60 protein-coding genes (1 of these 60 cut by a window edge) are annotated in these 54,295 nt (G+C 58.3%); 20 read left to right on the forward strand and 40 right to left on the reverse strand.

Translation table 11 applies throughout. The annotated features are described in order from the left end of the window. Nucleotides 1-42, forward strand: the 3' portion of a protein-coding gene (locus BW979_RS04570; protein ID WP_047226851.1) for an acyl-CoA thioesterase. 378 nt of this gene lie to the left of the window's left edge; 42 of the gene's 420 nt are visible here — the last part of the coding sequence; its start codon lies beyond the left edge, outside the window; its stop codon occupies nt 40-42. A gap of 86 nt (nt 43-128) precedes the next feature. Here BW979_RS04570 and BW979_RS04575 read toward each other — a convergent pair whose 3' ends face one another. The 4 genes from BW979_RS04575 to BW979_RS04590 form a co-directional block, all read right to left on the reverse strand. Continuing rightward, on the reverse strand, nt 129-614 hold the full coding sequence (locus BW979_RS04575; RefSeq protein WP_047226852.1) for a glycine zipper domain-containing protein: 486 nt from the start codon (nt 612-614) through the stop codon (nt 129-131). Between the two features lie 261 nt (nt 615-875). Continuing rightward, the gene (locus BW979_RS04580; RefSeq protein ID WP_047226853.1) at nt 876-3,224 is read right to left on the reverse strand and encodes an FdhF/YdeP family oxidoreductase; all 2,349 of its coding nucleotides are present in this window, start codon (nt 3,222-3,224) and stop codon (nt 876-878) included. Further along, nucleotides 3,221-4,060, reverse strand: a complete 840-nt coding sequence (gene fdhD / locus BW979_RS04585; protein WP_047226854.1) for a formate dehydrogenase accessory sulfurtransferase FdhD — start codon at nt 4,058-4,060, stop codon at nt 3,221-3,223. Before fdhD ends, BW979_RS04580 begins: the two co-directional genes overlap by 4 nt. Nucleotides 4,061-4,153: 93 nt before the next feature. After that, a complete protein-coding gene (locus tag BW979_RS04590; protein WP_076383281.1) occupies nt 4,154-5,041 on the reverse strand; it encodes a LysR family transcriptional regulator in 888 nt (295 codons plus the stop codon). Between the two features lie 136 nt (nt 5,042-5,177). Between BW979_RS04590 and lysM the strand changes: the two genes are divergently transcribed. Then, nucleotides 5,178-5,627, forward strand: a complete 450-nt coding sequence (lysM, locus tag BW979_RS04595) for a peptidoglycan-binding protein LysM (RefSeq protein WP_047226856.1) — start codon at nt 5,178-5,180, stop codon at nt 5,625-5,627. 112 nt (nt 5,628-5,739) lie between these two features. Here the strand turns inward: lysM and yrfG are convergent, their stop codons facing one another. Beyond that, on the reverse strand, nt 5,740-6,402 hold the full coding sequence (yrfG, locus tag BW979_RS04600) for a GMP/IMP nucleotidase (protein WP_047226857.1): 663 nt from the start codon (nt 6,400-6,402) through the stop codon (nt 5,740-5,742). 88 nt (nt 6,403-6,490) lie between these two features. Between yrfG and nudE the strand changes: the two genes are divergently transcribed. Beyond that, nucleotides 6,491-7,057 carry an ADP compounds hydrolase NudE gene (gene nudE / locus BW979_RS04605; protein ID WP_047226858.1) on the forward strand — a complete coding sequence of 189 codons (567 nt, stop codon included), beginning with the start codon at nt 6,491-6,493 and terminating at the stop codon, nt 7,055-7,057. Continuing rightward, nucleotides 7,054-7,881, forward strand: a complete 828-nt coding sequence (gene cysQ / locus BW979_RS04610) for a 3'(2'),5'-bisphosphate nucleotidase CysQ (RefSeq protein WP_076383282.1) — start codon at nt 7,054-7,056, stop codon at nt 7,879-7,881. Before nudE ends, cysQ begins: the two co-directional genes overlap by 4 nt. Before the next feature lie 147 nt (nt 7,882-8,028). Here the strand turns inward: cysQ and BW979_RS04615 are convergent, their stop codons facing one another. The 7 genes from BW979_RS04615 to rfbB are packed head-to-tail and all read right to left on the reverse strand — an operon-like array spanning nt 8,029 to nt 15,134. Beyond that, nucleotides 8,029-8,484, reverse strand: a complete 456-nt coding sequence (locus BW979_RS04615; protein ID WP_047226860.1) for a YiiD C-terminal domain-containing protein — start codon at nt 8,482-8,484, stop codon at nt 8,029-8,031. Between the two features lie 45 nt (nt 8,485-8,529). Then, entirely contained in the window at nt 8,530-9,918 is a 1,389-nt protein-coding gene (locus tag BW979_RS04620; RefSeq protein ID WP_047226861.1) for a sigma-54-dependent transcriptional regulator, read from the reverse strand. Beyond that, nucleotides 9,915-11,723, reverse strand: a complete 1,809-nt coding sequence (locus BW979_RS04625) for a sensor histidine kinase (RefSeq protein WP_076383283.1) — start codon at nt 11,721-11,723, stop codon at nt 9,915-9,917. Before BW979_RS04625 ends, BW979_RS04620 begins: the two co-directional genes overlap by 4 nt. 36 nt (nt 11,724-11,759) lie before the next feature. Continuing rightward, on the reverse strand, nt 11,760-12,641 hold the full coding sequence (gene rfbD, locus BW979_RS04630) for a dTDP-4-dehydrorhamnose reductase (RefSeq protein ID WP_076383284.1): 882 nt from the start codon (nt 12,639-12,641) through the stop codon (nt 11,760-11,762). Continuing rightward, nucleotides 12,638-13,183 (reverse strand): dTDP-4-dehydrorhamnose 3,5-epimerase, encoded by a 546-nt coding sequence (gene rfbC / locus BW979_RS04635; RefSeq protein ID WP_047226863.1) that lies wholly within the window; start codon nt 13,181-13,183, stop codon nt 12,638-12,640. Before rfbC ends, rfbD begins: the two co-directional genes overlap by 4 nt. Beyond that, nucleotides 13,180-14,055: a glucose-1-phosphate thymidylyltransferase RfbA gene (rfbA, locus tag BW979_RS04640; protein WP_047226864.1), complete on the reverse strand. Its 876-nt coding sequence runs from the start codon at nt 14,053-14,055 to the stop codon at nt 13,180-13,182. Before rfbA ends, rfbC begins: the two co-directional genes overlap by 4 nt. After that, nucleotides 14,052-15,134: a dTDP-glucose 4,6-dehydratase gene (gene rfbB, locus BW979_RS04645; protein WP_076383285.1), complete on the reverse strand. Its 1,083-nt coding sequence runs from the start codon at nt 15,132-15,134 to the stop codon at nt 14,052-14,054. The genes rfbA and rfbB overlap by 4 nt, the downstream gene beginning before the upstream one ends. A gap of 190 nt (nt 15,135-15,324) precedes the next feature. Here rfbB and BW979_RS04650 point away from each other — a divergent pair, with 190 nt between their 5' ends. The 9 genes from BW979_RS04650 to BW979_RS04690 all read left to right on the forward strand — a co-directional run bounded on the left by BW979_RS04650 (nt 15,325) and on the right by BW979_RS04690 (nt 24,986). Further along, nucleotides 15,325-18,237, forward strand: coding sequence for an aminotransferase (locus tag BW979_RS04650; RefSeq protein ID WP_076383286.1), 2,913 nt, complete (start codon nt 15,325-15,327; stop codon nt 18,235-18,237). 248 nt (nt 18,238-18,485) lie between these two features. Next, nucleotides 18,486-19,364 carry an N-carbamoylputrescine amidase gene (gene aguB / locus BW979_RS04655; RefSeq protein ID WP_076383287.1) on the forward strand — a complete coding sequence of 293 codons (879 nt, stop codon included), beginning with the start codon at nt 18,486-18,488 and terminating at the stop codon, nt 19,362-19,364. Nucleotides 19,365-19,367: 3 nt separating this feature from the next. Then, nucleotides 19,368-20,474 (forward strand): agmatine deiminase, encoded by a 1,107-nt coding sequence (gene aguA / locus BW979_RS04660; protein WP_076383288.1) that lies wholly within the window; start codon nt 19,368-19,370, stop codon nt 20,472-20,474. Between the two features lie 245 nt (nt 20,475-20,719). After that, nucleotides 20,720-20,923, forward strand: coding sequence for a hypothetical protein (locus BW979_RS04665; protein ID WP_047226869.1), 204 nt, complete (start codon nt 20,720-20,722; stop codon nt 20,921-20,923). 339 nt (nt 20,924-21,262) lie between these two features. Further along, on the forward strand, nt 21,263-22,549 hold the full coding sequence (locus BW979_RS04670) for an OprD family porin (protein WP_047226870.1): 1,287 nt from the start codon (nt 21,263-21,265) through the stop codon (nt 22,547-22,549). A 233-nt stretch (nt 22,550-22,782) separates the two neighbouring features. Continuing rightward, nucleotides 22,783-23,529, forward strand: coding sequence for a 2OG-Fe dioxygenase family protein (locus BW979_RS04675; protein ID WP_076383289.1), 747 nt, complete (start codon nt 22,783-22,785; stop codon nt 23,527-23,529). 13 nt (nt 23,530-23,542) lie between these two features. Continuing rightward, nucleotides 23,543-23,980: a GNAT family N-acetyltransferase gene (locus BW979_RS04680; protein WP_171061302.1), complete on the forward strand. Its 438-nt coding sequence runs from the start codon at nt 23,543-23,545 to the stop codon at nt 23,978-23,980. Then, nucleotides 23,977-24,690 carry an AzlC family ABC transporter permease gene (locus tag BW979_RS04685; protein WP_047226872.1) on the forward strand — a complete coding sequence of 238 codons (714 nt, stop codon included), beginning with the start codon at nt 23,977-23,979 and terminating at the stop codon, nt 24,688-24,690. Before BW979_RS04680 ends, BW979_RS04685 begins: the two co-directional genes overlap by 4 nt. Then, on the forward strand, nt 24,669-24,986 hold the full coding sequence (locus tag BW979_RS04690; protein ID WP_047226873.1) for an AzlD domain-containing protein: 318 nt from the start codon (nt 24,669-24,671) through the stop codon (nt 24,984-24,986). Before BW979_RS04685 ends, BW979_RS04690 begins: the two co-directional genes overlap by 22 nt. Here the strand turns inward: BW979_RS04690 and BW979_RS04695 are convergent. After that, nucleotides 24,903-25,829, reverse strand: a complete 927-nt coding sequence (locus BW979_RS04695) for a LysR family transcriptional regulator (RefSeq protein ID WP_047226874.1) — start codon at nt 25,827-25,829, stop codon at nt 24,903-24,905. The genes BW979_RS04690 and BW979_RS04695 overlap by 84 nt on opposite strands. A gap of 354 nt (nt 25,830-26,183) precedes the next feature. Between BW979_RS04695 and BW979_RS04700 the strand changes: the two genes are divergently transcribed. Together BW979_RS04700 and BW979_RS04705 are read left to right on the forward strand one after the other, a co-directional pair. Continuing rightward, entirely contained in the window at nt 26,184-26,594 is a 411-nt protein-coding gene (locus BW979_RS04700) for an MbcA/ParS/Xre antitoxin family protein (protein WP_047226875.1), read from the forward strand. After that, a complete protein-coding gene (locus BW979_RS04705; RefSeq protein ID WP_047226876.1) occupies nt 26,594-27,271 on the forward strand; it encodes an RES family NAD+ phosphorylase in 678 nt (225 codons plus the stop codon). The genes BW979_RS04700 and BW979_RS04705 overlap by 1 nt, the downstream gene beginning before the upstream one ends. Before the next feature lie 144 nt (nt 27,272-27,415). Here BW979_RS04705 and BW979_RS04710 read toward each other — a convergent pair whose 3' ends face one another. Next, nucleotides 27,416-29,023 carry a methyl-accepting chemotaxis protein gene (locus BW979_RS04710; protein WP_076383290.1) on the reverse strand — a complete coding sequence of 536 codons (1,608 nt, stop codon included), beginning with the start codon at nt 29,021-29,023 and terminating at the stop codon, nt 27,416-27,418. A gap of 233 nt (nt 29,024-29,256) precedes the next feature. Here BW979_RS04710 and BW979_RS04715 point away from each other — a divergent pair, with 233 nt between their 5' ends. Continuing rightward, entirely contained in the window at nt 29,257-29,793 is a 537-nt protein-coding gene (locus BW979_RS04715) for a dihydrofolate reductase family protein (RefSeq protein WP_076383291.1), read from the forward strand. A gap of 236 nt (nt 29,794-30,029) precedes the next feature. On the opposite strand, the gene BW979_RS04720 is transcribed toward BW979_RS04715, so the two are convergent. Next, nucleotides 30,030-30,308, reverse strand: a complete 279-nt coding sequence (locus BW979_RS04720) for a DUF3077 domain-containing protein (protein ID WP_047226879.1) — start codon at nt 30,306-30,308, stop codon at nt 30,030-30,032. A gap of 804 nt (nt 30,309-31,112) precedes the next feature. Between BW979_RS04720 and BW979_RS04725 the strand changes: the two genes are divergently transcribed. Beyond that, complete coding sequence (locus tag BW979_RS04725) at nt 31,113-33,215, forward strand: GNAT family N-acetyltransferase (protein ID WP_076383292.1); 2,103 nt, start codon at nt 31,113-31,115, stop codon at nt 33,213-33,215. Beyond that, nucleotides 33,208-33,648: an ASCH domain-containing protein gene (locus tag BW979_RS28070; protein WP_076383293.1), complete on the forward strand. Its 441-nt coding sequence runs from the start codon at nt 33,208-33,210 to the stop codon at nt 33,646-33,648. Before BW979_RS04725 ends, BW979_RS28070 begins: the two co-directional genes overlap by 8 nt. A 136-nt stretch (nt 33,649-33,784) precedes the next feature. Here the strand turns inward: BW979_RS28070 and BW979_RS04735 are convergent, their stop codons facing one another. From BW979_RS04735 to BW979_RS04820, 18 genes are all read right to left on the reverse strand, one after another. After that, on the reverse strand, nt 33,785-34,489 hold the full coding sequence (locus BW979_RS04735) for a DarT1-associated NADAR antitoxin family protein (RefSeq protein WP_076383294.1): 705 nt from the start codon (nt 34,487-34,489) through the stop codon (nt 33,785-33,787). 13 nt (nt 34,490-34,502) lie between these two features. Further along, complete coding sequence (locus tag BW979_RS04740) at nt 34,503-35,132, reverse strand: DarT ssDNA thymidine ADP-ribosyltransferase family protein (protein WP_076383295.1); 630 nt, start codon at nt 35,130-35,132, stop codon at nt 34,503-34,505. 404 nt (nt 35,133-35,536) lie between these two features. Then, on the reverse strand, nt 35,537-35,812 hold the full coding sequence (locus BW979_RS04745) for a hypothetical protein (RefSeq protein ID WP_076383296.1): 276 nt from the start codon (nt 35,810-35,812) through the stop codon (nt 35,537-35,539). Further along, nucleotides 35,809-36,789 carry an integrase domain-containing protein gene (locus BW979_RS04750; protein ID WP_076383297.1) on the reverse strand — a complete coding sequence of 327 codons (981 nt, stop codon included), beginning with the start codon at nt 36,787-36,789 and terminating at the stop codon, nt 35,809-35,811. Before BW979_RS04750 ends, BW979_RS04745 begins: the two co-directional genes overlap by 4 nt. 710 nt (nt 36,790-37,499) lie before the next feature. Further along, nucleotides 37,500-38,489, reverse strand: a complete 990-nt coding sequence (locus tag BW979_RS04760; protein WP_076383298.1) for an Abi family protein — start codon at nt 38,487-38,489, stop codon at nt 37,500-37,502. Nucleotides 38,490-38,914: 425 nt separating this feature from the next. Continuing rightward, a complete protein-coding gene (locus BW979_RS04765) occupies nt 38,915-40,066 on the reverse strand; it encodes a site-specific integrase (RefSeq protein ID WP_076383299.1) in 1,152 nt (383 codons plus the stop codon). After that, nucleotides 40,063-40,275 carry a hypothetical protein gene (locus BW979_RS27750; RefSeq protein WP_076383300.1) on the reverse strand — a complete coding sequence of 71 codons (213 nt, stop codon included), beginning with the start codon at nt 40,273-40,275 and terminating at the stop codon, nt 40,063-40,065. Before BW979_RS27750 ends, BW979_RS04765 begins: the two co-directional genes overlap by 4 nt. Nucleotides 40,276-40,366: 91 nt before the next feature. After that, the gene (locus BW979_RS04775) at nt 40,367-40,600 is read right to left on the reverse strand and encodes a hypothetical protein (RefSeq protein ID WP_076383301.1); all 234 of its coding nucleotides are present in this window, start codon (nt 40,598-40,600) and stop codon (nt 40,367-40,369) included. Further along, a complete protein-coding gene (locus tag BW979_RS04780; protein ID WP_076383302.1) occupies nt 40,590-41,315 on the reverse strand; it encodes an HNH endonuclease signature motif containing protein in 726 nt (241 codons plus the stop codon). Before BW979_RS04780 ends, BW979_RS04775 begins: the two co-directional genes overlap by 11 nt. Next, nucleotides 41,305-41,571 (reverse strand): hypothetical protein, encoded by a 267-nt coding sequence (locus BW979_RS04785; protein ID WP_331717222.1) that lies wholly within the window; start codon nt 41,569-41,571, stop codon nt 41,305-41,307. Before BW979_RS04785 ends, BW979_RS04780 begins: the two co-directional genes overlap by 11 nt. A gap of 69 nt (nt 41,572-41,640) precedes the next feature. Continuing rightward, nucleotides 41,641-41,778 (reverse strand): hypothetical protein, encoded by a 138-nt coding sequence (locus BW979_RS27380; protein ID WP_156893492.1) that lies wholly within the window; start codon nt 41,776-41,778, stop codon nt 41,641-41,643. Between the two features lie 36 nt (nt 41,779-41,814). Further along, nucleotides 41,815-42,123 carry a hypothetical protein gene (locus tag BW979_RS04790; protein ID WP_076383303.1) on the reverse strand — a complete coding sequence of 103 codons (309 nt, stop codon included), beginning with the start codon at nt 42,121-42,123 and terminating at the stop codon, nt 41,815-41,817. Nucleotides 42,124-42,163: 40 nt separating this feature from the next. Beyond that, nucleotides 42,164-44,968: a toprim domain-containing protein gene (locus BW979_RS04795; RefSeq protein WP_076383304.1), complete on the reverse strand. Its 2,805-nt coding sequence runs from the start codon at nt 44,966-44,968 to the stop codon at nt 42,164-42,166. A gap of 2 nt (nt 44,969-44,970) precedes the next feature. Continuing rightward, a complete protein-coding gene (locus BW979_RS04800) occupies nt 44,971-45,204 on the reverse strand; it encodes a hypothetical protein (RefSeq protein WP_076383305.1) in 234 nt (77 codons plus the stop codon). Between the two features lie 64 nt (nt 45,205-45,268). After that, nucleotides 45,269-45,643 carry a hypothetical protein gene (locus tag BW979_RS04805; protein ID WP_076383306.1) on the reverse strand — a complete coding sequence of 125 codons (375 nt, stop codon included), beginning with the start codon at nt 45,641-45,643 and terminating at the stop codon, nt 45,269-45,271. Then, nucleotides 45,643-45,924, reverse strand: coding sequence for an ogr/Delta-like zinc finger family protein (locus tag BW979_RS04810; RefSeq protein WP_076383307.1), 282 nt, complete (start codon nt 45,922-45,924; stop codon nt 45,643-45,645). Before BW979_RS04810 ends, BW979_RS04805 begins: the two co-directional genes overlap by 1 nt. A gap of 64 nt (nt 45,925-45,988) precedes the next feature. Beyond that, nucleotides 45,989-46,474, reverse strand: coding sequence for a YmfL family putative regulatory protein (locus BW979_RS04815; protein WP_076386521.1), 486 nt, complete (start codon nt 46,472-46,474; stop codon nt 45,989-45,991). A 29-nt stretch (nt 46,475-46,503) separates the two neighbouring features. Further along, a complete protein-coding gene (locus BW979_RS04820; protein ID WP_076386523.1) occupies nt 46,504-46,704 on the reverse strand; it encodes a DNA-binding protein in 201 nt (66 codons plus the stop codon). Nucleotides 46,705-46,807: 103 nt separating this feature from the next. On the opposite strand from BW979_RS04820, the gene BW979_RS04825 reads away from it, so the two are divergent. Then, the gene (locus BW979_RS04825; protein WP_076383308.1) at nt 46,808-47,164 is read left to right on the forward strand and encodes a helix-turn-helix domain-containing protein; all 357 of its coding nucleotides are present in this window, start codon (nt 46,808-46,810) and stop codon (nt 47,162-47,164) included. A 104-nt stretch (nt 47,165-47,268) separates the two neighbouring features. Next, on the forward strand, nt 47,269-47,442 hold the full coding sequence (locus tag BW979_RS27565) for a hypothetical protein (protein ID WP_172833783.1): 174 nt from the start codon (nt 47,269-47,271) through the stop codon (nt 47,440-47,442). A 30-nt stretch (nt 47,443-47,472) separates the two neighbouring features. Here the strand turns inward: BW979_RS27565 and BW979_RS04830 are convergent, their stop codons facing one another. From BW979_RS04830 to BW979_RS04860, 7 genes are read right to left on the reverse strand one after another with little or no spacing between them, the layout of a single operon-like run. After that, nucleotides 47,473-48,762 (reverse strand): phage late control D family protein, encoded by a 1,290-nt coding sequence (locus BW979_RS04830; RefSeq protein WP_083714361.1) that lies wholly within the window; start codon nt 48,760-48,762, stop codon nt 47,473-47,475. Next, complete coding sequence (locus BW979_RS04835) at nt 48,759-49,199, reverse strand: phage tail protein (RefSeq protein ID WP_076383309.1); 441 nt, start codon at nt 49,197-49,199, stop codon at nt 48,759-48,761. The genes BW979_RS04830 and BW979_RS04835 overlap by 4 nt, the downstream gene beginning before the upstream one ends. A gap of 6 nt (nt 49,200-49,205) precedes the next feature. Continuing rightward, on the reverse strand, nt 49,206-51,938 hold the full coding sequence (locus BW979_RS04840) for a phage tail tape measure protein (protein ID WP_076383310.1): 2,733 nt from the start codon (nt 51,936-51,938) through the stop codon (nt 49,206-49,208). Next, the gene (locus tag BW979_RS04845; RefSeq protein WP_076383311.1) at nt 51,931-52,050 is read right to left on the reverse strand and encodes a GpE family phage tail protein; all 120 of its coding nucleotides are present in this window, start codon (nt 52,048-52,050) and stop codon (nt 51,931-51,933) included. The genes BW979_RS04840 and BW979_RS04845 overlap by 8 nt, the downstream gene beginning before the upstream one ends. 8 nt (nt 52,051-52,058) lie before the next feature. Then, nucleotides 52,059-52,403: a phage tail assembly protein gene (locus BW979_RS04850; RefSeq protein WP_231990605.1), complete on the reverse strand. Its 345-nt coding sequence runs from the start codon at nt 52,401-52,403 to the stop codon at nt 52,059-52,061. A gap of 56 nt (nt 52,404-52,459) precedes the next feature. After that, nucleotides 52,460-52,975: a phage major tail tube protein gene (locus BW979_RS04855; protein WP_076383312.1), complete on the reverse strand. Its 516-nt coding sequence runs from the start codon at nt 52,973-52,975 to the stop codon at nt 52,460-52,462. A 49-nt stretch (nt 52,976-53,024) separates the two neighbouring features. Beyond that, nucleotides 53,025-54,194 carry a phage tail sheath protein gene (locus tag BW979_RS04860; RefSeq protein WP_076383313.1) on the reverse strand — a complete coding sequence of 390 codons (1,170 nt, stop codon included), beginning with the start codon at nt 54,192-54,194 and terminating at the stop codon, nt 53,025-53,027. Between the last annotated feature and the right edge of the window lie 101 nt (nt 54,195-54,295).

The raw sequence follows: 54,295 nt of genomic DNA on the forward strand, positions 1-54,295 counted from the left end.
CCGGATCGGTTGCGCGCCGCTTTGGAACGGCTGGTGATTTAAACGAAAAATCGCAGTCTCCTGTCAGACGCTTGAGAAGCGCTGACGAAGACTGCGATTTTCTATCGACTACTGGTTAGAGCCAGTGATCAATCGTCGTGATAGCGATGTTTGTGCTTGTGCTTGCGATGCCCATAGGCATGGCCACGACCTGGATGGCCGTCACGGTAATAACGGCGATCACCACGGCGACCGTCATAACGACGATCGTCGTCATCGTCCTTGCCCATATAGTTGCCCAGTGCACCGCCAGCGCCGCCGCCTGCTGCTGCACCGATCAGGCTGCCGGTGGTGCCGCCTACGCTACGGCCGACCACGTTACCGCCGGCTGCGCCCAGTGCACCGCCAATCGCTGCTTCGCCGCGGCTGCGTTTGTCCGCACCGACCGCACTGCCACCCGCGCCACCCAAGGCTGCGCCGATGGTGGACCCGGTGTTGCCGCCCAAGGACTGGCCGACCACAGAACCCAGAACCCCGCCCAATGCGCCGCCCACGCCTGCTTCGGTGGTGCCACCGGCAGAGGCTGCGCCACTGATCAGGCCAAGGGACAACAAGAGAATCGAGGAGAACTTCATAGAGGAGCCTCAAAGGGATGACGGCGCGATCCTGAGGCTGGCTTCGCTTGGTTACAATCGAAATCCGACGAGTAACACGACTTGTGCACAATTCGATAAGTTATTGTTTTTTGGGCGGAACTTAACAGATTTTCGCCGGTCTTTAGCTACTTCGGATAGGCCGTTTTCTATGGAAAACGGCCTTTTTTGTGGGCGATTGAAAAGTAGGATTGTGGGAGCCAAGCCTTGCTCCCACACAACCTAATCGCCTGGCACGTTGTGTCAGGCCGACTTGGCCAGAATCAGCCCATTCTCGCTCGCCGCTTCCAGACGGATCGCCACGAATTTCGAAGTCGGGGTATGGCTGCCGTCGCCGGTGCTCTCCAACGGCACCAACGGATTCACTTCAGGGTAATAGGCGGCGGCCTGTCCGGCGGGAATGTCAAATGCCAACAGGGTAAAGCCTTTGACCCGTCGCTCGCGGCCGTCATCCCAGAGCGAGACGATGTCGGCCTTCTGCCCAGGTTTGAAGCCCAGTCGAATGATGTCCGCTTCGTTGACGAACAACACGTCACGCTGGCCCTTCACGCCGCGATAGCGGTCATCGAGGCCATAGATGGTGGTGTTGTACTGATCGTGGGAGCGCATGGACTGCATGATCAGGTCAGGCAACTGCCCGGTGGCGCGAGTGCGCTCATGCACCAGGTCGGTCGGCAGCCGGTTGGGCTTGAAGTTGGCGCGGCCTGAGGCGGTGTTCCAGCGACGTGCACCGGCGCTGTTGCCCAGATAGAAGCCGCCGGGGTTCTGGAGCTTTTCGTTGAAGTCTTTGAACCCCGGGATGGTATCGGCGATCAGGTCGCGGATGCGGTTGTAGTCCGCCACCAGCCAGTTCCAGTCCACCGGATGGTGGCCCAGTGTGGCGGCGGCGATGCCGGCAATGATCCAGGGCTCGGAACGCATCTGGTTCGACAGCGGCTGCAATTGGCCATTGGATGCATGGACCATGCTGAAGGAGTCTTCCACGGTCACCGCTTGTGCGCCTTCGACTTGCAGGTCGATGTCGGTACGGCCCAGGCACGGTAGGATCAGCGCCTCTTTTCCATGAGCCAGATGGCTGCGGTTGAGCTTGGTGCTGATCTGCACAGTCAGGTCGCAGTTGCCCAAGGCCTGGAACGTCCGATCACTGTCCGGGGTGGCCTGGGCGAAGTTGCCGCCCAGAGCGATGAAGACCTTCGCCCGGCCGTCAGCCATGGCGTGGATCGCTTCGACCACGTTGTGGCCATTCTCGCGCGGCACCTTGAACTGGAAGCGACGCTCCAGCGAGTCAAGGAACGCCGCCGGCGGACGCTCGTTGATGCCCATGGTCCGGTCGCCCTGCACGTTACTGTGGCCGCGAACCGGGCACAGACCGGCGCCCGGCCGGCCGATGTTGCCGCGCAGCAGCATCAGGTTGGCGATTTCCTGGATGGTCGCCACCGAATGGCGATGTTGGGTGATGCCCATCGCCCAGCACATGATCACGTTCTTGCTGATGGCGTACATGCGCGCCGCTTGTTCGATCTCGACCAGGGTCAAGCCCGACTGCTCAACGATCTGCTCCCATGGCGTGTCATCGACCACGGCCAGGTAATCCAGTACGTCGATGCTGTGTTCGTTCAGGAACGCGTGGTCGAACACTGCAGCAGCGCCGGTGTTTTGCGCCTCACGTTCCCATTGCAGCAGGAACTTGGCCATGCCCCGCAGCACGGCCATGTCGCCACCCAGGGCCGGACGGAAATAGGCGGAGTTGGTCGGTTTGTCCCCGTTGGTAAGCATCTCGATCGGGTTTTGTGGGTGCTGGAAACGCTCCAGGCCACGCTCCTTGAGCGGGTTGATGCACACCACTTGGGCGCCGCGTTTCACTGCTTCGCGCAGCGGTTCGAGCATGCGTGGATGGTTGGTGCCCGGGTTCTGGCCCCAGACGAAAATCGCGTCGGCGTGTTCGAAATCGTCGAAAGTCACGGTGCCTTTGCCTACGCCGACACTCTGAGACAGCGCCACGCCACTGGCTTCATGGCACATGTTCGAGCAGTCGGGAAAGTTGTTGGTGCCGTAGGCGCGCACGAACAACTGATAGAGGTAGGCTGCTTCGTTGCTGGCCCGGCCCGAGGTATAGAACTCAGCCTGGTTCGGGCTGGAGAGCCCCTGCAAGTGTTTGCCGATCAGGGCAAATGCCGCTTCCCAACTGATGGGTTTGTAGCGGTCGGTTTCGGCGTCGTAGCTCAGTGGCTCGGTCAGGCGCCCCTGGTATTCCAGCCAATAGTCGCTCTGCTCCAGCAGCGACGTCACACTGTGTTTGGCGAAGAATGCGCCATCGACACGGCGCTTGGTAGCTTCCCAGTTCACCGCTTTGGCGCCGTTCTCGCAGAACTTGACCATGCCGCTTTCCGGCGAGTCGCCCCAGGCACAGCCTGGGCAGTCAAAGCCGCCGTTCTGGTTGGTCTTGAGCATCATGCGCAGGTTCTTCAGCGCATTGTCGCTGGTCAGCCAGGCCTGGGCGACGCTGATCAGCGCGCCCCAACCACCGGCCGGACCCTTGTAGGGCTTGTAGCGCGGTACGGGTTTCTGATCGGCTTGTTGATGATTGCTCACGCTTGATTCTCCATCGCAGGGCTATAGACCCGCGGCGCACTTTTCTGCGGCAGGTGGATGAGATTGAGGTTGTGCTGGCGGGCCCACTGCACGGCAAGGCCGGTGGGTGACGACAGGCTGACCAGGGTCTGGATGCCGGCGCGCAACACTTTCTGGATCAATTCGAGGCTGCAACGACTGGTGACGATCGCCACGCCTCCGTTCACCGGGATCTGTTGCCGGATCAGCGCGCCGATCAGTTTGTCGAGCGCGTTGTGCCGGCCGATATCTTCGCGTCCCAGCAGCAATTGGCCTTGGGCGTTCATGAACAGCGCCGCGTGGACCGCGCCGCAATGCTGGCCCAGGGGCTGGAACTGGCCGATGCGTTGACGCAGGCCTTCGAGCCACTGGGCCGGTGGCAGTGGCGTGCCGGGCAGTGCCTTGAGGTTCGGTAATGCCTGCTCCACCGCTTCCACCCCGCAAAGCCCGCAGCCGCTGGTGCCGGCCAGTTGTCGGCGTTGTTGCTTGAGGTTCCAGAAGGCGCGGTTGGCGATGGTTACCTGGGCGTATTGCGCAGAACCGTCGCCGCTCAGTTGCACGTCATAGATGTCCGCAGGGTATTCAATGATGCCGCTGCCTAGGCTGAAGCCGACGATGAAGTCTTCAAGGTCAGACGGCGTGACCAGCATGACAGCCTGACTGATGCCGTTATAGGCGATCGCCAGCGCCACTTCCTCGGCCAGCGCGGTGCTGTCCGATTGGGAATGGTCCAGGTTGCAGTAGCGATAGCTCTGGCTGGCGGCTGGCGCGGGTATTTTCTCCGCAGGCGCAGAACAGACCGGAGGCTTGTCGTTCATAGGCATCACTGACAGTGGGAATAGTGATAAGACTAAATGCGGCAATCTGCCACGTCTAATCGCTATTACTGATCTATCAATAGATGACGTCGATCAAGATGTCGTTGATGATTTCTGATAGAGGGCGAAGCAAGCTTCCGCCAAAGCCGAGCGTGGAGCGCCGCGGCGCATGATCAGACCCAGCGGGACCAGAGTTTGCGCGTCTTCGATGGGCTGGATGCGCAAGTCTCGGGTCAGCATACCCAGGCCACTGTTCAGCGGCATCACGGCGCAACACAGTCCGCCGTGTACGGCTTGTAACAATTGATGCACCGCGTCGGTTTGCAGCAGAGGGCGGGGTGTGAGGCCCCGACTGTGGAAGTTGTGGTCGATGGACTGACGAAAATGCATGCCGCTGGTGAGCATGCCCAGGGGCAACTCGATCAGCGCTTCCCAGCTCAGCGGCTGCTCGCCGAAATAGAAGTATCGCTGGTCAAATAGCAAGCCCATGCGCGTATGGTTGAAGGGCAGGGCGTCGAAGCGCTCGGTGTCCAGGCGCTCCAGATAGGAAATGCCCAGGTCGATGCGGTTGTTCGCCAGTTGTTCGAGGATGCGTTCGGAGCTTAAGGATGACAATTCGAAATGCAGGTTAGGGTGCTCGCTGTGCAGCCGCTGCATCATCGACAACGGATCGAAGTCCGACAATGGCACCACTCCCAGGCGCAGGGTACCCACCAGGTTGCCACGGCAGGCCGCCGCTTCGGCCTGTAGACCGTCATAGGCCGCCATGACCGTGCGTGCCCAGGCCAACACCCGCTCCCCGGGAGCGGTGAAACCTTCAAAGCGCTGGCCTCGATTGACCAGCGGCAGGCCCAGCTCTTCCTCAAGGCTGCGCAGGCGCATTGACAGGGTCGGTTGGGTGATGTGGCAGCGCGCGGCCGCCTGGCCGAAGTGGCGGGTTTCGTCGAGCGCGATGAGAAATTTCAGCTGCTTGATGTCCATCTTCGTTCCAGGGCGCGGGAAGGTTGGGATTCTAGCGCTTTGTGCGCGGCAGGGTCATTGGTCGGCTGGGAACCGGGTTCGTTTGGCTTGGTCTAGGCTTTTGCGTCTGGACACTTAAACCTATGGAGAGAACACGATGAGCCTTTTCAGTTTTTTGAAAGATGCCGGTGAGAAAATTCTTGATGCACTGACGCCCGACAAGGCACAGGCCAACAGCGAAGCGCTGACCAATCACGTAAAGGAGGCGCTGACAGGCATTGATACTTCAAAGATCCAGGTGAAAGTCGAGGGCGAAAAAGTCATTGCCTCGGGTGAAGCCGCGACCCAGGAAGAGAAAGAAAAGATTTTGTTGGCGCTGGGCAACGTGCACGGTATCAGTGAAGTCGATGACCAAATCACCGTGACGGGGCCTGTGGCCACTGAGGCCAAGTTCGTTACCGTCGTAAAAGGTGACACCCTGAGCGCCATTTCCAAGCGTGTTTATGGTGATGCGAACAAGTACAACAAGATTTTTGAAGCCAACAAACCGATGCTGTCGCATCCGGACAAGATCTATCCGGGGCAGGTGCTGCGCATTCCCGAATAAAGCTTGAGGACCGCATTGTCTTCATCGCGAGCAGGCTCGCTCCCACACTGGATCTGTGGCGAACAAGGAACCTTGTGAGAGCGAGCCTGCTCGCGATGCAAACGGCCGGCTATCAAAGCCCGGCAATCAAATCCCGATAATCCCCCAACGCCTCGAACTCCCCCGTATCCTTCGGCCCTTTGCGGCTGTCCGGTACGCTGACCGCCAGCAGGTGTGCCACGCCGAATTCCCGGGCGCTGCGCAGCACTGGCAAGGTGTCGTCGATAAACAGGCTGCGGGCCGGGTCGAAGTTCAGATCGGCTTGCAGGGCATCCCAGAACTGCGGGCTTTCCTTGGGAAAACCGTAGTCGTGAGAGCTGATCAAACGTTCGAAGTAAGGGGCCAGTTCGATGCGTTCCAGCTTCAGGGACAATGAGTCGCGATGGGCGTTGGTGATCATTACCACCCGTTTACCCGCCCGCTGGATCGCCGCCAGGAACGTGTCGGCGTCCGGGCGCAGGGCAATCAGGTGCGCGGTTTCCAGCTTCAGTTCGCGCACCGGCAGTTTCAGCTCGGTGCTCCAGAAGTCCAGGCAATACCACTGCAATTGGCCGGCGTTGCGCTCGAACAGCGGCTGCAACTCCAGCTCCGCCATGGCCCGGCTCACGCCATGCAGTTCGGCGTAGCGTTGGGGCAAGTGTTCCATCCAGAAATGGTTGTCGTAATGCAGGTCCAGCAGGGTGCCGTCCATGTCCAGCAGCACCGTATCGATCTCGTGCCAGGGCAGCAAGGCCATAAAACTTCTCCAGCGGTAATCGGATATCCGACACAAACAATCAGAATAGGCCGGGTATAGTAGCCCGCTATCGCCCAGGGAGCCGTTTATGCGCCAGAAACCCACCATACTCGATCGACGGATCGTCGCCACCAGCCGCCTGTTTTGCGTGGAAGAACTGAAACTGCGGTTTTCCAACGGCGTGGAGCGCACCTATGAGCGTTTGGCGGGCAAGGGCGCAGGTTACGGCGCGGTAATGATCGTGGCGATGCTCGACGCCGATCACGCCGTGTTGGTGGAAGAATACTGCGGCGGCACCGATGCCTACGAATTGTCCCTGCCCAAGGGTTTGATTGAGCCGGGTGAAGACGTGTTGGCGGCGGCTGAGCGGGAGCTTAAAGAAGAGGCCGGCTATGGTGCACGTCAGTTGGAACACCTGACTGAACTGTCCCTGTCCCCCGGCTACATGAGCCAGAAGATCCAGGTGGTGCTGGCGACCGATCTCTATGAAGAGCGGCTGGAAGGCGACGAGCCTGAGCCGATGCGCGTGGACAAGGTCAACCTGCGTGAGTTGTCGGCCTTGGCGCAAAACCCTCAATTCACGGAGGGCCGGGCCTTGGCGGCGCTGTACCTGGCCCGTGACCTGCTGACCCAGCGCGGAGCGTTCCTGTCATGAATTTCCCCCACCCTCTAATGGCCCCTGTGGTCGAGCTGGCGCTCAAGGCCGGTGAGGCGATCCTGCCGTTCTGGCGAGCCAATGTGCAGGTCAACCATAAGGCCGACGCATCGCCGGTGACCGCCGCGGACATGGCCGCTCACGATGTGATCGTGGCCGGGCTGACCGCGTTGGCGCCGGATATTGCAATCCTCTCCGAAGAGGACGCCAATATTGCGCAAAGCGTGCGCGCCGGCTGGCAACGCTGGTGGCTGGTGGACCCGCTGGACGGCACCAAGGAGTTCATTTCCGGCAGCGAAGAGTTCACCGTCAATATCGCACTGGTCGAGCAGGGGCGGGTGGTGTTTGGCGTAGTGTCGATGCCCACCAATGGTCGCTTTTATGTCGGTGGCGCGGGGCTTGGTGCCTGGCGTGGCGACAAGGGGGGCGAGCCGTTGCCGATCGAAGTGCGTAACGTGCCGGCGCCGGGTGATGCTTTTACGGTGGTCGCCAGCCGTCGCCATACCAGCCCGGAGCAAGAGCGTCTCTTGGGCGGCTTGAGCGAGAGCCTGGGTGAGTTGCAACTGACCAGCATCGGCAGTTCGTTGAAATTCTGCCTGCTGGCCGAGGGCGCGGCGGATTGCTATCCGCGACTGGCGCCGACGTCCCAGTGGGACACCGCCGCCGCCCAAGGCGTGTTGGAGGGGGCAGGCGGCGAGGTGCTGGACCTACGCGGCGAGCCGTTCTGCTATCCGCCGCGGGAGTCGCTGTTGAATGAATCCTTCCTGGCGTTGCCGGCAAAGGCGGCGTGGCGTGGGAAACTGCTGGAACTTGCCCGCTCCTGAATCGACTGCCCCTTGCTGGACCTGGGACAGTTGTTGTGGCGAGGGAGCTTGCTCCCGCTGGGCTGCGAAGCGGCCCCAATGCGTCTGCTGCGCAGCCGAGCGGGAGCAAGCTCCCTCGCCACAGGGGTTTTTTGTGATGCTCGGGGGTCAGCGGTGCAACACGTACTGCCCCACAAATTGCACCGCTGGAGCTTCGCTCCCGGCATTTATCACCTGGGTCTGTAAGGTCAGTCGTGCGCGTCCGTAGCGCCGGTAGGTGGCCAGGAAGCGTTTCCAGACCTTTTCTTCGGGAGCCTGGCAAATGACTGTGGCGTCCCTCGTGACTGGCAGTGGATAGCTGATCTGCCCTTCCTGAATGACGATATGCCCGTCCTCAATGCCCTCTTCGCGCAAGGCCAGGTGCAGCCAGCCCCAGCCGCCCAGCACTGCGCCGCAGTACAGGCTGCCGCCGAACATGGTGCTCTTGTGGTTGACGTTGGCCTCCAGCGGTAAAAACAGGCGCAGTTGCCGGGCCTGCCAGTCGAGCACCTTCAGGCCCATGTCCCGCGTCAACGGGATGTCGTGGTGCAGGATCGATTCCAGGTAGCGGCTGTCGCGGTTCATGCAGGGCCTCTTTTGAAAGGGAAGATGGCAATCACTCAAGCAGACTCAGTCGGACTCATCGGCATGGCCCTGGCTGTCGCCGAAGTTCAGCCCATGCTTGCGTAACTTGTCGTGCAAGGTCTTGCGCGGAATGCCCAGGGCTTCGGCGAGGCTGCGCACCGAGCTGTGAGGGCGGGCCAGTTCGGCGGCGATCAGGGTTTTCTCGAAGTTCTCCACCTGCTCGCTCAAGCCGCCGCTGATCACTTCGACCGGCGCACCGGGGCTACCGTCGGGCGCGCTGTTGTCCAGGGCCAGTTCCAGACCCAGGGCAAAACGCTCGGCGGCGTTCTGCAATTCTCGCACGTTGCCCGGCCAGCTATGGCGCAGCAGCAATGCCCGTTGGGCCGGTTGCAACTCGTGGGGCGGCAGGCCGTGACGGGCGCTGGCTTCGTCGGCGAAATGCTGGAACAGCATCAGGGCATCCTCACCGCGTTCACGCAGCGGGGGGATACGCAACGGCGCGACGTTCAGGCGGTAATACAGGTCGGCGCGAAAACGACCCTGATCAGCGGCCTGACGCAGGTCTTCCTTGGTGGCGGCGATGACGCGGATGTCCAGCGGGATCTGTTGATTGCCCCCCAGTCGTTCCACTACCCGCTCTTGCAGCAGCCGCAGCAGTTTGACCTGAACGTCCAGGCTCATGCTTTCGATTTCATCGAGAAACAGCGTACCGCCGTTGGCGAACTCGAACTTGCCGATGCGGCGCTTCTGCGCGCCGGTGAAAGCGCCGGGCTCATGACCGAACAGCTCGCTCTCCACCACCGACTCGGCCAGGGCTCCGGCGTTGATCGCGACGAAGGGGCCGTTGCGCCGGCCCGACAGATCGTGCAGGGCTCGGGCGACTACCTCCTTGCCGGCCCCGGTTTCTCCGAGGATCAGCACATCGGCGCGGGTCGCCGCTAACGCACCGATCTGCTCGCGCAGGCGCAGTATCGAGGGTGATTGGCCGACGAGCCGGGCGCTGAGTTCATGGCGGTCGCTCAGGGCCAGGCGCAGGCTGCGGTTGTCCAGTACCAGGCGCCGCAAGGCCAGGGCCCGGCGCACGCTGTCGAGCAGGTGATCGCTGGGGAAAGGTTTCTCAAGGAAGTCATAGGCTCCGGCGCGCATGGCCTGGACTGCCAGCGGCACGTCGCCATGGCCGGTGATCAGCAACACCGGCAGCTCCGGGTCCTGGGCATGGAGTTCGCTCAGCAACTCAAGGCCGTCGATGCCCGGCATGCGAATGTCACTGACCACCACACCCGGCCAGTCGCGAGACAGTTGCCCGGCCACGCCTTTGGCCTCGGCCAGGGACAGGACCTTCAGGCCGGCCAGGTCGAGGGTCTGGCTCAAGGCCTGACGCAAGTGGGGATCGTCGTCGATCAACACCACCTCAATCCGGTTATCGATGGTCATACGCTACGGTCCTCGGACGGTTGCAGGCTCACACCGGGCGCGCCAGCGCGCAACTTCAGGGTAATCAGGGCGCCGCCTTCCTTGTGATTGGCGAACGACAGTTCACCGCCGAAGGCGCGCATCAGGGTGTCGCAAATCGCCAGCCCCAGGCCAAGGCCCTGGGTGCGGGTCTTGGTGGTGTAGAAGGGCTCGCCCGCGCGACCAAGGGCTTCCATGCAAAAACCCGGGCCGTTATCGCGGATGTACAGGTTGACGCCGCTTTCGGTGGCCTGGGCACTGAGCCAGAGTTTGCGCGGCGGGCCTTTTTCAGTCAGGGCGTCGAGAGCGTTGGCCAGCAGGTTGCCGAGCACCTGGCGCAAGCGCGTTTCCCCGGCCTCGACCCACAACGTGGCGGCCGGCAGGTCGCGGATCAGTTCCACTTCCATGCTGCGCCGGCGCTTGGCGAGCAGTGCCAGGGCATCGTCCAGCGCCGGTTGCAGGGCGACACTTTCCGGGGCGTGACGGTCGCGGCGGGCGAAGGCGCGCAAGTGGGCAATGATCGAGGCCATGCGAGCGGTCAGCTCACTGATCAGCTTGAGGTTGCCTCGGGCGTCCTCGGTACGCTGGTGATCGAGCAATATTTCGGCGTTTTCGGCATAGCTGCGGATCGCCGCCAGCGGCTGGTTGAGTTCGTGGCTGATGCTGGCCGACATGGTGCCCAGGGCTGACAGCTTGCCGGCTTGCACCAGGTCATCCTGGGCGCGGACCAGTTCCTGCTGGGCCTGCTCGCGTTCCAGCACCTCTTGCTTGAGTCGCCGGTTCAGGCCTTCCAGGTCACTGGTGCGCTCGGCTACCCGGCCTTCCAGCTCCTGACGGGCCTTGCCTTCGAAGGCGATGCGGTCCAGGTAATGCCGCCGGCGCTGCATCATCAACCCGAGCAACAGCATCAGGACCAGCAAGGCCGCACCGCCGATGACCACCACGGTGCGCACCGGACGGTCGATCAGGGTACGCGGGGCGAGAATGCTCACGCTCCAGCGGGTCTCCTCAATGGACTGGGTCTGGATCAGCCAGGCGTTCGCATCCAGATTCAGCGGCTTGGGGTCGCGGGTCGGGTAGGGCTGTACGGCGCTGATGGACTGGCGCTCCTCGTCACTTAAGGGGCGGGTCGCGCGAAATCGCCATTCTTGTCGCGAAGTGAGGATCACCACGCCGTTGTGGTCGGTCACCAGCAGTTGTTCGGGGGTTTTGCCCCAGAGGCTTTCGGTGTGGTCCAGATCCACCTTGACCACCAGTACGCCGATCACTTTTTCCCGGTCGCGCACGGCAGCGGCGAAGAAGTAGCCGCGCTTGGCCGAGGTGGTGCCCAAGCCGAAGAAGCGTCCCAGCCGCCCGGCCATTGCTTCAATGTAATACGGCCGGAAGGCAAAATTGCGTCCGACGAAACTGTCATGTTTATCCCAGTTCGATGCCGCGAGGGTCTTGCCGGTGGGGTCCATCAGGTACATGACTTCTGCGCCGGTCTGGGCGCTGATGTTTTTCAGCAGTCGATTGGCATTGCCCTGGATGATGCCGTCGTCCGGTGCCAGTAAAGTGGCGCGCAGGGCCGGCAGCTCACCGAGAATCTGTGGCAGCACTTCATAGCGATGCAGGGTGCCCAACAGGTTGGCGACGTAGAGATCGAGGGTCTGGCGGTTCTGCCCAGCCAGTTCACTGCGGTAGTAACGCTCGGCCAGATGTTCCAGCGGCCACAGCAACGGCGCCAGGCACAGCGCAAGCAAGGCCAGGCTGCGCCAGCGGGGTCTGCGGGGAAGAGTGGAATTCATGAGCATCAGGCGCCTGTGGGGACAGGCGCATTATGCCTAGTGTCCGGCGGCAAGGCACTGGTGCAGCGCGCTTTGCCAGTCTGGCTGACTTACACCCCATTGCTGAAGCAGGCGTGTGCAATCCAGACGCGAGTTCAGCGGGCGTGGGGCCGGGGTCGGGTAAGCACTGGAGGGGATGGGCTCAAGCACCGCGCAGGGTTTGTGCTGCTCGATCAGGTGCTCGCCGATGGCCTGGGCAAAGCCGAACCAGGACGTTTCACCCTGCGCCGTCAGGTGGTAAGTCCCCCAGGCGCCGCACCGGCCGGCCTGCCAACGTTCAATCAAGTGGGCGGTGCTGTCGGCGATAGTCCCGGCCCAGGTCGGTGCGCCGATCTGATCGTCCACCACCCGCAGGTGCGATTTTTCCTGCAGCAGGCGTTGCATGGTCAACAGGAAGTTGCGACCTTCGTTGGAGTACACCCAACTGGTGCGCAAAATCAGGTGCTGCCCGGCGACGTGGCGAATGGCGGCCTCGCCGGCCAGCTTGCTGCGCCCGTAGACACTCAGCGGGTTGGGCGGGTCGGTCTCGGTGTAGGGCTCAGGCTTGCGGCCATCGAAGACGTAATCGGTGGAGTAGTGGATCAGCGGGACACCCAACTCGACCGCCACTTGAGCCAGGACGCCCGGCGCCGTGGCATTGATGGCGAAGGCCCGTTCCGGTTCGCTCTCGGCCTGGTCGACGGCGGTGTGGGCGGCGGCGTTGATGATCAGGTCAGGCCGCAGGGCAGTGATGGGCGAACGAAGGTGATCGGGGCGCGCCAGGTCGAGTTGGTCGCTGCCGCGCACGATCAACTCAGCCATGCCGGCCAGGCGCGACTGGAGTGCTCGGGAGACCTGGCCGTTCTGGCCGATGATCAGGATGCGCAAGGAGGTACTCATGGGAACAGGTCGGCCTCGTGCAGAGCCTTGCCGGCCTGGTCCTTGGGTGAGAGGATCGGCGCACTCTCCAGTTCCCAGTCGATGGCCAGGTCCGGGTCGTCCCAGCGAATGCAGCGCTCGGCAGAGGGCGCGTAGTAGTCGGTGGTCTTGTAGAGGAAATCAGCGCAATCGCTGAGCACGACGAAGCCATGGGCGAAGCCTGGCGGGACCCACAGTTGCCGATGGTTCTGCGCTGACAGGCGTACGCCCACCCATTGCCCGAAAGTGGCCGAACTGCGACGAATGTCCACCGCCACGTCGAGCACTTCCCCGGCAATGACCCGCACCAGTTTTCCCTGGGCCTGTTCGATTTGATAATGCAGGCCGCGCAACACGCCCCTGGCCGAGCGCGAGTGGTTATCCTGGACGAACTGCAACGCGCAGCCGGTGGCCTCGGCGAACGCCCGAGCGTTGAAACTCTCATAGAAAAAGCCGCGGTCATCACCGAAAACCTTCGGTTCGATGATCAGGACTTCAGGCAGGCGGGTGGCGATGACGTTCAACGTGTCTCTCCAGCGATCTGGAACAGGTATTGGCCGTAGCCGGTCTTGCCAAAGTACTGGGCGCGCTCAAGGATGTGCTCGCGGCTGACCCAGCCCTGTTGGTAGGCAATTTCTTCCAGGCAGGCGACTTTCAAACCTTGGCGGTGCTCGATGGTTTGCACATATTGCGAAGCCTCCAGCAGGCTGTCGTGGGTGCCGGTGTCCAGCCAGGCGAAACCACGGCCGAAACGCTCGACGTGCAGGTCGCCGCGGTGCAGGTAGGCGTTGTTGACGTCGGTGATTTCCAGTTCGCCTCGTTTGGACGGTTTGATGGTCTTGGCGATCTGGATCACGTCGTTATCGTAGAAATACAGGCCGGTTACCGCGTAGCTGGATTTGGGCGCGGTAGGTTTTTCTTCAATGGAAATGGCCCGCCCTTGAGCATCGAAATCGATCACGCCAAAACGCTCAGGGTCTTTGACCCAGTAACCGAATACCGTTGCGCCCGTCTGCCGGGTGGCGGCCGTCTGCAGTTGTTCGCCGAAATGCTGCCCGTGAAAAATGTTGTCGCCCAGGATCAGGCACACCGGATCGTTGCCGATAAATTGCTCGCCGATCAGAAACGCCTGGGCCAGGCCATCGGGCGATGGCTGCTCGGCGTAGTGAAATTGCACGCCAAACTGACTGCCGTCGCCCAACAGATTGCGGTATTGCGGCAAGTCCTGAGGGGTGGAAATCACCAGGATGTCCTTGATGCCGGCGAGCATCAGCACCGAAATCGGGTAATAGATCATCGGCTTGTCGTAAACCGGTAGTAACTGCTTGGAAACCCCAAGGGTAATCGGGTGCAGTCGGGTGCCGGAGCCGCCGGCCAGAACAATGCCTTTCATCATGCAATCGCATCCTTGTTGTCGAGCGAGCCCAGGCGCTCGCCCTGATAGCTACCGTCCTGGACACGTCGGCACCACAGCAGGTTTTCGAGGTACCACTGCACGGTTTTACGCAGGCCGGTCTCGAAGGTTTCCCGGGGCGTCCAGCCCAGTTCACGCTCGATCTTGCCGGCATCGATGGCGTAGCGCAGGTCGTGGCCGGGGCGGTCTTTGACGAAGGTGATCAGGTCGGCATAGTGCTCCACGCCGTCGGGCTTGTGGGGCGCCAGTTCTTCGAGCAGGGCGCAGATGCCGCGCACCACGTCGATGTTCTTCTGTTCATTATGGCCGCCGATGTTGTAGGTCTCGCCCACGGCACCTTCGGTCACGACCTTGAGCAGCGCCCGGGCATGGTCTTCGACGTACAGCCAGTCGCGCACTTGCTGGCCGTCGCCGTATACCGGCAACGGCTTGCCGGCCAGGGCATTGAGGATCACCAGCGGAATCAGCTTCTCGGGAAAGTGAAACGGCCCATAGTTGTTGGAGCAGTTGGTCAGCAGCACGGGCAAGCCGTAAGTGCGTTGCCAGGCGCGTACCAGATGGTCGGAAGCCGCCTTGCTCGCCGAGTACGGCGAACTGGGGGCGTAGGCGGTGGTTTCGGTGAACAAATCATCCACGCCGTGCAGGTCGCCATACACTTCGTCGGTGGAAATGTGATGGAAACGAAACGCGCGCTTCTGCGGCTCGGCCAGGGTCTGCCAATAGGCGCGGGTGGCTTCCAGCAGGCTGTAGGTGCCCACGATATTGGTCTGGATGAAGTCCGCCGGGCCGTCGATGGAGCGGTCGACGTGGGACTCGGCCGCCAGATGCATGATGGCCTCAGGCTTGAACCTTGCCAGTATCGCGCTGACCCTCGGTTGATCGACGATATCGGCCTGGACGAACTCGTAGCGGCTGTCGTGCTCGATGCTGCTCAGCGATTCGAGATTGCCGGCATAGGTCAGCTTGTCGAGGTTCAGGACCTGATGTCCGGTATCCAGGATCAAGTGCCGTATAAGCGCCGAGCCGATAAAACCGGCACCGCCAGTGATGAGAATGCGCATCCGATCAAGCCTTTTTCCGTGGAACAACAAAGCATTGGAGCATAGCTTGTCGGCATGGCGAGGGCGGTGCAAGCAGGATATTTCCGGGCACGCTCACGCGCTTGGCAATTCACCTGCGGCAAAGGGGTTGCTTATCCCCCGACTCAATGGCGAGATAGACATCCGATAAAACCACCTCAGGGGTCGTTGTATGCCACTCGCTACGTTGGTTCACCGTGCCAGTTTGCCAAGCCCACAGATCAGTGCCGAACAGGCGCTGGTGCTGCTGCGCTCGAATTACGGACTCAGCGGTGACCTGCGACCCTTGGGCAGCCAGCAGGACCTCAACTATCGCGTCGACAGCGAGCGCGGACGGTTTGTGCTGAAGATTTGCCATGGTGACTATGCCGTCCAGGAACTCCAGGCCCAGCATGCCGCCCTCAAGCACCTGGCCGAGCACGGCGCGGTAAAAGTGCCGCGGGTGATCGCCGCCAATAATGGCCAGGATCTGTTGACCCTGGAGCTCGCAGGGCAAGCGGTTCATGTACGACTGCTGGAGTACATCGACGGCCAGTCGCTCACCCAGCTTAACCATTGGGGACCTGAACTGGTCACGGGGCTGGGGCGCTTGTGCGCACAAATCGACCTGGCGCTGGCCACGTTCGATCACCCTGGCCTGGAGCGCACCCTGCAATGGGACGCCCGCCACGCCAATGCACTGGTCGGCCATCTGCTGCCCGTCATCGACGATGATCAAGAACGCAACCTGATCGCCGAGGCGGCGCAACAGGCCGAACGCCGCTTGCAGCCGCTCAAGGCCAGCCTGCCGGTGCAGGCGATCCACATGGACATCACCGATGACAACGTGGTCTGGCAGCGCGATGCCCAGCGCCAATGGCAATTGCAGGGCGTCATCGATTTCGGCGACCTGATCCGCACCTGGCGCGTTACCGATCTGTCGGTGACCTGTGCAGCCTTGTTGCACCATGCCGACGGCGATCCGTTTTTCATCCTGCCGGCGATCAAGGCTTACAACGCGCTCAACCCGCTGCAATATGAGGAGCTGCTGGCGCTTTGGCCGCTGATCGTTGCCCGCGCTGCCGTGCTGGTGCTCAGCGGTGAACAGCAGGTATCCATTGACCCGGAAAATCAATACAGCCGCGACAACCTGGACCATGAGTGGGAGATTTTCCGGATTGCTCAGTCGGTCCCGTTCGAACTGATGGAAGCGGCGATCCTCACGTCCGTGGGCCACCATCTGCCACCCGTTGCCAGTGAAGGCTTTGTGCCGCTGTTGCCGACCTTGGTGGGCCGCGAGTTCGCCCTGATCGACCTGGGTGTCCTGAGCCCGCATTTCGAAGCCGGTAACTGGGAGCAGGAGGGGATCGACCAGCGTCTGCTGAGCGAAGCCGCCGCGGTCCATGGATTGGCCGCCAGCCGCTACGGGCAGTACCGATTGTCTCGGACTCGGCCGGACAGCGCCGTTGAACCGGATACTTATCCATTACACGTAGAATTGCAGGTGCCGCGGGGCACGCCGCTGGAATCGCCGTTCGCCGGGGTGGTGCACAAGGCTGCCGACGGCATGTTGCAACTGGACAGCGTGCAACTGAGCATTCGGCTGTGGGGCGTGACATCGCCGCTGCATTCCGGGGCTGCGCTGGTCAAGGGCCAGGTCTTGGGCGAAGTCGATGGACCGTTGCGGGTGCAGTTGTGTCGTGGCGCTCAGCTCAATCCGCCGTTGTTCTGCACGCCATCCAGGGCGCCGGCCTGGCAGGCGCTCTGCCCCTCACCAGCGGTGCTGCTGGGACTGGCCTGTGATGCCGAGCCAGAGATCGACCCCCAGCAGTTGCTGGCCCGTCGCGATGCGAGCTTTGCCCGTTCGCAGAAGCACTATTACGTTGATCCGCCGCGCATTGAGCGCGGCTGGCGCAATCACCTGATCGACATGCAGGGCCGCTCCTACCTGGACATGCTCAACAACGTCGCGGTACTGGGGCATGGGCATCCGCGCATGGCCGCGGTGGCCGCCCGGCAGTGGTCGCTGCTCAACACCAACTCCCGCTTTCACTATGCCGCGATTGCCGAATTTTCCGAGCGCTTGCTGGCGCTGGCGCCGCCCGGCATGGATCGGGTATTTCTGGTCAACAGTGGCACCGAGGCCAACGACCTGGCGATCCGCCTGGCCTGGGCCTACAGCGGCGGCCGGGACATGCTCAGTGTGCTGGAGGCCTATCACGGCTGGTCGGTAGCGGCCGATGCGGTCTCGACGTCCATTGCCGACAACCCTCAGGCCCTGAGCAGTCGCCCGGATTGGGTGCATCCGGTGACCGCGCCAAACACTTATCGCGGTGAATTCCGCGGCCCCAACAGCGCGCCGGACTACCTGCGCAGCGTCGAGCACAACCTGGCAAAAATCGCCGAACACAAGCGCCAGCTCGCCGGCTTCATCTGCGAACCGGTGTACGGCAATGCTGGCGGGATCGCACTGCCGCCGGGGTATCTGAAGCAGGTCTACGCGCTGGTGCGCGAGCGCGGCGGCGTCTGCATCGCTGACGAAGTGCAAGTCGGCTACGGGCGCATGGGAGAATTTTTCTGGGGCTTCGAAGAACAGGATGTAGTACCGGACATCATCACCATGGCCAAGGGCATGGGTAACGGCCAGCCGCTGGGAGCGGTCATCACCCGCCGGGAAATCGCCGAGGCGCTGGAAGCAGAAGGGTATTTTTTCTCGTCAGCCGGCGGCAGCCCGGTCAGTTGCCAGATCGGCATGGCCGTGCTGGACGTCATGGAAGAAGAAAAACTGTGGGAAAACGCCCGGGCAGTGGGTGGGCATTTCAAGGCCCGCCTGCAAGCTTTGATCGACCGATATCCGTTGGTCGGTGCGGTGCATGGCTCCGGTTTTTACCTGGGCGTGGAACTGATCCGCAACCGCGACACCCTCGAGCCGGCCACCGAAGAAACCACGGCGCTGTGCAATCGCCTGCGGGAGCTGGGTATTTTCATGCAACCGACCGGCGACTACCTGAACATCCTCAAGATCAAACCGCCGATGGTCACCACCCGCCAGAGCGTGGATTTCTTTGTCGATATGTTGGCGAAGGTGTTGGACGAGGGGCTTTGACTAACTGAGGCAAACGCTTTCCCTGTGGGAGCGGGCTTGCTCGCGATAGTGGTGAACCCGTCTCCAGCGATGTCAGATGGGGGATCGCATTGCGAGCAGGCTCGCTCCCACAAGGTTTTGCGTGGTTGATAGTTCGATTTTTGTCGGTATTTTTTGCGACTGGCGTGTGGTTTTAAATCTAGATCGCTTCTAAAGTCGATTTTTATCGGTTATAAAGTCGACACCACACATGCTCTGGAGCTCCCTTCATGAGTCGTATCGTCACCGTTGCCGCCACCCAGATGGCCTGTTCCTGGGACCTGGAGGCCAATATCGAGATCGCTGAACAGCAGGTTCGCGAGGCCGCTGCCAAAGGGGCGCAGATCATTCTGCTTCAGGAGTTGTTCGAGACGCCGTACTTTTGCCAGAAGCCCAACCCGGACTACCTGCAATTGGCGACTCCGGTCGAAGATAACGTCGCCATCAGGCATTTTCAGAAAGTCGCCAGGGAGCTTCAGGTCGTCTTGCCCATCAGCTTTTTTGAACGGGCCGGTCGTGCGCGTTTCAACAGTATTGCGATCATTGATGCCGACGGCCGTAACCTGGGGGTATACCGCAAGAGTCACATCCCGGACGGTCCTGGCTACCATGAGAAGTACTATTTCAACCCTGGCGATACCGGTTTCAAGGTCTGGAATACCCGCTACGCCAGGATCGGCGTGGGCATCTGCTGGGACCAGTGGTTTCCCGAGTGCGCCCGCAGCATGGCGCTGCAAGGTGCGGAAATCCTGTTTTACCCGACCGCCATTGGCAGCGAGCCGCACGACAAGAGCATTTCGTCCCGCGATCACTGGCAGCGCGTGCAACAAGGCCATGCCGGCGCGAACGTAATGCCGCTGGTGGCCAGCAACCGCATCGGCAACGAAGAGCAGGATGGCTACGACATCACGTTCTACGGCTCCTCGTTCATCGCCAATCAGTTCGGTGAAAAGGTCCAGGAATTGAACGAAACCGAAGAAGGCGTGCTGGTGCACAGCTTTGACCTGGACGAGCTGGAACACATTCGCAGTGCCTGGGGCACTTTCCGTGATCGTCGTGCGGACCTGTACGGCTCGATCAAAACCCTCGATGGCTCACTGGAGTCCTGATTTATGACAACGTTGCACAGCACTCCCCGCGCGGATGGTTTCCACATGCCTGCCGAGTGGGCACCCCAGACCCAGGTCTGGATGGTCTGGCCCGAGCGCCCTGACAACTGGCGCCTGGGCGGCAAGCCCGCGCAGGCCGCTCATGTGGCGGTCGCCAAAGCCATCGCCCGCTTCGAACCGGTAACCGTGGCGGTGTCCGCGAACCAATACGAAAATGCCCGGGCGCATCTCGATGTGCCGAATATCCGCGTGGTGGAAATGTCCAGCGACGATGCTTGGGTCCGGGACACCGGCCCGACGTTTGTCATCAATGATAGTGGCGAAGTGCGCGGCGTCGACTGGGATTTCAACGCCTGGGGTGGGTTTGACGGTGGCCTGTATGCGCCGTGGAACCGGGATTCGCAAGTGGCCAGCAAGATTCTCGAGATTGAACGCAGCCCGCGTTACCGCACCGAAGGCTTCGTGCTTGAGGGCGGCTCAATCCACGTCGATGGCGAGGGCACCCTGATCACCACCGAGGAATGCCTGCTCAACCGCAATCGCAACCCGCACTTGAGCCGCGAAGACATCCAGGCTGTGCTCAGCGCGCAGTTGGCGGTGGACAAGATCATCTGGCTGCCGGACGGCCTGTTCAACGACGAAACCGACGGGCATGTGGATAACTTCTGCTGCTACGTGCGCCCTGGCGAAGTATTGCTGGCCTGGACCGATGACCCGCAGGACCCGAACTACGCCCGCTGCCACGCCGCGATGGACGTCCTGCAAAACAGCACTGACGCCAAGGGACGCCCGTTCACAGTGCACAAAATGCCAATTCCGGGGCCGTTGTATGCCACTGAAGAGGAATGCGCCGGCGTGGACGCGGTGCAGGGTTCCCAGGAGCGCAATCCGACCGTGCGGTTGGCCGGTTCCTACGTGAATTTCCTGATCGTCAACGGCGGCATCATCGCACCGAGTTTCGACGATCCACTGGATGGTCCGGCGAAGGCGCTTCTGCAAGGGCTTTTTCCAGAGCACGAAGTGGTCATGGTGCCGGGGCGCGAACTGTTACTGGGGGGCGGAAACATCCACTGCCTTACCCAACAACAGCCTGCGCCGCGCACAAAATGAGTGGTGATGTAACAGCCAGGTAATAGCGCTGGCGGCAGCTCTGCGCCGGGCCTTTTGGATCCATTTTGCTTTGGCCCGCGGCCTGATTGGGGATGCGGGCTTTTTTATGTCTGCAGATCGGCAGTGCAGGCACATTGGCATAGCTCTTGTATCTGTATCCCGGCAGTTCTGGGGAGCGGAGCTGAGTTGTTTTGTCATAAACCTTGGATAAATTGGCCGCTCATCAACCAGGAGAGGGCGCTGGAATGAATATGATAAGCGAGCGCACATACCATCCCTTGGCCGTTGTCAATGGTGAGTCGCTTAAAGCTTTGGCACAGTGGTTGAAGTCCAACGGAACGCGTCAGACCAGAGAACCCGACCCGCGTCGGATGATCATGGAACGCTACCCGGATGGCCTGTTCAGTGAGGCTGAGCTGGAAGCACTGTGGGACGTGATGCAAGGATAGAATTCGACGGATTGAGAAAAGGCGCTGGCCAGGATGGCAGCGCTTTTTTTGTGGCTGATGGTTCTGTGTTGAACACTGAGCCCATTTGAAGGTTGTTTTTAGAAGTTTTTCGCCTGATTACAGACGATTCACGAAATTGACACATCATTGAAGGCGGGACTAGGATTCGTCCACGCCTGTGGCTAACAGCCATGACTCTTAAATAATAAAAAGGCCCGCCACGATCATTCGTGGGCGGGCCTTTTCATTATTTTCAGGAGCAAGAGTCCGAAAAAGAGCGCAAAAGCGCCGTTTCGGCTGCCGTCGCAGTGCGTATCAACCCGTATAAGGAAAATAATCATGTTGAACAAGCGCATTGCTCTGATCGCACTGGGGATTTTAAACACGACATATGCCATGGCCAGCGACCAGGCTGAGTCCAAGGGGTTCGTTGAGGACAGCAGCCTGAACGTGCTGTTACGCAACGCCTATATCAATCGCGACTACAAAAACGGTAATGAAGACAAAGCCGAATGGGGGCAGGCCGCCATCGGAACGTTCTCGTCCGGCTTTACCCAAGGCACTGTCGGTGTAGGGGTGGACGCCTTCGGACTGTACGCGCTGCGTCTGGATGGCGGCAAAGGTCGCAGCGGTGCGGGCGGCATCGACTTCTTCAAGCAAGGCGACAGCGGCAACGCGGCCGATGACCTGTCCAAGTTTGGTGCGGCGGTCAAATTCCGTGTTTCCAATACCGTGTTGGCCTACGGTGACCAGATGCCGGCGTTGCCGGTGCTGAGCTACGACAACTCGCGCCTGCTGCCGGAAAGCTATACCGGCACGCTGATCACCTCCAAAGAGATCAAGGGCCTGGAGCTGAACGCTGGACGTTTCACCGCCGAGTCGCGCAAGAGCGCCGAGGGTCGTGACAGCGGTGGCCTGAAGTCGATCAACGTATTGGGCGGCAGCTATCAGTTCACCGAGCAGTTCAAGGCTTCGCTCTACGCCTCGGATGTCGAGGACGTGTTGAAGAAGCAGTACGTGAACGCCAACTACGTATTCCCGCTGGCCAAGGATCAATCCCTGACCCTGGACTTCAACGGCTATCGCACCAAGCTGGACAACAGCTATGTTCGCGAAAACAACGTCACCGGCGACGACAACAAGATCTGGAGCCTGGCCGCCACCTTCGCCACCGGCCCGCACAGTTTCACCCTCGCTCACCAGCGCAGCACTGGTGACAGCAACCTGGGCTACGCCTATGGCGGTTATCAGCGCGGGCAGAATCGTGTAGGGGACGGCGGCAATACGATCTACCTGGCCAACTCCTACTGGTCCGACTTCAATGCTGAAGACGAGCGCAGCTGGCAACTGGGTTATGGCCTGGATTTCACCACGTTCGGGGTTCCCGGTCTGACGTATAACGTGGCTTATGTGCGTGGCGATAACATCACCACCTCCACCAGCGAAGGTGGCACCGAGCGCGAGATCTTCAACCAGTTCAAGTACGTAGTCCAGAACGGTCCCGCCAAAGACCTGAGCGTACGGTTGCGCAGTTCCTTCCTGCGTGTTTCGCAGAAATCCAGCGAGTACAACGTCAGCGGCAATGAGCTGCGGGTGTTCGTGGATTATCCGATCAGCGTCTTCTGATGCCTGATCACGTTACAAGCGTCTGATGAAAAACCCCGAGCGCAAACTCGGGGTTTTTTCTTTGGACGGCAAAAAAAACGTTGGAACAGTCTGTTTTCCCGAGAAAAAGTCGTACTAATGAAACATTGTCCACCGTTTCAAGCATGGCTTGAAATGCCTCAAATACTTTCTCATGGACGTAAATCCTGTACCTACTAGATTAGGCTGCTCAATGCAGTGGAGACCTATGAAAAATGATCGTTCTGAACAGGGAAGTAGGCGAAGCGCTGAGGCGTGACAAATACGTCAACGTCCGCGGTGGAGACTTCAATCTCTACGGTCATTTCGGCGACTTTGTCCGGCTGACCAAGAGCTGGGAAAACATGGAGCCCGACAGCTACTACGGCCAGGCCGAGTCAGGCATGCGTTTTCGCCGCTATAGCGACTTCGAATACAACCCCAGGACCCGCGACCTTACGCAGCTCGAGCATCGGGCCTACATTCAGTCCAAGGCCAACAACAGCTATGTCGGTGGACTGGAGCGGCACTTCCAGGACTTTTCCAACGAAGTGATCAACTCACCGGTGATGCGCAGTCTGATCGACACGGACTTTGAGGTGTACAAGAACGTCCTTCCCCAGGAGCTGCACGAGGAAATCTGGCAGTGCCAGATCCACCAGATCCGTATCGAGATCAAGCCGGGCAAGCAACTGGAAATCACCCCTGAAGGGATCCATTGCGACGGGTATCCGTTCAGCGGCGTGCACTTCTGGGGCCGTCATAATGTGGCCGGCGCAGAGAGTCGTCTGTACTCCGCCCAGGAAGAACAACTGGCGGCGATTACCTACGAGGACATTCTCGACACCACGTTTTTCCTCGACCGCGACATGCGCCATTACGTCACCCCGGCCCGGAACGTCCACAGCCATGAAATGGCTTTCAGGCAGATCCTGGCGATTTCCTTCTCGCGGCCCGGGACCGCTTTCGACATTGTTCGCTGAACAGCTCGAACCCATGGACGATCTGGAGCAACAGGTTCTGTTGCGCCGGGCAATGGTCAGGGACGCCGAACGACTGGAGCAGTTTTTTCGCGGTTTCGACGAAGTGTCGTTCTGCGAGTGGCAGGATGCCCGATTCTTGCGCGGGGTATTGTTGCAGGACACCACCACCGCGTACCTGGCCGTCGATGTCAGCGGTGAAGTGGTGGGGGCGGTGATTGGCGGCATGCTCGGCACCCGTGGCACCATCAATCACCTGGCCGTCAGCCCGGGGCATAGAACCCGAGGCTTGGGCCAGCGTCTGGTGGAGGCTGCATCGGCCGACATGAAACGGGTCGGCGTACTGCGCATGTTCCTGTTCGTCGACGATGCTAATCTGGCCGGCAAGCGGTTTTGGGCAGCCCAAGGCTTTTGTGAGCCTCGGGGTGAAATCACTTTCGAGAGGGATCTATGAGCAAGACTTCCAGCCAGCCGCTGGTGGTCGAACCACAAGCCTCGCGTACCTTTGCTGAAGCCAGTCCGGTGGTAGCGGGTTATTTTACGGTTTCGTTTGTGTTCGGTCTGATGGCGGTCAACGCCGGGTTGCCCTTGTGGCTGCCGGTGGCGATGTGCCTGTTCGTTTACGCGGGCGCTTCGCAATTCGCGGCACTGGCGTTGATTTCCAGTGGCGCATCGCTGACCACCATCGTGCTCACCACCTTTCTGATCAACGCGCGACACATGCTGATGTCGGTCTACATGGCCAAGGCATTGCGTGCGCTGGGGCTCAGTCGTTTCGAGCGCTGGTGCTACGCGGCGGGGCTCACGGACGAGTCATTCGCTTTCCACAGCGTCAAGCTCGGCACCGGTGCGCCGGTCAGCGTGCGTTACCTGATCGGCTTCAACCTCTTTTGCCACACCTCCTGGGTGCTGGGTGGCCTGTTGGGAGCGGTGTGCGCGCAATACGCGGCGCACCTGATCAAATACCAGCTCGACTACGCCTTGACCGCGATGATGCTCTACGTGCTGGTTTCGCTGTGCAATACCCGTAACAAACTGATCGCTGCCCTGGCGGCGGTCGTCTGCATGGGCGGGCTGAGCCTGCTGGGCAGCTCGCCGTTCAATGTCTTCATTGCCACGTTCGTTGGCTGCGGGGTGGGCGTATGCCTGACCAAACGTTCCTGATCCTGGTCGTGGCCCTGATGATGGCGGTGACCTTTCTGCCACGGGCCCTGCCGCTGCAGGTCAATACTGAAAACTGGCCACCGTTCGTCGCCCGCGCCCTGGAATACCTGCCGGTGGCGATCGTCGCTGCCATCAGCCTCACCCCGTTGTTGATCAAGGATCAGCAGATACAACTCGACCGCCCGGAATTCTATGCCGCGATTCCGACGCTGTTATGTGCGTATTTCAGCCGCAACCTGTTTCTCAGTGTGGCGGTGGGCACGGCGGCGTACATCGCGCTCGGTTCGTTCCTTTAGCGTCAGGTCCACAACATCGTGCAGCGCCTGGCCGGACAACTCTGGATTATTCACCGCCAGGCGGACCTCGAGGAAATCCTCGAAGTCCGGGAAAATCGTCAGGTCGTTACGCAGCGCCGCTTCCCGGGACACCAGCCCCAGGCCATCGAGTTGGGTAATCAACGACAATGTCAGCGTTTCACTGCAGGAATACACCATCCGCTGACTCGAGCCGTACTCGCCCAGGCCGGCATCCAGGAAGCGAAGGAAGCTGTGGGAATACGGACATTCCTCGGCCGGACGCACCTGAAACTTATCGCCGAGCAAACCGAGGGAGTCGTCCTCTTCGCCGCAATGGGCGCCGACCACCTGCACCTGGACGTCCGGCATTGTGATGCTGGAAAAGCCGCTCTGCTGCGGACCGATCAGGATCGCCAGGTCAAAATCTTCGTTCTTGAGCTTGCTCAGGTTCTCCATCGACTCGGCGTAGCTGAACTCCAACTGATACTGGGGAAACACGGCGATCAGCCGATCGATCATCCGCCGGTTGAACTCCGCCGGCAGCGTGGTATTGAGCGCCACTCTCAGCGTGCGCTGCCGAGGCGTCTTCAGCGCCGCGACCTTCTCTTCCAACTGCCGCGTGGCAACCAGCACCTGATCCATGAACGGCGTCAGTTCCGAGCCTTGGCTCGTCAACGTCAGGCCCTTGTTCGACCGCCGGAACAACCGGAAGCCGAACTGCTCCTCAACTTTGTTCAACTGTGCCGCCAATGCCTGCACCGTGAGGCACGAATGTTCCGCCGCCGCCGACAAGGAGCCGGTCTGCACGATGCGCATGAGGTTGCGTAAGGTTCTGCTATCCATGAGGTAATGCCCTCTGCTTAAGTGGGCTCGCTATTGTTGTGCACCTGGCCCGGTCAGGCAGTGCATGCCGGCTATCATCATGTACCTTGCCACGGTTGTCGCGGTTTTGTGGCGAAAAGCTCCGGCAGACGATGGTTGGAGCTTATGCGGGATTTGGGTTTTTTGCCTGATCAACGGTAATCGGGGCGGTCAGCGAGTCCGTAAGTGGCTGGAGCAGAGAAAATTCCTGCACACAGCTTGCTGAATGGTTCAGGTAGAGGGTGGTAAAAATCCGTTTGCGAATAAAAAATAATAATTTATCCGTATTTGTACTACTCTCTAGGTGTCACCCCCTAGCAATGGAGCCCAAATTTTATGGCAACCTCCTCCATCACCCTCAACGCGCAGCAACAATTGGACTCCCCGGACGCGGGTCGGGTCGCGTTGAAGTTTTTCTTCAATCTCATGGCGTTGTGGGGCTGCAGTGTCGAGCAGCAGCGCACATTGCTGGGCAAGGTAGGCAACACGACTTTCTATAAGTACAAGCAATTACCGGAAAACGTCAGGCTGCCTCACGACACACTGGAGCGCATTTCCTACCTCATGGGTATTCACAAGGCGCTGAGCATCATCTTCAGCAACAGCCGGGACCGCGCTTACCAGTGGGTCAACAGCCCTAATACCGCTGCGCCCTTCAACGGCCAGTCGGCACTGGCCTACATGCTTGCCGGGCGGGTGGTGGACATTGCCGACGTGCGGCGTTACCTCGACGGAGTGCGCGGTTGATGACGCCACCACTGGCGGACCCGCAATGGAAGCGTGCCTACCGGATCGTCAACAGCAGCTTCCCGCCGATTGCGCTGTTCGAAGACGTGCTCGATCCCGAGGACCTGCCCACCGCGTATGCCCTGGAAGCACTGACCAACGATAGGCTCATGGAAGAAGCCGGGGTGCTGTCCCGGGTACGCCCCGAGGACCGCATTTCCGGGCCCGGCTCCTCGCCGGTGATGGCCGCGTTTACCCATATCGGCAAAAGCAGCCGCTTCAGTGACGGCACCTTCGGCGTCTACTACGCCGCCAGCAGCCAGGAAGCGGCCATTGCCGAGACCTGCTACCACCAGGCGCGATTCCTCGGAGCGACTAACGAGCCGGATCTGGAATTGACCATGCGCACTTACGTCAACAAGGTCATCAAGCCGTTGCACGACATCCGCCAGGACTACCCGCACCTGCACGACCCGGACCCCACCGCCTACGGTCCGTCCCAGGTGTTCGCCCGGCAACTGCGTGAAACCTTGTCCTGGGGCTTGCTGTACAACAGCGTCCGCCTGCCCGGCCACGAATGCGTGGCGGCGTTTCGTCCACCGGCGGTTTCGATTCCGGTGCAGGGCAAGCATATCCGTTACGTCTGGAGCGCCCAGAAGCGGGAGATTTCGTTTGTGTTTGAGGTGAGCGAGGTGTGAGTCAGGTCTTTAGGGTGTTTTGGCTGGGCAATAATTATTGCCCAGCCAAAATTTTCAATAATTCGCGGGTATTGAAAGCACGGGCTGCTACACAGCCGAGCGAGAGCAAGCGGCCTCGCCACAAAAGTGGGTCCGGCCGATTGATCAAATCTTGAACTGCTGCACCGAAGACTGCATCGACCCCGCCGCATCGTTCAATTGATCCGCTGTTTGCGTCAGGTTGTGAATCGAGCGGGTGTTCTCGCGGGACTGCGCGGCAATCGACTCCACCCTCTGAGCCATTTCATCGCTGGCCTTCGATTGTTCGGCAATGGTCTGGGAAATTTCCTCCACCACTTCTGCCGCGTGCCGGGCGCCGGTGCGGATTTCGCTGATGGACACCCCGGCCTGCTGGGCCAGTGAGACGCCTTCGTCCACGCGGCTGACGCAAGCCTGCATGTTCGCCACCGCATCCCGGGCGCTGGTCTGGATGCGCTCGATCATTGCGGTGATTTCCTGAGTGGACTGGGTGGTGCGCGCTGCCAGGTTACGCACCTCATCGGCCACCACCGCAAAGCCGCGCCCCGCCTCACCGGCGCGGGCGGCTTCGATGGCGGCGTTGAGGGCCAGCAGGTTGGTTTGCTCAGCGATGCTCTTGATCACCTGAATGATGGAATGAATGTCTTCGGACGACGCATCCAGCGCGGTGATCTTGCTGGACGACTGATTGACCACCTCGGCGATCCGGCTCATGCCCTCTACCACCCCAAGAATCACTTGCCCGCCGCTGCTGGCCAGTTGTTCGGACTGCGCTGAAATCGTCCGGGCGCTGTCGGCGTGCTGATGGATCTGGCTGATGTTCGCCATCATCTGCTCCATGCTCGCCGCCATGCTGGTGGCGCTCTGAGCCTGCTGATCGGCGCTGGACACAATCTGCCGCGCCGTATCGCCCAATACGCGCGACGTGCCATGCAACTCGTCACTCTGGCTGCGGATCGTGGCGATCATTTGCCGCAGGTTGATCTGCATCTGCTCGATCACACCTTGCAACTGACCCAGCTCATCCTTGCTTTGAGCTCCCATCGAGCGCTGCAAATCCCCTTGGGAAATAGCCTGGGTATTGAGGATGATCTTGTTTAGCGGCGTGAGCACCGCCTTGAGCAGGCTCCAGGACAACAGCGCCAACGCCACGCAGGTGGCCAGCAATGTGAAAACCAACCAGCGCTCCGACGTTTGAATGCTGTGGTCCTGATGCTCGCGGGTGGCATGGGCCTGGCTCTCGATCAACTCACTCACCGCCTCGTTACGCTCCTCCAGCGCCGAAAACGCCCCGTCGAACTCCGTCCGCAGCGCCCGGCCATCCTGGGCACCCTCCAACGCCTTAGCGATCACCTGCTGAGCCGATGCAATATAGGTTTCCACTTGCGGCTTCAGCTCGGTAATAGCCTGAGCGATCGCTTGCGGCAACTGGGCCTCGGCATTCTCGGCGATGACCTTGCGCATCCGTTGCGCATGCTCATCGAACGCCTCCCTCACCTCCTTGGCTCCCGCGGCATCCCCCGGCGCCACCAACAAAGCGGCCAACACATCGCCACGAATGGCGTCGTGCATCATGTCCGCCTCCATGTGCTTGCGCATGGCCGAAATACTGGTCTCGCTACGCGCCAGGGCGCTGGTCATGCTGATATAGCCCCACAACCCGATACCGCCGAGCACGAGGGCAAAGAAAAGGCTGATCAACCCCGAGCCTATGATCTTGGTCCTGATCTTCATCGCCTACTACTCCAGAGGGGGCGGGATTTCAGGGCAAGTGTAGTTGAGGGCCGGCGGAGCGCTCGGAGGTTCGCTTTGATTGCTTCGGGCGCTCACGCCCGCTTGCCGATAACGCCAACGACCTGCGGGCCCGAAGACAAGCGATGGGAGCGATTGCACAATGGATGATCAATGCCAGCAGGTGTTTCTCGACGCCGGGCATCGAAATACCCCGTATGAATAAGGAGATCCTGATGGCCACTGCACATGTTTTCATCGCCACCAGCCTGGATGGCTTCATCGCCAGGCCCGACGGTGACATCGACTGGCTTTTACAGCGCGATGATCAAACCGAGGACCATGGCTACTCAGACTTCATCGCTGACAAGGACGTGATCGTGATGGGGCGCGGAACCTATGAGAAGGTCCGGACCTTCGACACCTGGTTCTACGAGCGCCCCGTGGTGGTGCTGTCTGAAAGCCTGTTGGATGCGCCAGTGCCCGAAGCGCTGAAGGGCAAGCTCCGGTTCTCTAGCCTCGCGCCCAAGGACGTGATGGAGGAACTGACGAGACAAGGCGTACGTCGGGTCTATGTCGATGGCGGACAGGTGGTGCAGTCATTCCTGCGCGATGGTTTAATCACCGAAATGGTGATTACCACTGTACCTGTGCTGATCGGCTCCGGAAGGCCATTGTTCGGGGCTCTTGGGCAGGACGTAGATCTGAAACTGGTATCCAGCCGCTGGTTTGCTTCGGGGTTGGTGCAGTCTACCTATCGCTTGGCGACATGATGCGCTTGCGTGGGTATTAGGCCCGCAGCGCCAGAGCGTTCTCGTAGGAAAGCGGGGGACAGACCATGGTTGATTTAGTGTCCGCCTATTCATTGCAGCCGGTAATCGTGCTCTGTCCGTAGCCCCCGTGGCGAGGGAGCTTGCTCCCGCTGGGCTGCGAAGCTGCCCTTCTTTAATCCGCTCCTGCAAATAAAATTCAATGCTGCCCCCTCGGAGCAGCATTGCCCCTGCGGCTCTTAAGCAGAATGACTCCCCGGCGCCTCCAGCACCTTCACCACGTCATCAATCACCGCTTTGCTCATATCCTGCAAATAACACGACGCCCAGGCGTACCGATCCGTGCTGCGAATCATCGCCGCGTCCTCGGCCAAGAGCTTGGCAACGTGGAGCAGGTCGGAGGCGTGGGATAAGGCTTCGCCGATGGGAATGCCGCTGTTGACGCGGAAGAGGGGGCGGTCGGAGTGGTAGGAGAAGGGGGTTAGGCCTGGGGTTTTGAGGTCTTGCGGGTTTGGCATTGTCTGGCTCCTTGACTGTGAGAGCCGCAACCTTCCTTTCCTACGGGATTGGGTGGCGGCCATGCACGGGGTAGGAAAACCGGGAATCAAGGCACCCGGCACACCCGAAGGTGTCCCGCGCACAGCCGCCATAACGCATATCGCAGACACAAAAAAAGCGCCTGCAATAGTAAGCGAGGCGCAGCTGATACGCCTTGATTTACTTCGGGTTTCCTACGCCCGGTCGCTGAATTGGCAGCGATAGTTGGAGGGTAGCGGTCGATTGGATAGGGGACAATCGTGGCGCCATGCTGGCGGGGCTAGAAATTATGTGTCTGGGATTAACGAATCTGGGGCGGACGGGGCGAGCTTGCGCCTGTATGGCAGAGTGTCGGTGGTGATGGCCTCATCGCGAGCAGGGTCGCTCCGACAGAATTCAGTGTGTGGATTGAAAGTAGACGTGCAGAAACAACAAAGCCCTCGCATTTCTGCGAGGGCTTCGTTTTTGTATGGTGCGGCACCAGGAGTCGAACAAGTAGCTAACATATTGAATTTATGAAAAATATTTCTAGTGGTTAGATTGACTATCTCATTCTTTACCCTTATTCAATTGTCTGGAAGTACCGACCATTACCTCCTCTTAAATAGATAAAGTTATGGCTGTGGCCGAGCTTCGCTTTCTAATACTGTGCGACATGCGGATTAGTGTTTTTATTCGATGTCTTAACGGTCTGCCGCTTTTGTTAAGGACAGGTGAGCGCTCAGCTGATTCGTGCTATTATACGTCCCTAATAACTTGTCCTTTCAGTAAGAGTTTGACTCGTAATGGAATACATAATATTAAAAAGCTTTGATCATGTTTCTTTGTACATAGATCAAGTTTCAAATATCGCCGATAATAATAAGGGAGCATTTGGATTTTTGGCTTCTTCAGCATATGATCAAATGGCGTCAAAAGGACAGTTGTGGGTAATAGTTAATGAGGTTAGAGAACTAAAAGGCTATCTGATGTTTGGCGGCACTATGCCGAGTATTAAAGTTTTTCAGATTTACTCCTGTCGCTCTGTAAGAGGGCATAGAATTGGTTCGCGTTTAATAAGTTCGTTGAAAGATTTTGCGAAAGAGCACGGCTACCATTCCATTGTGGCTAGGGTAGCTTCTGATTTGCCAGCAAACGAGTTTTGGAGCAAGTTAGGGTTTCAGGTTTATAAGCAGGTCAAGGGTGGAGAAACGACTAAGCGGATTATTAATGTCCGTGGATTCGTTGTGAATGATAATGACTTGTTCGGCTCATTAGGTAACGAACGAGTAGGCGTTAGACCAACAGGGCCTGTACTTAAGAAACGGATTTATGCTTTGGATCTTAATCTTCTCTTGGATGTTTCCAAGGCAAGGCCAGGCTATGAGCAGATAGTGAAAATCATGCAGGTTGGATTCCAAGGAGGATTTTCGATTTGCATAACTCCAGAGTTCAAAGCGGAGCTTGAACGGCAATCGTCACACTTTTCGGATGATCCGGTTTTGAGAATGGCTGGAGCATTTCCTGAACTAATGGCAAATACTGATGTTCAAGAAATAGCTGAATCATTGAGAAGAGATATTTTTCCGTCTAGAACAGCAGATAGAAAGTCAGCTCAGAATGATGAGTCTGATTTACGGCATTTAGCTTATTGCATATCTGCCAAAATAGATGGTTTCATAACTCGCGAGAAAGCACTTCTAAGATCTTGTAATGATATTAAATATAAGTATGGGTGTTCTATACTTTCTCCTGATGAGCTTATTACGGATAATGGGTTCTCAAGGTCTGATAAGCCGCTGAATTCTGATTTTTCGTTCTCTTCTTCTACTATGACTGATGAGTTAAGTGCTTTTTTAAGCTCTTTTTCAGTGCCAGAACTAGTGAGTGCAAGTCTTGATGCGGCCTCGCCTACTAAAGAGGGGACGAATGTATATGAGGCCCGGTTGGATGGGGAGTTATTCGGTATATATTATTTCCAAAAACCGGTTAAATCTTCAGGGCATGCATTAGCCGCGTTGTATATCGATGAGAGCCGTCCTCAAGCAATCGCAGCAATCGACCACTTTCTAGAAATGGCTTTGAGATATAAGTGCTCGTTCTCGCATCGCTTGGATTTGTATATCGGGAAAGATCAGGATATCACTGCAGAAACCCTTACTAAGAAAGGTTTTTTCAAATCCACAGATCATTTTGTAAAAATTATGAGTAGCGAATTTTTAGACCGTAAAAACTGGTCGGACTTCGCTCGAACCGTCAAAACTTTTTGCGAGTTCAGTATTCCAGAAAAGCTCCCTTCAAAGAAGGAACTTCAAAATACCGGCATATTTATCTCTGATGCATTTAATGAGTCTCAAGTATTTTCTTGGTTCGATTTCGAGACTGCTATTGGGCCTAAGTTTATTTTGAGCTCCGATAGGGATTGTATCATAGTGCCTATCCGTGAAAAATTCGCTAATGGGTTGATAGGTAACGTAAAGAACCAACTGTCTCTGCTGTCTAGTCATCAGCAAATATTTTTACTTGAGAAAGCGTATTTTAGGTCACCAGTTAGAGAGTCTATTTTTACACGGGGTGGGGTTATTGCTTTTTACGTTTCGGGGATAAAAAGCATTCAGGAAATTATAGGTTTCGCACGAATTACATTTTCAGATGTCATAGATATTGACGAGGCAGCCGTTAAGTTTGATCGACAGGGTGTTTTGTCAAAAAAAGAGTTACTTGATATTTCTGATGGGGCAGGGCGCGTTCATGTCTTCACGTTTGATAATTTTATTGAATTTGATCGGCGCGTATCATTTTCAAGGGCGAAAGAGTTGGGACTAATTAGTAATGCTAACTTAGTCTCCCCTGAGCGAATAGGCGTGGATAAGCTGAAGGTGTTAATTGGGGAAGCCTATAATGATTGAGGCGCTGGTGTCCATCAAGCCGAGGCATGTGGATAACATTATGCGAGGCAAAAAGAGTGTTGAGCTTAGAGTTAAGCCCATCAGTTTGCCACCTGGGTCCCGACTATGGGTGTATACAACTCTACCGGTGGGTAGGATAGATATGTCCGCGCAGGTAGACTTTGTAAAGAGTCTGCCTCCAGAGGAGATATGGACAAAGTATGGAAAAGAGATCTGTATTTCCAAACTTGATTTTGACCTATACACAGCTGGGCGTGATCTAGTAACGGCTATAGGCTTGAAAGACATAACCATTTTAGATCAAGGTGTATGCTTACCTTTGATTCGCATGAGGCTTGGCAAGTTTCAGCCCCCACAGTTTTTTTCCAAAATAGCCCCGAACAGTCCGCTGCTCACGCTTCTTTGTGGGGGTAATGAGGTGACTAGCGATTAGGTATGGCTATATAGGGTTTAAATAGTAACGAAAAATCGGGGACAGACCACAATTGATTTAGTACTTATGGTATTTCTACCCCTCCATGAGGATGAGCGGTGGTAGCGCAATTGGGACAAACACCGAGCATCACCCATCAAAAATCAAAACCCTTTCTGCTCGTATCATCACGATGAGCGTTGTTAATTTTATACTTTGAAAGTATTAACAAAAAGCTCTCCTTACTATAAAGCGCCTCATCTATAAGACCTCTTTTTTTGAGCGAAGAAAATAGCGCAATTGAGTAAGCCTGACAGTTGATAGACTTCTCAGGATTGAACTCGATGTCAGTAAATGCTGAGTAGTTGGCAAGTCCCGTCATTAGTTCTGGGTTTTTATTTAAGGCATTTAGATAAAGCCAATCATAAAATGCTGTTCGAGGCTCCGTCTCCCAGTGTGTTCCAAAAAAACGAAATCCGACAATTCGACCTGAATTTTTTAAACGTTCATCTCTTTTTGCCTCTTTAGAGGTTTTTTCGAAGATGTCTAAATATGGTCCGCCGTGCTCAAAGATCTTGCTGCCTTGAAAGGCACACTCAACACTTAATGTTCTACTTTGCTTTAATGTTGTGAATAGTAAATTAAACGCGCTCAGTTCTACGCCCAAGCTTTCAAGGGACTTGCTTGAAACCTCAAGTAGGTTATCTAGATCCAGCTTTTCCCGTGCCTGTGAGTGCAGGGATGCCACAGATTTTTGCTTTTGAGAGACGGCCATCCCTGGAAACCATTTAAAGTCAACGTACTCTGTTTTTACTAACAAAGGGCCGTCTGTTGAAGGAATAAATACAGGTCGAGAAGCCATAAAACTCTTTTTCCTATCGATTAAAACTACGTGTGCCGAAACAGCCAGTGTTGGTGCCGCACAGCCTTCCAGGGATCGTCCCTAGCTGCCCCATGTATGTGTTTCTAGTAGCAAGACTATTAAAGTCTACAGCAATGATGTATCGAGGTTCGATGATATCAAAAACCAACACTTCTGCTTGCACATCTGTCGGGTCATAAGCTCTAAGTCTTTGTTCTGCGCGAGTTTGCCAGTTCGGTATCTCGTTATACATGTCATAAAATGATTGAGGCTCCTGCAATGTAGCTTGTGGGATCGTACTAATGCGTCCGTCGGCAGCATTGTGCTTACAGAATCCGACATTTTTATTCCACAGTACTTCAGGGGCGAGGCTCATAACTATCCATTCGGTTGTTACATTCTCTTGACGATACCTATAAAACATCTGGCAGTTGGGAAAGGCAATAGAGATTGATGAGCTGTCAGGGTGCCCGTCAAGTCGGAGTTGATCATTGACAACCGGTTGAGCACCAATCTCATTAAGGCGAGATAGAGGATATAGGCCATGCCTCAGAATCATCGGAAGATTTTCAGCCTTGGTGAAGTGGACAAGCCTAGGAATTCCCAGATGCGTTGAGTAAGTCTGAATAGCTCGCTTAGGCATACGATTTCCGTCCGTTGGAGTATTGCACACTATTTGTGTGGTCGTAGGACTGAAGCTAGTTCACCAAACAGGCAGCTGCCTGTTAAAGAGTGATTGCATTTGGCTATCGAAAGTAGTGCGGCAATTACCAGCTTAAAATTTAGAGAGCGAAATCACGTCAACCGGTTGTTGGTTTGAGTTTTGCCAAGAGGGAAAAAGGGGCAGATTTATTTCCCCGATTGGGGAGCTGGCGCAGCCTGCAATCTTTTCCAAGGGCAACCGGTGCTTCGTTCATGAGTTTTGGCTCAGGAGAGAACGTGCCTTGGTGACCATTTAGAGCTGTCCATAGCGCAGCGCAACTCACGCTGCGAAGCCACTGGCAGACGAAGCTTGAGCGGCGGCAATGGTCGTTTTCTAACTCCCGCTTAGTGGTTGAAACCCCATGATTTTTCTAATCGATGAGTGAGCAGTTGCACGGTCAGTAAGTAGTAATAGCGCGTCGACTCACTGTGCCGGTTTAGGTGGTGATTGAGAAACCAAGCAAGGTGTTTTCTCTGCCAAGCCCACGGGGTGTCGCGTTGCCAGCGCTCCGAGATTGCGGATTGGATAGCCTTCGCCTGACGCAGGTGGCGTTGGCGCGTGGCATGTGACCCGGTCAAAACGCCTGCCAGGAACAGCTCCATATCGAATGGCTTGCTCATGTTCGACCACCAATGTATGCGGACACCACGTCGATACGACCGTGTCCCAGCTCATAGTTGATTTGCACTCGGGCCTGCTGATCGAGGTGTCGGTCGAGCTGATAGCAGCGGCCACCGTTGATGGGCGCGAGATGGTGGATGATTTGCTCGTAGCGTTCGCACGCATAGGTCGCCCGCAATTCGTGGAAGCCTTTAAGGTTGTGCTGATGGAGGATGTGTCGGGCGGGGCGAACGATTCCCCGTTGGAAATCGAGGTAGCTTTCGTTCGGCGCAAGCAGGTTGCGGCTACCGTCGGGCGAGACCTTTTCGGCAAACCTCAGTGCGTCACGAATATGATCATCTATCGTAATCCAACGAGGTGCCGACGCGCCTGAGCGACCACCTTTGGTGCCATCCTGGATGTTGATCTTCCCGTATTGTTCGGACTCACGCTTCAGGCGCGGAAGGTCGGCCAAAATGGCCTCGCGCAAGCGCATGCCGGTGGCTCGCGCTAACTGAGCGATGGCCGCCGCACGCGGCATTTGGTGTTCGCAGAGCTCGTCGACGATCCGCTTCACGTGTTCGCGGTCTTGGCCTTGTGGCACCGAATGACGAACACTGGTGCGCCGCATTCCCAATGCCTTGCTCGGACTCGGCACTTTCACATATTGATCACCACGAAGCGCAGCCATGGTCCGATTCACGCTGGACAATCGGTTTTGCGCGGTGGCGATGCCGATAGCGCCTAGTTCAACTTGCTGCCGCAGATGCCCGGCGTAGTCCAGCAAGGTCTGCCGATCAATCTGCCGCGCATCATTAAACCCTGGTCCATCCTCCGAGCGACACCAGCGCACAAATGACTGCCAGCGATCACTGTACGCTTTGACCGTGCCGTAATGCCCGCCGCCAAACAGATCTTTTAGCGCTTGCGGCCCGGCATAGCTGAGTTGCCGACCATAGCCAAAATTGCGCCCATCCCGTCTACCGACCAACGCCATGATCAAACTCCTCTCGAAGCCAAACCGTTTGAAGTCTTTCAATGTTGAGTGTTATCAGGGATCAAGGCCCCTGCGACCTGTGAGGGTTGTCCACTAACGCGGGACTGGCGGCTCTTTACGACCGGGAGCTTGGGCATCTCATGATCTGGCCTCCTGAACACTTCCAAGAAAGTGGGCGGGTGGAGACTGCATTGGCTGACGAGACCGGTGCCGCGAGATCCTGAGTCAGGTGAAGGCAGGGATGCGATGACCGGGGCATGCCTGACTGTCAGTCAGGTGCAGTCCATTCCGTGGGCTGCGGCACCATCATCTGCATCGCTGTTGCTGGTGATTTCGGTGTTTGTCACGCCGATTGTCACGAGGGGGAATGCCGCAAAGCCTTGTACGAGTTGGGCTGCAGTAGCGGTAGGAGCGCTCGTCTCTCTCCGGAAGAAGAGACGGGCGCAGGTTGGCGCAAGGAAATGGCCAGGCGGATAGGTTGCTGCAGGGCAGCTATGAAAGGGGGTGAGTTGCCGCAGTGGGCACACTGGTAAAAGTAGGCATCCATCACATCGCTGTGACCGTGCGAGCCGCCGGACGCTAATCGCACTTTGGGAGAACCACCACGGTGTGGCGTAGCCCTAAAGGTTCTGGGAATTTGTTGGGGCCGACCACGATTTTTGGCTGGAATGATGAAACAGGGAATTAACCGCAGTCTGTTTCTAGTTTCTCTACGCTAGGCGCCATTGCTGTTGATCTTTCCAATCATTTGGAAATCCCATGAGCCTCAAATAATCCAGTTCCTGCTGATCCATGATTTCGGCCAGGCGAAGCTTCCACTGGCTGTCTGGGCTGATCAAGTCGGTTAGGTAGGCCAGCATCGTCAATACGACGTAGAGCCGCTGTTTGGGCTGAGGCTGGTCGGCGGGGGCAGTGGGAATGGCCCATTCTTTAGGTAAGGATGGTCGAATCGAGAGTTCTCGGTTCCATAGCCGTGAGTGGTGGGCACAGCAGTTGCGAATGAAGGTCAGCGTGTGGAGCCAGGAGGCCAATACTTCGAAGGGCAAGCTGAATCTGGTGGCGATAGCTTTCTTGTCGGCGCTTTTGCCTATGGCATTGAAGAGGGTAGATACCGTCCCAAGGCTGAGCTCTTCCAGGACCGCCCAAGCGGGTGGCAGCTCAGGGGAGGCATAGGTTGCACCGTAATATCGGAAGTAGTTGTCACGCATGCGGTTTTCTATCCGCTGTTGTTGGAGCCCATCGGCTTGCCGACCCTTTTTGATGCGGTCGATATCACGTCTGAGTTTGCTGCGTTCCTTAATCAATTGCTCCCGCAACGGACGCAACAGATCGGGATGTGAGTATGACGAGGAGAAGACTGACGCGTCAGCTATCCAGTCAGGCCCGTACTTAGGGCACATATGATTGCTGATAGTCGCTCGTATGGCGACTTCGACACGTTCGATGGCATCCATGGTGATGCGCCGCAACGAACCATCGAAGCGGTAGATATCGACGATTGCCTTCAGTGTGCTGCCAGGCTTGAAAGTATGTTCAGGGTCTGGCTCCTGAAAGGGGCGCATGTAGGGACTCAGACGAAACAGCGTGACCACTTCGAGAAAACGCATGGCCCGATCATCGTTGGCGATGTGCAAACCTCGTTGCTTTAGCAGTTCCAATTGCTGTTCTACGCTGAGGGCCGGCTTGTCGAAGGGCCTCATGTAGTTTTCTCCGGGCAAAAAAAACCCGCACGATTTGAGCTTGCTGACTGGGTCAACCTAGGCTTGGCGGGTGTGTTGGGGTGCATTATAGGTCGGTGCAAGCGACCGTCAACGTTGTACTGACGTGAAATTGTAACGAGTAGGAGCGCAGGCAAGGTTTGGTCTGTGGATGCTGATAAGGCGATATTGGTCTTATCCAGCTCCTAGGAAGGTTCAACCTCCAGAAACAACAAAGCCCTCGCATTTCTGCGAGGGCTTTGTTTTGTATGGTGCCGGCACCAGGAGTCGAACCCGGGACCTACTGATTACAAGGAACCTCGTCACAACATAAGAATCAACGGGTTGCACGATTTCTTCCTACGCCCAGATGCGCGAAAGCCCGCTGTTTAGGCGGGCCTTCATAGGCTTATTACGTCCGGAATTGCTCAATCAGCTGAGGGGTTAACGAGCGGCAAACTAAGGTCATAGACATCCATCATCGACTCATCGCGGTGGCCACTAGCCTCTTGCTTATCGGCCCGGTTTCCGACGGTGTCTGTGATGCCTCGGCGCTTCAAGTCGTGGATCCCGAAGCGTTGTTCTGCCGTGATGGTGCCGTCTTCAATGGACGATTTGATGAACCGTTGCCAGGCGGTATCCAGGCTGGACTTGCGCAGGGGGCCTCCATGGCTTGCGACCACGATGTAGCGTCGATCGGCACGAATGGGTATCGCCGTTGCTCTGCGCTCCCATACCTGGGCGCGATACGCCTTTGCTCCGTCCCACGCAGCGCGCAGCCTCGGCGTCCATCGAACAATGTTGTCGCGGCTGCCTTTGCGCCTGTTGGTCATCACACCTTCCGGCAACTCATGGGCGTCGGTGAGGGTGATCGTCTCAATGCCTCGCAGCCGGCAGAGGTAGGAGATCTCCATCACATAGGCCAGGTACTCGGGGCAACCACCTTTTTCGTTCCTGGCCAGCCGGCCGAACGCCCGGGCGCGATCAAGAAGGTCTTCTAGCACCTGGTGCGCCGGCAGCCGACGGCGCTTTCGCTCGATCGGAGCTTCAATGCCGAGGGCCGGGTTTACGTCCAGAAACCCCCGGTTTCGACCCCATTGCAACACCCTCCGTAAATACCTGAGAGCATGAGCCGCTTTCGACGGCGTGCCTTCGTCAGCTAGCCGATCAACTATGCGTTGTACCAACGCCGGCGAGAACTTCCGGACCGTTAAATCGCCAAGTGGAACGCCCAGTTTGGTAGGAATGTTGAGCAGGACGTCGCGGGAGTAGCAGTAGTCGTCTCGTGTCTTCGGTGCCAGTTTCTTGAAGCGATCGCTTAGGTGGAACTGTTGGCAGATGTAGCGCAACGTTCCCCGGTCCACGTTGGAGCTTTCCTCCATGATTCGGTGCAATTCGGCGAGCGACACGTCTGCCGGCGCAATATTGCGGCGACGCTGCTTCCCGTTCTCATCCATATGAGAGGTGTACCAAAGGCCGGCGCCTTTTCTGTGGTCGAAGTAAACGGCCGCTGGAAGAGCGGCCTGGTCGATGTGGGTGGGAATGTGCGGATTATGTTTCCGCTTCCTTGCTTTCCTCATAATATTTGCGTGTCGTACCGCTCTGCTGCAGTGGACTTCATGCCCGCTGCCTGGTTGATAAGGTCCACGGTGGTCCATGGTCCGGTGCGTCCTCGGAACAGCTGGATGCCTTGGTCACGTAGCGACCGCTCGACATCAGAGCGGCGTTGGTAGCCAGTAATCCGCTGCAGGTCGGCAAATGCCAGGACATTGTCCGATCGGGAGTTCATAGTTTGCCCTCGAGCGCTTGAAGCACCCCAGGCAGTGTAGTACTGCAGCCGGGGCTGGAGTTATTAGAACTTGCCGAGCCAAATGCTAGGCTCACCGGCCGTTGACCAACGGCAATGTTTTTTGCGATTCGATGAATCCAGTGCTTTTACCATCACCATCCATAACCTTGAGGTACATCACCTCCACTTTCGCTGAGTCGACAAGTACTTTGCCCACTTCCGCGATAGCTTTGGCGCGATCAATGTCCATCGGTTTGCTCTCGTCCTGAAGAGCCTCCAGGGTGGCAAAGAGGTGGTCTCGCAGGTCAGTCATTTTATTTTTCATCGGTAGTCTCGATAGCGCGCTTGAGTTTGTTCAGCAGACGGATGGTGTCCTTGAGTTCAGGTGGATACCTATGGATGGTGTTCCGCCGCATTCGCTCTGCCCTGGTGATGAGCTCAAGGTTGTCGAGCTCGATGTTCTCCTTGTTGCCGTCCTTGAAAGACAGGCAGTGCCCGGGGGGCACGGGGCCGCGCTGTTCCTCCCAGAGCAGCGTGTGCAGCGCCACCCAATCACGGGGCGGATACCCGGTGTCTGTGATTTTCTTCTGCAAATAGCCATCTTTACTGAGTCGCGTACTTCCAATCGGGAGCCAGTTGCCAGGCTTCGAACCTTTCTTGAATTGGGTTTCAGCTGCACGGCCGCCAGCTTGCAAGCCCTTCATGCCTTTGTTCCATGGGGTGAAGCCTTTCTGAAATCTGAAGGCTGCGCCGGCATCGCTGTTTCGCCGCAGTCGGCAAGCGTGCTCGCTGGCCAGATATGCATCGCTCCGCTTCAGGCCCATGCTCGCGGCTTTCCCATATATCGCGTGATCTGGCCGTTGGAAGTACTTCATCAAACCGGGCATGGGGGTGTCCGGGTAGAGCTGTGCAAGATCGATCTCTTCCTGGTCGGTCCAAAACCTCCGCCGGGATTTAGCGTAGTGGCCGAGGCCCGCTGCTCGAGCACGGGCATTTTGAAGAGCCGCTTCAGCCAGAGCGCCCAGCTTACTAGCGCGCATATCGTTTCTCCCGGGCTGCTCGGGCTGCCGCTTTTTCTGCCATCAAGGCCGCCCATTCTTCCGTTTTGCGTTGCTGCCTTAACTTGCTGCAGCTCTGGTGTCGACGTGTCGATCGAGCAAAGCCACAAATATCGCAAATGCTCGGAAGATCCAGGCGCTTGCTGGCCATCGCAGGCCGGATTCGGTCAATAGTTCGCTTCAGGTTGGCGGGGGTGATAGCCTCGGCCTCGCTGCTACTGTTGGTTTGGGCTTGCATGGTTCTCTCCTTTCAGGGGTGGCAGGTGCCGTGGGGTTGCAGCCCCATGGCACCGACTTTTTCGGATGGTTAGCTGAGGATCCAGATCATCAAATCCGGCACCTGGACAGCAACGATGGCAATCAATGCCATCGTCACCACCGCGCCGATCAACTGCCCCAAAAGAGCATCACGTCCGGTTTGTTCAAGCTGTTCTGTGTCTCGCATGGTTCTCTCCTTTCAGGGGGCCGGTTGCAGCCGGCGTTATAGGTAGCTGTCTGGTAGTCGCACCAGGTACAGCACCAGGTCTTCAAATTCATTGGCGTCTTCGACGCATGACTGCCAATCCAGGACCGCCTGGATCTGGAGCCTTGAGCAGTTCAGCACCATGATTTCGCGCTGGCCGTCCGTAGCCCTTACCTCCAAAATGTCGATCAGACCGTTGGCGCCATAGGCGTCGGCTTGCACCGTTTTGCGATGGTCGTTTCCAAGCTCGCTGAGCAATTCGGATACGCGTTCTTGCAGTCCCTTCGCATCACTCCGATCAGTGCTGGCGATGATTTGAATCTGCATGGTTCTCTCCTTTTGGAGCTGTTCGACGTGGGTTGCAGCCCTACGCCTGAAAGATCCAGCACTTGACGGTGGGTGACTTGGTGATCGTGTTGTTTGTCCGCGTCGCCTGATACGCACGCACAGCGCTATCAACAGCCTTGTTCGATTCCAGGAATTTGCGGCAGCGAGATTCCTTCAGGCGATCGCGCAGCTCGCTGACGTCGGCCAGTTTTTGCCGGTGCTCTGCGGCTCGTTCTACGAACTCGTTGAGGTTGATGGCGATGATGTTGTCTTTTTTGCTGTGGTTGACCACCGGGCCGTCGGCGTCGAGGCCTTGCAGGTATTCGTAGACTTCCCAGAATTCGGCAACAACCGGGTGGTCTGCGCTGATCGAGCTCTGGCGCTCGATGGCCATCGAGACGATGCAGCGCTGGGTAGCACTGATCTGGGCGTCGCTCAGCGGTACCAGCGAACGAATGCAGTCGACCAGGCCGAGCAGTTGGGCGTGGTTTTTTACGATCCGCTCGACGCGGATGTAGCCTCTCAGCTGATTACCGCAGTGCTGGCAAGCGGCCTTTTCGTTGGTGGCTGGATATTCGGCGTTGCAACTGACGCAGTGCGTATGAAGCCGACGCAGGCGCGCCTCGTGGGCAGGGATTTTGTCCGCAAGCGTGGCCATGACATCGCTTTCACGCTTCACCGCCTGCAGCAGAAAGTGGCTGAGCTTATTGCCATCCAGGGCGGTGAGCTGGTCAGCCGCGGCTCTGCTTTCGGGAGTCACGTTCGGCCGCACAAAATGAAGCTTCACAATCCGCGTCATGATGGCTTCGGAGGCGATAACAGGCGCGTTCTGGCTGATTGCGATCGTGCCTCGGAACGGTGGCTCGTAGGTTTCGTTGCCGGCAGTTTTGACGCCCTTTGTAGCCAGGGTGCCGCCGCCGAAATAGTCCTTCAGTTCATCCCATTCGAAGTTCTTCGCGTGGGATTTGTCGTCACCGCTCCGATCGGACTCAAGCAGCACCACCGGCATGCCGGAAACCTGACCCATCAACCGGCTGCGGCCGGCCTTGGTGGACTTCGATGGGTCGAACCCTTCGTAGCCAGCACGACCAAGTAGCTTCCACAACAGGTTGAGCAGGGTGGTCTTACCGGCTCCGGCCTCGCCGGTGGCTTCCAGGAAGGGAAAGGACTGGTAGCGAGTGCGGATCTGCTCGGCGAACAGGGAACCGAACCAGAAGGTCAGCGCGACAACGCCCTGGGCCCCGAAGCAGGTCCACAGCAATTTCGCCCATTCGTCGCTGTACTCCTTGGGATCGCGCTGGATCCGCACCGGCACCGCGCGCTGCAGGGTTTTCAGGCGCAGCTTGCCGAACTCGAAAAACTCTTCGTCATTCACGTCGACCACCTGGCCATCCTTCACGGCCAGGTCACCGTACACGTAGCAGGCGTATTCCTTGCTGTACCCAACGAAGTCGATCGTCTGGACCGTTTTGATCGCGAACAGCTGGTCCTTCATGATCTTGTCGAGCTGCTGGCCGCTTCCGGTGAACACCGCGCCGGCGGCCATGCCGAGCAGGCGCTTTTTGAATTCGCTCGCCGCTGCGACTTGGCCACCGGTGAAGGTGTTTTTCACTGAGCCGCCATCGTGCGGGAAGTCGACTCGGAAGAAGTACCAGGACTCGTCGGTGATCTCGTTGCGCTGGAAATACAACGCTTGTGGGTAGCAGTTGGCGATTTCGACGACACAGCCGGACATACGTAACGCCTTCTCGCGTTGCGCCTTCTCGTTCAGCAGCTGCTCTTCGTGGTTGTCACTGGTCTCCAGTGCCTGCATGGCGTTATTGAACTTGCTGATGTCTAGCTTCCACCAGTACAACCGGGAATCGAAGCCAAAGTGGAACTCTTCGCGCTCGCGCCAGGTGTACATGAGCAGTGCTTTCTCGGACGCGCTCTCCGCAATAAGCAGTGCGCCGTGGTGCCTGGCTTCCTTTACATCCGCATCGATCCGCCGACGACGTGCATCCACGTCATCGATGAAGCCCCACCGCTGGTACAGGTCGTTCCAATCCACTTTGCGAGCATCGCGCTGGGGGATCTGAGCCGCTTCACAGGTAAAACCCATGGCCCTGGCCATAGCCACCCATTTACGCGTGTAGCGGTGCGCACCTGGCTCGTTATCCAGGGCCCAGACCAGCTTCGGCAGGTCGCCGGCCCGTTCGGTGGCCAGCGCACGCAACGACTGCTCCGGGAACTGGTTTGACGACATTGCAGCGACGGAATCTATGTCGTGATGGATCAAGGAAATGGCATCGAAAATACCCTCTACGATCCAAATTTCTTTCGTGTCGGACAGGTCTATACGGGGGTGGCACCACCAATGTCCCTTCGCGCCGCCGCCTTTCGTGAACCGAGCTTTTTTCTTGCCAAAGCGGTGAGGCTTATCAATAAGCCTCTCCCAATAGGTGCCGTTCGGCAGGGGGAAGCGCACGGTGGCGGAGCCGATCCCAAGGTCCGGATCGTAGAAGTGTTCCTGCGTGAATGTCCCTTGCACCAGGTCGAAACGAAAGCCCCTGGCAAACTCAAGATATGCGCGTGCTGTTGCGTTAGGGCTCTCGTCGGTGGCCGGGGCACGTTTGCTCCAATCATCAAACAGGTCGGGGTAGAGCTCTTTGGCATGCCACTGCTGACCGCATTTGCTCTCGCGGCCGCACTTGATGAACCAAGGATTGTTGAAGTTTGAATACAGTTCCTTCTTGTTGCAGGCAGGGCAGGTGCCACCTCGCATGAAGTCGGTGCCTACGCGGTGTTTCAGGCCGTAGTCGAATTCGAGTCGGGTCAATACGTCGGCCCGGATTTTCTGTTCCATCGTCATGCCTGCTTTCTGATGGCGACCTGGAGGGCGCCGAGTGTTGTCTTTTGAGCCGCCAGAGCGGGGTAGGCCGAGAGAATTGCGCCAGTGCGCATGCCATCAGGAACGCGGCGAAATTCATCCGAATACCAATGCTCCTGAATGCCCAGTCGCAGGCGCTCACGGAGCTCCTGTAGCAAGGCTTCGGCGAGGGTTTCGCTCAGGCTCATCTGGATGGAAAGTGCTGTGCTCATGGCTTTTTCCCTGATTTCGGGCGCAATTCACCCAAACCCACACGCAAACGGTGGAGCGATTCGGTCAGTTGTTGGGGGTTTTTGGTCGCGCCCCCGAGGCGTCGACCAGGTGTTGGAAGATCAGCGCGACGGGTATGGCGAACGATTTTCCGCTGGCGGGATCGGAAAGGACCGCAACCGTTTCAGTGCTGCTTTTCAGATTTAGGTGTCGCTGGCCTGCGCCGGTACGCAATTGTCCGTATGCCAAACCCGTTAGGTTTTCAGCGAGAAAGATTGGAACTTCCAGCGTTGTCTGCAGGTGGGCAACCGTCCTGACAAACAACTGCTGATCATTGCCTAGGTGTTCTGCCTGGTGGCGCTGCATGTAGCAGAGCGCGGCGTCTTGCATGGCGGCGCGGTACTCACGCTCGGGATTCTGCTCGCTGATCATGTGGTTCATCACGCCGTCTCCAGTCCAAGTAGGTCCATCTGTTGCTCGCCTTCCTTTTTCATCGCTTGCCGGCGAATGGCGACAGGGGCCACTGGCAAGCAAACGGATGGATTTGGCATACCCGAAGGGCTCATCTCATGGGTCATTTCGAACTGAGCTCGTACTGACCAACCGCAGGCTTCGTTGACGCATTGCAGGTAGGCAATACGCAAAAAGATATGCGTGCCTTCACTGGTGCGGATGCGCATTCGCCCCCGGCAGTGCGGGCATACCAGCTTGTAAGTGCTCACTTTTTCTCCCCGCCGCTAGTCGCGGCCTTCGGCTGATGCCGAGAAATGTCGACGCTTCCAGCGCCTATTTCGATTCCTGGCTGCCCGGGTTTTCCCGGTGCAGAACGATCACTGCGGTGATCTCTTCATGTCTGGCTGCTACGTGTGCGCGGTGCGCCGCAAGAATGGCTTGCACCTCGTCGTCCTGGATGACGCCGTCTTGCAGCGCCTTGGAAATGATGGCGTCGACGAGACCACGCTTTACTGCTGTGTTGATCGATCGGGCGTACAGGTCGAGGTTGTCGATCTGTCCTGCTTCAGCAACCGGAACGAACACCCCGCCGTAAAGGTTGCAGACGAAGTCGGGGAGGTGAGTTGTCCCGGTCTGTGACTCCAGTAAGCAGATCTGCTCATCGGTAAGCGGACGGCTGCCGGCGTTCTCGTAGGCGTGGTTATCGAATTTCTTCACCGACATACCCAAGCGCGGAGCAGCGCAATCACGACCACCCGGATAGGCGCAGATCACTGCGCTTACGACCTGCCTGCGGGTTTCTAGAACGGTGCGTTTCATCTTCTGGTTTCTCGCCGGGCCGACTGCCATTAATTTGAGATCACGCCGTCTTTGATTCTGAGGAGCACAGCTGCTCGTCGGGCCTCGCCTCGTACGCCCTTCTTGCGACCGTTCAACAAATCGCTGACCAAATTTTTGTTCAAGCCGTGTTCCCGGCAGAACTGCGCAATGGTTATGCCGTTGCGATCAAGTTCTGCACGGGCTTGCTCGGCTGTAAGGAGGACGGGCATAGTGTTCATGTGTGTTCAATCGTGTTGTGTGTGCCATCATTATGCCCAAGAATTTGGCTGTGTAAAGCGGCTTGTGCCAAAAATTTGTGTGAGCGGAGATTCCTTGGAAAAAACTTTGGGCGAGCGACTCCGGGAAGAGCGCGACCGACTTGGCATCAATCAGAACGACTTCGCCGACATAGGCGGTGTAAAACGCAATTCCCAGGGCAATTACGAGAATGATCGACAGAGGCCGGACACGGCTTACCTGTTGGCAATTTCGAAAATTGGTGTGGACGTGATGTATGTGCTTTTTGGTCGGCGGGATACGGCTACTGGGACGCATACCTCTATCGAAAATGAGGTGCTGAGCTGCTTCCGTTCGTTGAGTCCTGGTGATCAGGTTGTGGTTCATCGAGTGGCCACCGGCTTGGCAGAAGCGGCGGCAAGAGAATCTCAGGGCACGCTCCCGCTGGAGTGAACCTGCGTCACTTTCCTTGCCGCAGCCATACGAAAGAATGCTCACCTGAGGCTTCAGAAAATTGCGATCTAGCCGATCCTCTGCGACTTTTAGGAGTAGTGAGCATGTTGGATCGAGGCGCTTTGGAGCAGTTTGAACAGGACGTTCGGGAAAAGGAGCCTTCCAATTTTCAGCTGACGCAGCTGGAACGCATTTTGTTGAGCATGTACCGCAAAATGTCAGAGACGGATCAGAACCATTTACGCCGCATTGCGGAAATGATGGCGCAAACGGATTAACGTCCGGCCCACTCACCGCACCCCGGCTTATCACGTCGGGGTGCCTGTGTCAGCTGCCCCGTTCTTGGCTTGCAGCCGCTTGTACTCCCTTGCCAATGCTCGTTGTGCCGACGCCTTGCTTTCATACAGGTGTGTCAGGCGCTTTGGCCTACTTTGATCACCTTCGCTGAGCTTTTGCTGTTGCCCGGTTTTCTCGTCTCGATACCACGCCATAACCCCGGTGTGGTCGCCGCTGTCGTTCGCCAGTTCGGCGACTTCGTCCCCGTCCGGCAACATTGATTCCAGCTCCAAGCTCGTCGTGAAAGACTCAGGTGTGAAGCTGTGTTTCACGTTGCCGCCCAGCCAGACCACATCCGCTATTTCCTGCTTAATGCCGATCAGCGAGTAGGTGAGTTCTGGCGTCAGATCCGGACGGCCGCGTGCCAACGAATAGCTCAGCGTCGCATTTCCCCGCTGCAGCTTGTTCCACTCGGCCCGGGCAGCCACCAGAGCGCTTTTCTGGTCGGTGTAGGAGTGACGCAGATCCTTGATGTTGTCGCCGCCGCCGGAGATTGCCTCCTTTTTCTCGGCACTGTTGACGTCGTAATAGAACGCCCGTACGCCCGTGTAGCTGTCTCGATCCGCTTGCAGGAATCGGTGTTGATCGCCGTCCCGGCGGGTCAGGGTGATGTGTGGCAACGTCAGGCCGCTAGCGCTGGTGGCGTTGCCGATCGGCATGAACAGCAGCTTGCCCGCTTTCACCGTGGCGATCGCGTCATGCTCTTGTCCCAGGCGTGAGAGCAGGTTCGCATCCGATTCGTTGGCCTGGTCCAGATGCACCACCTGAATGGCGCTGAGGGCAGCGCTGACCAACGGACCCAACCCGTAGGCGCCGGCGATGGCTTGCACGACTGTTTCAATTGTTTCGTCGTGCCAGCTTCGCTCCCGCTTCACTTTCAGCCCCGCACTCAGATCCACGCTGCGAGCCCGGATGTTCAACTGGTCGGGTGCGCCGCTGTGCTCGGTTTCGTCGACTGTATAAGTGCCCTTGTCGACTAGCCCGGTATCGCTCCAGCCAAGCCACAGGCGCAGGGTTGCGCCTTTAGGTGGGATCACCAGACGCCCGTCGTGATCAGAGAGCGTGACATCGAGTTGGTCGGCCGTTAGCCCGCGGTTGTCCGTCAGCTCGATGCTGATCAAGCGCTTCTCGATAGCCGCTGTGATGTCGCGCCCGTCCACCTCGAGCCGACAGATCGGCCGGGGATAGGCCCTTGCTTCGCGTATCGAGGCCTGCGCGTCGCTCAGATAGCCGTCAATCCGATTCAGTACCTGGTTAATCACAGGATGTTCCTCAGAATGTTGCCAGCGGTACTTATGCCGGCACCTAGGAGGTCGACGCGGCCGTCATCAATCCGTTTAAGCGAGATAGTGAACTCAATGCGGCGCGCTGCGCCGTCCGGGAAAAATAGGGTCTTGGTCTCTGTGATGTTGTCGATCACCCATATACCCAGGATCCGGCCGGTGCCCTCGATCAGAGGCCATGCCTTGCCCGTATCGGCCATGGCGCGGAGTGTGTCGAGGCTGAGCGGGGATCCAGCGAGCGCAGGCAAGAGCAACCCGGGCAAACTGATGGAGTCCTCCCCTCGGCCAAGAAACTGCCGTGATGGGTTGGTACCGATACGCGAGGTCGTGCCGTGACGCCATTCTGTCTGCCGCTGCAGCTCCTGATAGGCCAGGGTTTCAAGGCTGAAAATGAACATGCCCAGTGACATCATCATGTTCGTTTACTCCTGGTCAAAAAGGGCGCTGCGGCCCTTGGCTTGTTTTGCATGCTGGCGCTTGTCGAGCTCGGCAGACACGGCGCGCGCGATCGCGGCGGCGTCCAGGCCCGGGGCGGCATGAATGTTGATGATGATTTGATCCGGCGCCATCTGCGCTGCAGCTGGCGCTGCTGCAGGACTGATTGGCGGACGATTATCAACGGCGATCGCGCCCTGAGCGCCCCCAATACCCACGGCCATTGCGCCTGCTTGGGCCAGGCGTTTGCCCGCTCCCATGATTGATTCGAGCATGCCGCCGCTTTCCGCTTTGGCACCGGCCCCGGTCGGGTTCAATGCAGCGCCTGCGTTGGTGATAGCGCCGATGGTCACGGTTCCCGCCTTAGTCATCAGCTCGCCTACGGCTTTGACGGCTTCCATTGGTCCGCTCTGACCTTCAGTCACGCCTTGCGCCAAACCGGCCATGGTGAAACCGCCCAGCTCGGCGAACACCCGGGACGGACTGTGTATGCCCAGTTTTTCCTTGAACCAGTCGACGGTGCTGCTGCCGGCGTCAGAAATGGCGGTCTTTACAGATCCCATGGCATTGGTGATGCCGTTGACCAGGCCGGCGATGATCATTCCGCCAAACTCGGTGAAGCGAGTCGGCAGCTCGACGCCCATGTAGTTCATCACCGCCGAGAAGGCCTGGTAGACCAGGCCGATGGGGCTGAAATTGGCCAGCGTCTGCAGGATGCCGCTGATCCCGCCGCTGAACCCCAGTTTGATCTCGGCCCAGGCGCTTGCGAAATAGGCCTTCACCTTGTCCCAGTTGGCATAGATCAGATACGCAGCGGCGGCGATCGCTGTAATCGCCAAACCGATCGGGTTTGCCATGAAAAGCCGACCAATCCACAAGAACGCCTGGCCGACCAGGGGCAACACCTTGGAGCCCAGATTGACCAACAGCCCGATCAGCGAAGGCAGGCGGATCCCGATTAGTGAGAGGCCATACCGGACAGCGAGAAATGGCCCGAGAGTGGTGGCCAGGGCGAGGGCGACCGTGCTGAAGCCGATCGACAACGCAGCGATGCCTGCACCAACCTTGAGGATTCCCAAAACCAGGCCTGGGTTCGCCGTCGCCCACGCGTTGACGCGCTCAAGGACCCCGTTGAACCCGGTGATCAGCTCAATCAGTGCTGGCCGTAGCGTGGCGCCCAGGGCGCTGCTCAGGTTGAACATACGGTTTTGAGACATTTCCCATCGAGCGGAGAGCTGGTCCGCACGAATATCGCCTTCGCGCTGCATGGACCCATCCCGCTTTGGCGCATTGTCCGCCCCGTTCACCAGCTCAAGCTGGCGACGGTACTCCTCCATGTTGGCGGCAAGTTTCGCGGCGTCGTCTCCGTATTCTTTGCCGAACAGTTGGGTCATCACCCCGAGCTGCTCGCCTTTTGGCAGTTTGTTGACGGCATCGAGCACGGTCTTGATCGTGCCCGTAGCGTCCTTAGACATGCCGTCCTGGACAGCCTTTGCTTCAAGACCAATGGACTTCAAGCCCTCGACAAACCGCTTCGGTTGCTGCGTTGCGATCGCGAGCTCGCGGATCATGGCGTTGGTTGCTGATGCCGCGATCTCCGAAGACGCGCCCAGAGTGAGGAAGGTCGAGCCCAAAGCGGCGGCGTCCTTGAAGGACATGCCGACCGATGCCGTGATGCCCGCCGTGCGCTGCATCACGTCAATGATGTCCGCGCCTTTCGACATGGCGTTGTCGTCGAGGAAGTTGATCGCGTCACCGAGCTGACTGACATTTTTAATAGGCAGCTTGTAGAGGTTCGCGATCCGCGCCAGGTTCTCGCCAACTTCCTCTGCCGGCAGGTCGAATGCCGTCGCGGCAGTGGCTGCGACCCGGGCGAATTCGAGTAGGTCATCCTTGCCCTGAATACCCATCCGGGCGCCGCCTTCCACCAGCGCCGCGATGTCCGTCGTGGCCATGGGGATGGTCTCAGACATTTTTTTGATGGCGGTGGCCATCTCGTAATAGGTCTGGGTGAGCTGGCCGTTTCCATCCCGGGCCCCCTCGACCTGTTTGGCTACGCCCGCCATCGCGTCTTCAAAACGGGAGTAGTTTTTGACCATCCCCAAGATGGGTATGCCCGTGGCAGCCCCCACGGCTCCAGCACTCGCACCGGCGACAGCGGCGTTGCCGGCAAGCTCTCGGCCACGGGAGTAGTTTTTCTGCGCGCGGGAAACGCGCTCCTGCTGTTTTGCGAGCGCGGTAAGGCGGTCTTTTTGCGACTGGATGGCTCTGTTGGCCGCCTCGATCTCCGTCTTCAACCGTCGTTCGGTGGTCCCCAGGTTTCGGGTGTCGGCGCCGGTCGATTTTATAAGGGGGATCAGGCGCTGCAGCTCCGATCGCTGAGCGTTGTGTTTATTCGTCAGCTTTTCAACAGCGGCAGTTGCGTTGACGAATGTCTTTTGGAACGCGGCAGAGGGGGCGTCCATCTTCTGCAGCTGCTCGCGCAATCCGCGTAACTTGTCCTGTGCCCGGGCCAGCTCCTCGGACGACTGACGGACGGCTTCTCGCTGCTTGGTAAAGCTGGAAATGTTGGACTGCTGGGCGTTGAGCTCTTTGAGCTGGTCCCGCGCTGCTTTCAAGGCGCGAGACGTGGCGTTGCTTCCAGCACTGATTTGCTTGAGTGGCGCGGTGACCTTGTCGATCGCCGACAGCAAAAATTCTAGCCGCAGCTTGTCAGTCATCTTTCGCCCCACTTCGCTTGCGAGCGCGTTCGCGCCAGTCCATCAGTTCGGTCAGGGGGAGCGGATCCATTTCCGCTGGCCCCCAGTGGAAAATCACGGCGATATCCGCCATGGCGTCATCTACGCAACGAGGGATGCATCCACCTTCGCCGACTTCGGCAGCAAAAAACCGGCGACCTCGGTGGCCATCTGCACCAGGTCGGCCGGGTCCATGTTCCCAATCTCGTGATCATTCAAAGTCGGTGTGGTGATTCGCGGCAAGACCTTGCGCAATGCGAGCACGTCCATCTGCAGCAGATCGGTCAGCGTGACGCCGCGCAGCTCCCCGGAGACCGGTTTGCGCAGCGTTACCTCTGTGATTTCGGTCGAGCCTCGGACAATGGGGGTGTCCAGTGTGATAACTGGACGGTTCGGGTTCTTCTCAACAGTGAGGGCAGCGGCTTCGTTTTTTTCGGTGGTTTTCATGTAGCGGTCCTTTCATATGAGCGAGTGTGCCGGACGTGCCGGCCGGGGAGGTTCGTTTACAGGCCGATCGCCTTGCGGTGTTCAGCCAGCATGTCGGTGCCGTTGACCTTGAAAATGAAGTTCAGCAAGTCGATCTCGATCTCTTCGTTTCCGTCGATGGTCAGCTTGTAGTAGCTGCAGGTGGTCGTGAACTTGTGCTCGGTGTCCTCGCCGCTTTCCGAGTCGCCCATGTCGATCTCTTCATGCCGGCCGCGCACGACCACCTCGACAGCCGAGACCTCGCCGGTGTCGTCGCGCTGGATGGAGCCTGCCCAACGCAGCATCACGCCGCTGGCCGACACGGCGCCGTACTGACGCAGCGCTGTCAGATCCCAGCCCCCGAGGGTCCATTCGAGCTGGATGCCGTCGTCACCATGGCCCAGGTCGACCTTAACCCCGCCGTCCATGCCGCCGCCCCGGAAGGCTTCGAGCTTCCGGGCGAGTTTGGGCAGGGTGACGCTTTTGCACTCGCCGACGTAGCTGACGCCGTCGTTGTACAAATTCATGTTCTTGAGCTTTTTGGGCAGAGCCATGTCGGCGCTCTCCTAAATGCGCGGCCGTCGCCGCGCGGATGAATGAATATCAGGCGTTGACGCGGCTGGCGAAGTCGACCAGGTAGCGATCAGTGATGCGCTGGCGAAGCCCCAGGTTCTCCAGTGGCGGCACTGGCGTGTAGTCGTAATCCAGGTACAGCTTGCCGGCCTTGAGGGTGTCCTTGTCGTTGGCGGCTTCGTCGTACCAGCACTCGCCGCCGATCAGGTAGCCAAGGCGTACCAGCTCGCGGAATTTGGCATTGATCCCCTCGACGATGTCGCGGACCAGGCTCGGGTGCATAGGCTTGTCCACTGCCCAGAACTGACCCTCGGCCATGGTGTCGGCCAGGACCTGGGCGGTGCGCGTGTAGTTTTCGAAGGCAAACAGCGGATCGTCGCTGCAGGTACGCGAGCCCCAGAAGCGGAAACCATCACGACGAATCAGCGTGGTCACGTCTGCCGCATTGAGCAGGCCGGCGTCGGTGGCCGGGTTCTGCAGATCCCAGTAAATATCCCGGCTCAGTCCGGTCACTCCGTTTACGGCCACGTTGGAGAGGGTCTTGTGCCAGCCAACCTGCTCGTCGAGCTTGGCGCGCAGGCCCAGGGCGCGTGCGATCGCCGACGCAGGCGCATCAGCATTCAGGGTGGTGTCCCAGTTCACGAAGTCGGGCCAGATGGTCATCAGCTCCCGCGCTCCGAAGTTTTCCCGATAAGCAATGACCTCCGAGACAGTGTTGCAGTCCCAGGCACTGGCGTAAGCGAAACCGCGCAGCTTTTGCGCAGTGAGCACCAGTTCAGAGGCCACCGGCAGGGAGTCGAGGCCCGGCACGCCAAGAATGCGCGGTCGTACGCCCAACTGCGCTTCTGCAGCCAGCAGAGCCTTGAGCCCGGTGTACTGGCCCCCGGCGGTCACGCCGCCGATCACGTTGGTGGTGGTCTCGGCCGCGTCCTGCCCTTGCTCAACACGAACGACGACGGTGACCGGGCTGGCCTGGTCAGCGATGGCGTCCAGGCTTTTCGCAAGCGTGCCTTTTATACCTGCCTTACCACTGGCGGTAAGAACGTCGGTCAATAGAACAGGGCGGTTAAGGGGGAATGCCACCGGATCCGCGTCTTCGGCGGTGCAGACCATGCCGACGACGGCGGTCGCGACGGTGCGGATGGGGCGGGTGCCTTCGTTGATTTCTACAACTCGGACGCCGTGGTGATAATCGACCATGGGTTTTGCCTGCGCAATGAATGGGATGACAGTGCACAGGCTGCCGCGCGCGCGGCGGTTGGGCGAGCATCGGAGCTTGTAGAGGGTAGGGTTACAGGACT

The sequence above is a fragment of the Pseudomonas sp. A214 genome (genome assembly GCF_900156295.1).
Lineage (GTDB): Bacteria > Pseudomonadota > Gammaproteobacteria > Pseudomonadales > Pseudomonadaceae > Aquipseudomonas > Aquipseudomonas rhizophila.

What these genes read in the sequence shown, in the direction of transcription:
- BW979_RS04735 (WP_076383294.1), bottom strand. Translation starts at nt 34,489, where the DNA reads ATGGCTTCTCGACCTGTATTTATTCCTTCAACAGACGGCCCTTTGTTA.
- BW979_RS04815 (WP_076386521.1), bottom strand. Translation starts at nt 46,474, where the DNA reads ATGAAACGCACCGTTCTAGAAACCCGCAGGCAGGTCGTAAGCGCAGTG.
- BW979_RS04715 (WP_076383291.1), top strand. Translation starts at nt 29,257, where the DNA reads ATGGCCACTGCACATGTTTTCATCGCCACCAGCCTGGATGGCTTCATC.
- BW979_RS04820 (WP_076386523.1), bottom strand. Translation starts at nt 46,704, where the DNA reads ATGCCCGTCCTCCTTACAGCCGAGCAAGCCCGTGCAGAACTTGATCGC.
- BW979_RS04845 (WP_076383311.1), bottom strand. Translation starts at nt 52,050, where the DNA reads ATGGCGGATATCGCCGTGATTTTCCACTGGGGGCCAGCGGAAATGGAT.
- BW979_RS04860 (WP_076383313.1), bottom strand. Translation starts at nt 54,194, where the DNA reads ATGGTCGATTATCACCACGGCGTCCGAGTTGTAGAAATCAACGAAGGC.
- aguA (WP_076383288.1), top strand. Translation starts at nt 19,368, where the DNA reads ATGACAACGTTGCACAGCACTCCCCGCGCGGATGGTTTCCACATGCCT.
- BW979_RS04725 (WP_076383292.1), top strand. Translation starts at nt 31,113, where the DNA reads ATGGAATACATAATATTAAAAAGCTTTGATCATGTTTCTTTGTACATA.
- BW979_RS04670 (WP_047226870.1), top strand. Translation starts at nt 21,263, where the DNA reads ATGTTGAACAAGCGCATTGCTCTGATCGCACTGGGGATTTTAAACACG.
- BW979_RS04690 (WP_047226873.1), top strand. Translation starts at nt 24,669, where the DNA reads ATGCCTGACCAAACGTTCCTGATCCTGGTCGTGGCCCTGATGATGGCG.
- BW979_RS04620 (WP_047226861.1), bottom strand. Translation starts at nt 9,918, where the DNA reads ATGACCATCGATAACCGGATTGAGGTGGTGTTGATCGACGACGATCCC.
- BW979_RS27380 (WP_156893492.1), bottom strand. Translation starts at nt 41,778, where the DNA reads ATGCGAGACACAGAACAGCTTGAACAAACCGGACGTGATGCTCTTTTG.
- BW979_RS04615 (WP_047226860.1), bottom strand. Translation starts at nt 8,484, where the DNA reads ATGAACCGCGACAGCCGCTACCTGGAATCGATCCTGCACCACGACATC.
- BW979_RS04760 (WP_076383298.1), bottom strand. Translation starts at nt 38,489, where the DNA reads ATGAGGCCCTTCGACAAGCCGGCCCTCAGCGTAGAACAGCAATTGGAA.
- BW979_RS04575 (WP_047226852.1), bottom strand. Translation starts at nt 614, where the DNA reads ATGAAGTTCTCCTCGATTCTCTTGTTGTCCCTTGGCCTGATCAGTGGC.
- BW979_RS04750 (WP_076383297.1), bottom strand. Translation starts at nt 36,789, where the DNA reads ATGGCGTTGGTCGGTAGACGGGATGGGCGCAATTTTGGCTATGGTCGG.
- BW979_RS04855 (WP_076383312.1), bottom strand. Translation starts at nt 52,975, where the DNA reads ATGGCTCTGCCCAAAAAGCTCAAGAACATGAATTTGTACAACGACGGC.
- BW979_RS04790 (WP_076383303.1), bottom strand. Translation starts at nt 42,123, where the DNA reads ATGCAGATTCAAATCATCGCCAGCACTGATCGGAGTGATGCGAAGGGA.
- cysQ (WP_076383282.1), top strand. Translation starts at nt 7,054, where the DNA reads ATGAATTTCCCCCACCCTCTAATGGCCCCTGTGGTCGAGCTGGCGCTC.
- BW979_RS04675 (WP_076383289.1), top strand. Translation starts at nt 22,783, where the DNA reads ATGATCGTTCTGAACAGGGAAGTAGGCGAAGCGCTGAGGCGTGACAAA.
- BW979_RS04710 (WP_076383290.1), bottom strand. Translation starts at nt 29,023, where the DNA reads ATGAAGATCAGGACCAAGATCATAGGCTCGGGGTTGATCAGCCTTTTC.
- BW979_RS04625 (WP_076383283.1), bottom strand. Translation starts at nt 11,723, where the DNA reads ATGAATTCCACTCTTCCCCGCAGACCCCGCTGGCGCAGCCTGGCCTTG.
- BW979_RS04800 (WP_076383305.1), bottom strand. Translation starts at nt 45,204, where the DNA reads ATGAGCACAGCACTTTCCATCCAGATGAGCCTGAGCGAAACCCTCGCC.
- BW979_RS04840 (WP_076383310.1), bottom strand. Translation starts at nt 51,938, where the DNA reads ATGACTGACAAGCTGCGGCTAGAATTTTTGCTGTCGGCGATCGACAAG.
- BW979_RS04680 (WP_171061302.1), top strand. Translation starts at nt 23,543, where the DNA reads ATGGACGATCTGGAGCAACAGGTTCTGTTGCGCCGGGCAATGGTCAGG.
- BW979_RS04695 (WP_047226874.1), bottom strand. Translation starts at nt 25,829, where the DNA reads ATGGATAGCAGAACCTTACGCAACCTCATGCGCATCGTGCAGACCGGC.
- BW979_RS04775 (WP_076383301.1), bottom strand. Translation starts at nt 40,600, where the DNA reads ATGAAAAATAAAATGACTGACCTGCGAGACCACCTCTTTGCCACCCTG.
- BW979_RS04785 (WP_331717222.1), bottom strand. Translation starts at nt 41,571, where the DNA reads ATGCAAGCCCAAACCAACAGTAGCAGCGAGGCCGAGGCTATCACCCCC.
- BW979_RS27750 (WP_076383300.1), bottom strand. Translation starts at nt 40,275, where the DNA reads ATGAACTCCCGATCGGACAATGTCCTGGCATTTGCCGACCTGCAGCGG.
- BW979_RS04745 (WP_076383296.1), bottom strand. Translation starts at nt 35,812, where the DNA reads ATGAGCAAGCCATTCGATATGGAGCTGTTCCTGGCAGGCGTTTTGACC.
- BW979_RS27565 (WP_172833783.1), top strand. Translation starts at nt 47,269, where the DNA reads ATGTTGGATCGAGGCGCTTTGGAGCAGTTTGAACAGGACGTTCGGGAA.
- BW979_RS04650 (WP_076383286.1), top strand. Translation starts at nt 15,325, where the DNA reads ATGCCACTCGCTACGTTGGTTCACCGTGCCAGTTTGCCAAGCCCACAG.
- yrfG (WP_047226857.1), bottom strand. Translation starts at nt 6,402, where the DNA reads ATGGCCTTGCTGCCCTGGCACGAGATCGATACGGTGCTGCTGGACATG.
- nudE (WP_047226858.1), top strand. Translation starts at nt 6,491, where the DNA reads ATGCGCCAGAAACCCACCATACTCGATCGACGGATCGTCGCCACCAGC.
- BW979_RS04665 (WP_047226869.1), top strand. Translation starts at nt 20,720, where the DNA reads ATGAATATGATAAGCGAGCGCACATACCATCCCTTGGCCGTTGTCAAT.
- lysM (WP_047226856.1), top strand. Translation starts at nt 5,178, where the DNA reads ATGAGCCTTTTCAGTTTTTTGAAAGATGCCGGTGAGAAAATTCTTGAT.
- rfbD (WP_076383284.1), bottom strand. Translation starts at nt 12,641, where the DNA reads ATGAGTACCTCCTTGCGCATCCTGATCATCGGCCAGAACGGCCAGGTC.
- BW979_RS04850 (WP_231990605.1), bottom strand. Translation starts at nt 52,403, where the DNA reads ATGAAAACCACCGAAAAAAACGAAGCCGCTGCCCTCACTGTTGAGAAG.
- BW979_RS04740 (WP_076383295.1), bottom strand. Translation starts at nt 35,132, where the DNA reads ATGCCTAAGCGAGCTATTCAGACTTACTCAACGCATCTGGGAATTCCT.
- rfbB (WP_076383285.1), bottom strand. Translation starts at nt 15,134, where the DNA reads ATGCGCATTCTCATCACTGGCGGTGCCGGTTTTATCGGCTCGGCGCTT.
- BW979_RS28070 (WP_076383293.1), top strand. Translation starts at nt 33,208, where the DNA reads ATGATTGAGGCGCTGGTGTCCATCAAGCCGAGGCATGTGGATAACATT.
- BW979_RS04780 (WP_076383302.1), bottom strand. Translation starts at nt 41,315, where the DNA reads ATGCGCGCTAGTAAGCTGGGCGCTCTGGCTGAAGCGGCTCTTCAAAAT.
- BW979_RS04795 (WP_076383304.1), bottom strand. Translation starts at nt 44,968, where the DNA reads ATGGAACAGAAAATCCGGGCCGACGTATTGACCCGACTCGAATTCGAC.
- BW979_RS04705 (WP_047226876.1), top strand. Translation starts at nt 26,594, where the DNA reads ATGACGCCACCACTGGCGGACCCGCAATGGAAGCGTGCCTACCGGATC.
- aguB (WP_076383287.1), top strand. Translation starts at nt 18,486, where the DNA reads ATGAGTCGTATCGTCACCGTTGCCGCCACCCAGATGGCCTGTTCCTGG.
- BW979_RS04590 (WP_076383281.1), bottom strand. Translation starts at nt 5,041, where the DNA reads ATGGACATCAAGCAGCTGAAATTTCTCATCGCGCTCGACGAAACCCGC.
- BW979_RS04835 (WP_076383309.1), bottom strand. Translation starts at nt 49,199, where the DNA reads ATGATGATGTCACTGGGCATGTTCATTTTCAGCCTTGAAACCCTGGCC.
- BW979_RS04765 (WP_076383299.1), bottom strand. Translation starts at nt 40,066, where the DNA reads ATGAGGAAAGCAAGGAAGCGGAAACATAATCCGCACATTCCCACCCAC.
- BW979_RS04700 (WP_047226875.1), top strand. Translation starts at nt 26,184, where the DNA reads ATGGCAACCTCCTCCATCACCCTCAACGCGCAGCAACAATTGGACTCC.
- BW979_RS04805 (WP_076383306.1), bottom strand. Translation starts at nt 45,643, where the DNA reads ATGAACCACATGATCAGCGAGCAGAATCCCGAGCGTGAGTACCGCGCC.
- rfbA (WP_047226864.1), bottom strand. Translation starts at nt 14,055, where the DNA reads ATGATGAAAGGCATTGTTCTGGCCGGCGGCTCCGGCACCCGACTGCAC.
- BW979_RS04720 (WP_047226879.1), bottom strand. Translation starts at nt 30,308, where the DNA reads ATGCCAAACCCGCAAGACCTCAAAACCCCAGGCCTAACCCCCTTCTCC.
- BW979_RS04685 (WP_047226872.1), top strand. Translation starts at nt 23,977, where the DNA reads ATGAGCAAGACTTCCAGCCAGCCGCTGGTGGTCGAACCACAAGCCTCG.
- fdhD (WP_047226854.1), bottom strand. Translation starts at nt 4,060, where the DNA reads ATGAACGACAAGCCTCCGGTCTGTTCTGCGCCTGCGGAGAAAATACCC.